This is a genomic window from Vibrio fluvialis, from assembly GCF_900460245.1.
GTDB classification, from domain to species: domain Bacteria; phylum Pseudomonadota; class Gammaproteobacteria; order Enterobacterales; family Vibrionaceae; genus Vibrio; species Vibrio fluvialis.
In genome coordinates this window covers 1-57671 of record NZ_UHIP01000001.1, presented here as the reverse complement: position 1 = coordinate 57671, position 57671 = coordinate 1, and the positions used below count along the sequence as shown (strand labels likewise).

General features: G+C 52.9%; 46 protein-coding genes, 3 tRNA genes and 5 rRNA genes (1 of these 54 running past the window's edge). 21 read left to right on the top strand and 33 right to left on the bottom strand.

The window, feature by feature from the left end; genetic code table 11:
* Together recG and DYA43_RS00270 are read left to right on the top strand one after the other, a co-directional pair.
* On the top strand, positions 1-894 hold the 3' portion of the coding sequence (recG, locus tag DYA43_RS00275; protein ID WP_061057137.1) for an ATP-dependent DNA helicase RecG. 1185 nt of this gene lie to the left of the window's left edge; only the last 894 of its 2079 coding nucleotides appear in the window; the start codon falls outside the window, past its left edge; its stop codon occupies positions 892-894.
* Between the two features lie 267 nt (positions 895-1161).
* Positions 1162-2553 (top strand): uracil-xanthine permease family protein, encoded by a 1392-nt coding sequence (locus DYA43_RS00270; RefSeq protein WP_020329354.1) that lies wholly within the window; start codon positions 1162-1164, stop codon positions 2551-2553.
* Between the two features lie 76 nt (positions 2554-2629).
* Here DYA43_RS00270 and envZ read toward each other — a convergent pair whose 3' ends face one another.
* The 4 genes from envZ to DYA43_RS00250 all read right to left on the bottom strand — a co-directional run bounded on the left by envZ (position 2630) and on the right by DYA43_RS00250 (position 7003).
* Entirely contained in the window at positions 2630-3937 is a 1308-nt protein-coding gene (envZ, locus tag DYA43_RS00265; RefSeq protein WP_020329353.1) for a two-component system sensor histidine kinase EnvZ, read from the bottom strand.
* A gap of 72 nt (positions 3938-4009) precedes the next feature.
* Entirely contained in the window at positions 4010-4732 is a 723-nt protein-coding gene (gene ompR, locus DYA43_RS00260; protein WP_020329352.1) for an osmolarity response regulator transcription factor OmpR, read from the bottom strand.
* Between the two features lie 273 nt (positions 4733-5005).
* A complete protein-coding gene (locus DYA43_RS00255; RefSeq protein WP_172465285.1) occupies positions 5006-5611 on the bottom strand; it encodes a bifunctional 4-hydroxy-2-oxoglutarate aldolase/2-dehydro-3-deoxy-phosphogluconate aldolase in 606 nt (201 codons plus the stop codon).
* A gap of 12 nt (positions 5612-5623) precedes the next feature.
* Positions 5624-7003, bottom strand: coding sequence for a GntP family permease (locus DYA43_RS00250; RefSeq protein WP_061057136.1), 1380 nt, complete (start codon positions 7001-7003; stop codon positions 5624-5626).
* A 159-nt stretch (positions 7004-7162) separates the two neighbouring features.
* Here DYA43_RS00250 and DYA43_RS00245 point away from each other — a divergent pair, with 159 nt between their 5' ends.
* Both DYA43_RS00245 and edd read left to right on the top strand, forming a co-directional pair.
* Entirely contained in the window at positions 7163-7684 is a 522-nt protein-coding gene (locus DYA43_RS00245) for a gluconokinase (protein ID WP_061057135.1), read from the top strand.
* The gene (gene edd, locus DYA43_RS00240; RefSeq protein ID WP_061057134.1) at positions 7681-9486 is read left to right on the top strand and encodes a phosphogluconate dehydratase; all 1806 of its coding nucleotides are present in this window, start codon (positions 7681-7683) and stop codon (positions 9484-9486) included. The genes DYA43_RS00245 and edd overlap by 4 nt, the downstream gene beginning before the upstream one ends.
* A gap of 8 nt (positions 9487-9494) precedes the next feature.
* Here the strand turns inward: edd and DYA43_RS00235 are convergent, their stop codons facing one another.
* Positions 9495-10493 (bottom strand): LacI family DNA-binding transcriptional regulator, encoded by a 999-nt coding sequence (locus tag DYA43_RS00235; RefSeq protein WP_020329347.1) that lies wholly within the window; start codon positions 10491-10493, stop codon positions 9495-9497.
* Between the two features lie 136 nt (positions 10494-10629).
* Positions 10630-11115: a transcription elongation factor GreB gene (greB, locus tag DYA43_RS00230; RefSeq protein ID WP_020329346.1), complete on the bottom strand. Its 486-nt coding sequence runs from the start codon at positions 11113-11115 to the stop codon at positions 10630-10632.
* A 143-nt stretch (positions 11116-11258) separates the two neighbouring features.
* Here greB and DYA43_RS00225 point away from each other — a divergent pair, with 143 nt between their 5' ends.
* A complete protein-coding gene (locus DYA43_RS00225; protein WP_055453005.1) occupies positions 11259-11921 on the top strand; it encodes a hypothetical protein in 663 nt (220 codons plus the stop codon).
* 55 nt (positions 11922-11976) lie between these two features.
* Positions 11977-14286 carry a Tex family protein gene (locus tag DYA43_RS00220; RefSeq protein ID WP_061057133.1) on the top strand — a complete coding sequence of 770 codons (2310 nt, stop codon included), beginning with the start codon at positions 11977-11979 and terminating at the stop codon, positions 14284-14286.
* 81 nt (positions 14287-14367) lie between these two features.
* Here the strand turns inward: DYA43_RS00220 and DYA43_RS00215 are convergent, their stop codons facing one another.
* Together DYA43_RS00215 and bioH are read right to left on the bottom strand one after the other, a co-directional pair.
* Complete coding sequence (locus tag DYA43_RS00215) at positions 14368-14838, bottom strand: hypothetical protein (RefSeq protein ID WP_020329343.1); 471 nt, start codon at positions 14836-14838, stop codon at positions 14368-14370.
* Between the two features lie 128 nt (positions 14839-14966).
* Positions 14967-15737, bottom strand: coding sequence for a pimeloyl-ACP methyl ester esterase BioH (gene bioH / locus DYA43_RS00210; protein WP_020329342.1), 771 nt, complete (start codon positions 15735-15737; stop codon positions 14967-14969).
* An 86-nt stretch (positions 15738-15823) separates the two neighbouring features.
* On the opposite strand from bioH, the gene DYA43_RS00205 reads away from it, so the two are divergent.
* From DYA43_RS00205 to cysQ, 4 genes are all read left to right on the top strand, one after another.
* A complete protein-coding gene (locus DYA43_RS00205) occupies positions 15824-16525 on the top strand; it encodes an amidophosphoribosyltransferase (RefSeq protein ID WP_061057132.1) in 702 nt (233 codons plus the stop codon).
* Between the two features lie 100 nt (positions 16526-16625).
* Entirely contained in the window at positions 16626-17213 is a 588-nt protein-coding gene (gene nfuA / locus DYA43_RS00200; protein WP_024373335.1) for a Fe-S biogenesis protein NfuA, read from the top strand.
* 145 nt (positions 17214-17358) lie between these two features.
* Complete coding sequence (nudE, locus tag DYA43_RS00195) at positions 17359-17907, top strand: ADP compounds hydrolase NudE (protein ID WP_020429366.1); 549 nt, start codon at positions 17359-17361, stop codon at positions 17905-17907.
* A 23-nt stretch (positions 17908-17930) separates the two neighbouring features.
* The gene (gene cysQ / locus DYA43_RS00190; protein WP_020429367.1) at positions 17931-18758 is read left to right on the top strand and encodes a 3'(2'),5'-bisphosphate nucleotidase CysQ; all 828 of its coding nucleotides are present in this window, start codon (positions 17931-17933) and stop codon (positions 18756-18758) included.
* A 29-nt stretch (positions 18759-18787) separates the two neighbouring features.
* On the opposite strand, the gene DYA43_RS00185 is transcribed toward cysQ, so the two are convergent.
* Genes DYA43_RS00185 through gspC form a run of 12 tightly spaced genes read right to left on the bottom strand, consistent with a single transcriptional unit; the run spans position 18788 to position 29984 of the window.
* A complete protein-coding gene (locus tag DYA43_RS00185) occupies positions 18788-19546 on the bottom strand; it encodes a type II secretion system protein N (protein ID WP_024373336.1) in 759 nt (252 codons plus the stop codon).
* On the bottom strand, positions 19546-20052 hold the full coding sequence (locus DYA43_RS00180; RefSeq protein WP_020329336.1) for a type II secretion system protein M: 507 nt from the start codon (positions 20050-20052) through the stop codon (positions 19546-19548). Before DYA43_RS00180 ends, DYA43_RS00185 begins: the two co-directional genes overlap by 1 nt.
* A 9-nt stretch (positions 20053-20061) precedes the next feature.
* A complete protein-coding gene (gspL, locus tag DYA43_RS00175) occupies positions 20062-21273 on the bottom strand; it encodes a type II secretion system protein GspL (protein WP_061057131.1) in 1212 nt (403 codons plus the stop codon).
* Positions 21242-22252, bottom strand: a complete 1011-nt coding sequence (gspK, locus tag DYA43_RS00170; RefSeq protein ID WP_020329333.1) for a type II secretion system minor pseudopilin GspK — start codon at positions 22250-22252, stop codon at positions 21242-21244. Before gspK ends, gspL begins: the two co-directional genes overlap by 32 nt.
* Positions 22242-22889, bottom strand: coding sequence for a type II secretion system minor pseudopilin GspJ (gene gspJ / locus DYA43_RS00165; protein WP_055453011.1), 648 nt, complete (start codon positions 22887-22889; stop codon positions 22242-22244). The genes gspK and gspJ overlap by 11 nt, the downstream gene beginning before the upstream one ends.
* Positions 22876-23232 (bottom strand): type II secretion system minor pseudopilin GspI, encoded by a 357-nt coding sequence (gene gspI / locus DYA43_RS00160; protein ID WP_024373339.1) that lies wholly within the window; start codon positions 23230-23232, stop codon positions 22876-22878. Before gspI ends, gspJ begins: the two co-directional genes overlap by 14 nt.
* Positions 23219-23800, bottom strand: coding sequence for a type II secretion system minor pseudopilin GspH (gene gspH, locus DYA43_RS00155; RefSeq protein ID WP_044363324.1), 582 nt, complete (start codon positions 23798-23800; stop codon positions 23219-23221). The genes gspI and gspH overlap by 14 nt, the downstream gene beginning before the upstream one ends.
* 54 nt (positions 23801-23854) lie before the next feature.
* A complete protein-coding gene (gspG, locus tag DYA43_RS00150) occupies positions 23855-24298 on the bottom strand; it encodes a type II secretion system major pseudopilin GspG (protein WP_020329329.1) in 444 nt (147 codons plus the stop codon).
* Between the two features lie 37 nt (positions 24299-24335).
* On the bottom strand, positions 24336-25559 hold the full coding sequence (gene gspF, locus DYA43_RS00145) for a type II secretion system inner membrane protein GspF (RefSeq protein WP_061057130.1): 1224 nt from the start codon (positions 25557-25559) through the stop codon (positions 24336-24338).
* Complete coding sequence (gene gspE / locus DYA43_RS00140; RefSeq protein WP_061057129.1) at positions 25559-27070, bottom strand: type II secretion system ATPase GspE; 1512 nt, start codon at positions 27068-27070, stop codon at positions 25559-25561. The genes gspF and gspE overlap by 1 nt, the downstream gene beginning before the upstream one ends.
* Positions 27067-29103, bottom strand: coding sequence for a type II secretion system secretin GspD (gene gspD, locus DYA43_RS00135; protein ID WP_020329326.1), 2037 nt, complete (start codon positions 29101-29103; stop codon positions 27067-27069). The genes gspE and gspD overlap by 4 nt, the downstream gene beginning before the upstream one ends.
* Positions 29104-29138: 35 nt before the next feature.
* Entirely contained in the window at positions 29139-29984 is an 846-nt protein-coding gene (gene gspC / locus DYA43_RS00130; protein WP_206384234.1) for a type II secretion system protein GspC, read from the bottom strand.
* A gap of 266 nt (positions 29985-30250) precedes the next feature.
* Here gspC and hslR point away from each other — a divergent pair, with 266 nt between their 5' ends.
* From hslR to DYA43_RS00105, 4 genes are all read left to right on the top strand, one after another.
* Positions 30251-30637 (top strand): ribosome-associated heat shock protein Hsp15, encoded by a 387-nt coding sequence (hslR, locus tag DYA43_RS00125; protein WP_020329324.1) that lies wholly within the window; start codon positions 30251-30253, stop codon positions 30635-30637.
* Between the two features lie 33 nt (positions 30638-30670).
* Positions 30671-31546: an Hsp33 family molecular chaperone HslO gene (hslO, locus tag DYA43_RS00120; protein ID WP_061057249.1), complete on the top strand. Its 876-nt coding sequence runs from the start codon at positions 30671-30673 to the stop codon at positions 31544-31546.
* Between the two features lie 338 nt (positions 31547-31884).
* Positions 31885-33513, top strand: a complete 1629-nt coding sequence (gene pckA / locus DYA43_RS00110) for a phosphoenolpyruvate carboxykinase (ATP) (RefSeq protein WP_020329322.1) — start codon at positions 31885-31887, stop codon at positions 33511-33513.
* 110 nt (positions 33514-33623) lie between these two features.
* Positions 33624-35522, top strand: a complete 1899-nt coding sequence (locus DYA43_RS00105; protein ID WP_061057127.1) for an AsmA family protein — start codon at positions 33624-33626, stop codon at positions 35520-35522.
* Here DYA43_RS00105 and DYA43_RS00100 read toward each other — a convergent pair.
* From DYA43_RS00100 to DYA43_RS00090, 3 genes are read right to left on the bottom strand one after another with little or no spacing between them, the layout of a single operon-like run.
* Positions 35519-36445, bottom strand: a complete 927-nt coding sequence (locus tag DYA43_RS00100; protein ID WP_020329320.1) for a bifunctional GNAT family N-acetyltransferase/hotdog fold thioesterase — start codon at positions 36443-36445, stop codon at positions 35519-35521. The two genes, DYA43_RS00105 and DYA43_RS00100, sit on opposite strands and share 4 nt — an antisense overlap.
* Before the next feature lie 36 nt (positions 36446-36481).
* Complete coding sequence (gene dtd / locus DYA43_RS00095) at positions 36482-36916, bottom strand: D-aminoacyl-tRNA deacylase (RefSeq protein ID WP_061057126.1); 435 nt, start codon at positions 36914-36916, stop codon at positions 36482-36484.
* Positions 36888-37802: a virulence factor BrkB family protein gene (locus tag DYA43_RS00090; protein ID WP_038127848.1), complete on the bottom strand. Its 915-nt coding sequence runs from the start codon at positions 37800-37802 to the stop codon at positions 36888-36890. Before DYA43_RS00090 ends, dtd begins: the two co-directional genes overlap by 29 nt.
* 62 nt (positions 37803-37864) lie before the next feature.
* Between DYA43_RS00090 and DYA43_RS00085 the strand changes: the two genes are divergently transcribed.
* A complete protein-coding gene (locus DYA43_RS00085; RefSeq protein ID WP_061057125.1) occupies positions 37865-38503 on the top strand; it encodes a DUF2959 domain-containing protein in 639 nt (212 codons plus the stop codon).
* Here the strand turns inward: DYA43_RS00085 and DYA43_RS00080 are convergent.
* Both DYA43_RS00080 and typA read right to left on the bottom strand, forming a co-directional pair.
* Positions 38493-39041 carry an AAA family ATPase gene (locus DYA43_RS00080; protein WP_061057124.1) on the bottom strand — a complete coding sequence of 183 codons (549 nt, stop codon included), beginning with the start codon at positions 39039-39041 and terminating at the stop codon, positions 38493-38495. The two genes, DYA43_RS00085 and DYA43_RS00080, sit on opposite strands and share 11 nt — an antisense overlap.
* A gap of 74 nt (positions 39042-39115) precedes the next feature.
* Positions 39116-40945, bottom strand: coding sequence for a translational GTPase TypA (gene typA / locus DYA43_RS00075; protein WP_020329314.1), 1830 nt, complete (start codon positions 40943-40945; stop codon positions 39116-39118).
* A gap of 504 nt (positions 40946-41449) precedes the next feature.
* On the opposite strand from typA, the gene glnA reads away from it, so the two are divergent.
* The 6 genes from glnA to add all read left to right on the top strand — a co-directional run bounded on the left by glnA (position 41450) and on the right by add (position 49913).
* Entirely contained in the window at positions 41450-42859 is a 1410-nt protein-coding gene (gene glnA, locus DYA43_RS00070) for a glutamate--ammonia ligase (protein ID WP_020329313.1), read from the top strand.
* Between the two features lie 174 nt (positions 42860-43033).
* Positions 43034-43564 carry a DUF4124 domain-containing protein gene (locus DYA43_RS00065; RefSeq protein ID WP_061057123.1) on the top strand — a complete coding sequence of 177 codons (531 nt, stop codon included), beginning with the start codon at positions 43034-43036 and terminating at the stop codon, positions 43562-43564.
* Between the two features lie 136 nt (positions 43565-43700).
* The gene (glnL, locus tag DYA43_RS00060) at positions 43701-44747 is read left to right on the top strand and encodes a nitrogen regulation protein NR(II) (protein WP_020329311.1); all 1047 of its coding nucleotides are present in this window, start codon (positions 43701-43703) and stop codon (positions 44745-44747) included.
* Positions 44748-44801: 54 nt separating this feature from the next.
* Positions 44802-46205 carry a nitrogen regulation protein NR(I) gene (gene glnG, locus DYA43_RS00055; protein WP_020329310.1) on the top strand — a complete coding sequence of 468 codons (1404 nt, stop codon included), beginning with the start codon at positions 44802-44804 and terminating at the stop codon, positions 46203-46205.
* Between the two features lie 63 nt (positions 46206-46268).
* Positions 46269-48827, top strand: coding sequence for a phosphodiesterase GepA (gene gepA / locus DYA43_RS00050; protein ID WP_061057122.1), 2559 nt, complete (start codon positions 46269-46271; stop codon positions 48825-48827).
* Between the two features lie 81 nt (positions 48828-48908).
* On the top strand, positions 48909-49913 hold the full coding sequence (gene add / locus DYA43_RS00045) for an adenosine deaminase (RefSeq protein WP_061057121.1): 1005 nt from the start codon (positions 48909-48911) through the stop codon (positions 49911-49913).
* Positions 49914-50342: 429 nt separating this feature from the next.
* Here the strand turns inward: add and DYA43_RS00040 are convergent.
* The 8 genes from DYA43_RS00040 to DYA43_RS00005 all read right to left on the bottom strand — a co-directional run.
* Positions 50343-50419: transfer RNA gene (locus tag DYA43_RS00040), tRNA-Asp, on the bottom strand.
* Positions 50420-50451: 32 nt separating this feature from the next.
* Positions 50452-50567: ribosomal RNA gene (gene rrf, locus DYA43_RS00035) — 5S ribosomal RNA — on the bottom strand.
* Positions 50568-50661: 94 nt separating this feature from the next.
* Positions 50662-53549, bottom strand: a 23S ribosomal RNA gene (locus tag DYA43_RS00030).
* A gap of 292 nt (positions 53550-53841) precedes the next feature.
* Positions 53842-53917, bottom strand: a tRNA-Ala gene (locus DYA43_RS00025).
* A 42-nt stretch (positions 53918-53959) separates the two neighbouring features.
* Positions 53960-54036: transfer RNA gene (locus tag DYA43_RS00020), tRNA-Ile, on the bottom strand.
* A gap of 65 nt (positions 54037-54101) precedes the next feature.
* Positions 54102-55654: ribosomal RNA gene (locus DYA43_RS00015) — 16S ribosomal RNA — on the bottom strand.
* 294 nt (positions 55655-55948) lie between these two features.
* Positions 55949-56064 (bottom strand): 5S ribosomal RNA (gene rrf, locus DYA43_RS00010).
* A gap of 94 nt (positions 56065-56158) precedes the next feature.
* Positions 56159-57671 (bottom strand): 23S ribosomal RNA (locus DYA43_RS00005); the annotation flags it as partial.

Sequence of the window (57671 nt, the reverse complement as noted above, 5' to 3'; positions counted from 1 at the left end):
GATGAGCAGCACCGCTTTGGTGTCCACCAGCGTCTGGAACTGCGTGAAAAAGGCGCCAAACAGGGTGCCTACCCGCATCAGTTGATCATGACCGCAACGCCGATTCCGCGCACGCTGGCGATGACCGCCTACGCTGATTTAGAGACCTCCGTGATTGATGAATTGCCGCCAGGGCGTACTCCGATTCAAACCGTGGCAATTCCGGATACCAAGCGTGACGACATCATTGAGCGCGTACGCCATGCATGTCTGACCGAAGGCAAACAAGCCTATTGGGTCTGTACACTGATTGATGAGTCGGAAGTGCTCGAAGCACAAGCGGCGGCCGAGACCGCCGAAGAGCTGCAGCGCAAACTGCCGGAGGTCAAAATTGGTCTGGTGCACGGACGTATGAAGCCGGCGGAAAAGCAGGCCGTGATGCAGGCGTTTAAAGACAATCAGCTGCATTTATTGGTCGCCACTACCGTGATTGAAGTCGGGGTGGATGTCCCCAACTCCAGCCTGATGATCATCGAAAACCCGGAGCGTCTTGGTCTGGCCCAGTTGCACCAGCTACGCGGCCGGGTTGGCCGTGGCTCCGTGGCGAGTCACTGCGTGCTGCTCTATCATGCACCGCTGTCAAAAACAGCGCAGAAGCGTCTCGGCGTGCTGCGCGAGAGCAACGACGGCTTTGTGATTGCGCAGCGCGATCTGGAAATCCGCGGCCCGGGTGAACTGCTCGGTACCAAACAGACTGGCCTAGCCGATTTCAAAATCGCCGATCTGGTGCGCGATCAACGCCTGATCCCTGAAGTACAACGCATCGCGCGCCACATTCACGACCATTACCCGGACAGTGCGCTGGCCATTATCGACCGCTGGCTGGGTGAACGCGACGTTTACGCCAAAGCCTAACTCTCACTGTCGACAATAGAACAGGCGCGAACTCGCGCCGATTGACCGCGATCAATCACTTATCTCCACGCCATAGCAAACGTTTGCCTTTCTGAGTAAAACCTCTATAATCGCCGCCAAAATCGAGTAAACGCAAACGTTTACCTTGGGGTGCATCCCCACATCCTGAACCGGACCTGATTAACAGCAATCACAGATAACGTCCGCGTTCCGCTTCCACTGCCCACTCAGCGCAGGCGAAGTGACATAACACATTAGGAAACTGCCATGACAACCCAAAACACGCGTAAATCCGATCTGGTTTACCAGCTCAATGACCGTCCGCCGCTGCCACAAACGTTCTTTGCCGCTCTGCAGCACCTGCTGGCGATGTTTGTTGCCGTAATCACCCCGTCTTTGATCATTTGTCAGTCGCTGGGCGTACCAGCCGATCAGACCAACACCATCATCAGCATGTCGCTGTTTGCTTCTGGTTTGTCATCGTTTATCCAGATTCGTACCATCGGCCCGATTGGTTCCGGTCTGCTGTCGATTCAGGGGACCAGTTTTAACTTCCTTGGTCCGATTATCGGTGCAGGACTGGCGCTCAAAGCGGGTGGCGCTGACATCTCAACCATGATGGCGGCTATTTTCGGTACTATTCTGCTGGCCTCTTTTGCTGAAATTCTGCTGTCGCGCGTGCTGGAGTTTGCCCAGCGCATCATCACCCCTCTGGTCTCCGGGATTGTCGTGACGCTGATTGGCCTGACGCTGGTACAAGTGGGTCTGGTATCCATGGGCGGCGGCTACGCGGCGCTGGGTGATGGTACCTTCGGAAGCCTGGATAAACTGGCGCTGGCAGGTACAGTGCTGGCAATCATCGTGATTCTTAACCGCTCACACAATCCCTATGTGCGCGTCGCTTCTATCGTCATTGCGATGCTGGTGGGTTATGTGATGGCGTACTTGATGGGTATGATCGACACCAGCCAGCTGGGCGATACCGCCGTGATTGCACTGCCCATTCCGATGCAATACGGCCTGAGTTTTGACTGGTCGCTGTTTATTCCTCTGGTACTGATTTTCCTCATCACTGCGCTGGAAGCAATCGGCGACATCACGGCAACCTCAGAAGTGTCTGGCGAGCCGGTCAAAGGCCCGGTATACATGAAACGTATCAAAGGCGGCGTACTGGCAGATGGCATCAACTCGGCGCTGGCAGCGGTGTTCAACAGCTTTCCGAACTCTACCTTCAGCCAGAACAACGGTGTGATCATGCTGACTGGTGTTGCAAGCCGCTACGTGGGCTACTTCATTTCCGGCATGCTGGTTCTGCTTGGCCTGTTCCCGGGTGTGGCGAGCTTTGTCCAGCTGATTCCTGAACCTGTTTTGGGCGGCGCGACCATCGTGATGTTCGGTACCATCGCTGCGGCGGGTGTACGCATCATTTCCCGCGTCGACCTCGATCGCCGCGCGATTCTGATCATGGCGCTGTCGTTCTCGATGGGCCTGGGTATCGCCCAGAAACCGGAAATCCTGCAATTTATGCCGGACTTCATTAAGAGCATCTTCTCATCTGGTGTCGCAGCCGGCGGAATTACCGCTATTCTGCTTAACCTGCTGCTGCCAGAAACACATGCTCCTCGCGAAGAAGCGCGCGAAGAGGCACTGGATTCGTAATCGCGCATCCTGACTGCAAATCATAAAAAAGCTCGCCATTTGGCGAGCTTTTCCGTTGTCTCAGTGCTGGAAAAAACTAGCGGGTCGGAAAGCTGATTTGCGCTTTCAGGCCGCCATCACTGCGGTTATTCACCGCCACCGAGCCGTGATGCTGGCTGATGATACGTTTGACAATCGCCAGCCCCAGCCCGGTACCTTCACTGCCGCGCGCGGTGTCACCACGGGTGAAGGGTTCAAACAGCTTGTTGACCTGCGACGGCTCGATGCCCGGGCCGTTATCTTCCACACTGACCCACGCCATTTTCTTATCCGCGGTTAAGCCGGTGCTGACTTTGACCCAGCCGTTACCGTAGCGCAGTGCATTGACGACCAGATTGCTCACCGCCCGCTTAATCGCGATCGGGTTGCCAAATGCCGGCACCAGTTCCGGATGCAAATTCACTTCTACCTGCACCTCGTAGCCACCTTCAGACGTCGCCACATCGTTGGCAATCTCATTCAAATCAACCTGTTCAAAACTCTGTTTGTTGACGGGTTTGAGATAGTCCATGAACTGACTGATGATCTCGTTGCACTCTTCGGTGTCACTGATGATGCCTTCGGCGAGATAACTCTCTTCCGGTGACATCATTTCCGTCGCCAGACGAATGCGGGTCAGCGGCGTACGTAAGTCGTGACTGATGCCCGCCATCAGCAGCGCGCGATCGTCTTCCAGAGCCTGAATGCCTTTCGACATCTGATTGAAGGCGCGCGTCACAGAGCGAATTTCGCTGGCGCCTTTTTCACGGATCGGCGGCGGAATTTCACCACGGCCCACCGCTTTGGCGGCTTTTTCCAGCGCAATCAGCGGCCGGTTCTGCAAGCGGATGAACAGCCAGCCGCCAACCAGAATCAGCACCGCCATGACGATGCTATTGCGAAACAGCGGCGCAAAATCCTCTTCCTGCAGCTCAGACAGCGGGATCAGCAGTACCTGCCCCGGCAGCAAATCGATTTTCATCCACAGCACATAGCTGTCTTTGCCCAGCCCCATGCGCACTTCGGTGTGCGAACCGAGTTCCTGCGACATCTCTTCGCTCATCAGATCGATGGTCATCGAATGGTTGAAACCATCGGCCTGCGGGCTGTTCTCATTGAAGATGCTCACCCCAAGCTGCTCCAGCACTTTGCGCCTCATCGGCACATCCATCGACAAACCTTGTTCTGCCGGATTGGGCGAATCATCCAGCATCAGGCTGATTTCATGGCTGAGGATTTTGTTGAACTGCTGCAAGCTCGGCATCAGCGCATAATTAAACAGGGCGTAATAAGAGTAGGCTTGGCTGGCAATCAGCAGAGTGAAGAACAGCAGAATGGTTTGAGTAAATGAACTGCGGATACGCATGAGACACCTTTAGGGAAAGAGAATGTTGAGTACCAGCGTCAGGGTGACACTGGTACTGCAAGGGGCGTCAGATTAGCTGGCGGATTTACCATCCGGAACGAACACGTAACCCAGACCCCATACGGTCTGAATATAACGCGGTTTGCTTGGATCAACCTCCAGCATGCGGCGCAGGCGAGAGATCTGCACGTCAATCGAACGCTCCATCGCCGAATATTCACGGCCACGAGCCATGTTCATCAGTTTGTCACGCGACAATGGCTCACGCGCGTTGGTTACCAGCGCTTTCAGCACGGCAAATTCACCCGACGTCAGTGGCATCGCTTCGTCACCACGGAACATTTCCCGCGTGCCGAGATTAAGGCGGAATTCACCAAATTCGACCACGGTATCGTCTGAGCTTGGCGCGCCCGGCGCTTCAATCACCTGGCGACGCAGCACCGCTTTAATACGGGCCAGCAGCTCACGTGGGTTAAATGGTTTTGGCAGATAGTCGTCTGCTCCCACTTCCAGGCCGACGATGCGATCAATTTCATCGCCTTTAGCAGTCAGCATCAGAATCGGAATTGAATTGTTGGCGTTACGCAGACGGCGACAAATCGACAGGCCATCTTCGCCGGGCAGCATCAGATCGAGCACCATCAGGTGAAAGGTTTCACGGGTTAACAGGCGGTCCATCTGCTCACTGTTCGCCACGCTGCGCACCTGAAATCCCTGTTCAGACAAATAACGCTCCAGCAATGCACGCAAACGCGCGTCATCATCGACGACTAAAATTTTGTAGTTTTCTTGCATGTGTCCTGATCCCACCAATTAAGTGACTGCGCCCGATAAGACCGGGGCGAGTAAAATGTAACACTGTTATGCACGCTTAGATTCAAAGAATTGTTAACGTTTATTTCCGTTTACCGCCTTGCAGTAACCCTTTGACGGTTGAGGCGGTTACGCGCCGCTAGGCATTAATTTGCTTTTATCATAGCCCATCAGCACTGAACAACCCGTTTCATGCAGCACAAAACAAAAAAGCCAGCCGCTTGGGCTGACTTTCTCATGAATGACCAGAGAGGATTACAGCTCGCGCACCAGACGCGCAATCTCGTCCCAGTTGCCGCTGTCCATCAGATCGCTCGGCACCATCCAGGTTCCGCCACAGGCAACCACCGACGGGATCGCCAAATAGTCGGCCACATTGCGCGGATTAACGCCGCCTGTCGGCATAAACTGCACCGGATAGACCGCAGACAATGCTTTCAGCATCGCGACGCCGCCCGACGGCTCTGCCGGGAAGAACTTGAGTGTTTTTAGCCCCAGCTCCATCGCCTGTTCAACCAGACTGGGATTATTCACCCCGGGAACAATCGCAATACCGCGCTGTTGGCAGTATTTGACTGTGGTCGGGTTTAATCCCGGGCTGACGATGAAATCGGCCCCCGCGCTGATGGCCTGGTCGACTTGCTGCGTGGTCAGTACCGTGCCTGCGCCAATCAGCAGCTCCGGATACGCGTCGCGCATCAGGCGAATCGATTCCTGCGCCGCATCGGTACGAAACGTCACTTCCGCACAAGGCAGGCCGTTTTCTACCAGCACTTTCGCCAGCGGCACCGCATGCGCCGCATCGTTAATCGCAATCACCGGGACAATTTTGATTTGTTGCAGTCGTTGTTCAAGAGTCATCATCAATACACCTTAAAAAATGAAGCTAAGCAGCGCGACGATCACGAAGGCAATCGTGCCTAGCAGGGTTTCCATTACCGTCCAGGTTTTCAGTGTGGTCTTCTCATCCATTTCCAGCAAGCGGGAAACCAGCCAGAAACCGGAATCGTTGAAGTGTGACAACACCGTCGCACCACCGGCAATCGCAATCACGATAAAACACAAATCCAGCTCACTCAGGCCGACGGTCTGAGACACAATCGGTGCCATCAGCGCCGCGGTGGTGGTCAGCGCCACGGTGGCCGAACCTTGCGCGACGCGCAGACAGGTTGAAATCACAAACGCGGCGACAATCACGGGCATACCCGTGTCCGCCAGTACATCCGCCAACGCCTGACCGATACCGCTTGAGCGCAGCACGCCGCCAAACATACCACCCGCACCAGTGACAAGAATCACCGCACAAATCGGCGCCAGCGCGTCAGTACACAGTTTTTCCAGCTTACCCATGCCGTATTTGCCAGCGAACACACACAAACACACCAGCAAAGTGATCAGCAGGGCGATCGGCGTTTTACCCAGCATACGCAGGAACTCAATCGCGGGTTGCTGACCATCAATCAGGCCCGCCACCGCCAGTGTGTTCAGACCGGTATCCATGAAAATCAGCAATACAGGCAGAATCAGGATCAGCAGAACCGTGGAAAACTTCGGTAAATCAGTTTTGTCTTTGAACATCACTTCGGTGTTCAGAAACGCTTTGGAGAGAGGAATGTTGAATTTATTGCCGGAGTACAGACCAAACAGGTAGGCACCGAAATACCAGGTCGGCATCGCCACCAAAAGGCCGACAATCAGCAGCAGGCCTAAGTCTGCGCCGAGCAAATCCGACGCGGCAACAGGCCCCGGGTGCGGCGGCACAAACGCGTGCATCACCGCAAACGCACCGGCAGCTGGCAGCGCGTATTTGAGCGGCGAACCGCCAAAGCGTTTCGCCACGCTGAACAGGATCGGCATCATTACAATCAGGCCGGCATCAAAGAAAATCGGAAAGCCGAACATCAGCGATGCCACACCAAGCGCCAGCGGCGCGCGCTGCTCGCCGAAATGGCCGATTAAGGTGTCCGCCAGCACTTTCGCCCCGCCAGTCACTTCGAGAATTTTACCGATCATCGCACCAAGGCCGACCAGCAGAGCGACCGAAGCCAATGTGCCGCCAAAACCCGACATCATGGTCGGCACCACTTTCTCACTCGGCATACCAGTGGCGAGGGCGGTGCCAAAGCTCACTAACGTCAGCGAAGCAAAGGCGTGCACCTTCAATTTCATAATCAAAATCAGCAGTGCTGCGATGGCGCAGGCAGCAATCAGCAGCAGATAAGTAGGGTCTGGGCTATGTGCTAATGGTTCCATTTTGTTCACCTTTATCAAGGATTGGATGTTTGTGTATTGGTTCACAAATCTAAAAGTTACGGGTAACATGTTACCGATAACATCACTAAGATAAAGTCAATTCTTAGGGCAAATTTCGAAATTGAGATCTCGCTCAGATCTCGTGATTAAGGAGTCTGTATGACGGGTAGCAGCATTATCGTTATGGGCGTAAGTGGCTCAGGCAAAAGCACCATTGGCGCCAGTATTGCCAAGCATCTCGACGCGAAATTCATCGATGGTGATGACCTACATCCACGCGCCAATATTCAAAAAATGCGCCGCGGTGAACCACTCAACGACGCTGATCGTGCGCCTTGGCTGGAGCGCATTCGCGATGCCGCATTCAGTCTCGAGAACAAGAGCGAACGTGGGGTGATTGTCTGCTCGGCGCTCAAAAGGTGTTATCGCGACCAGATTCGCGAAGGCAATGAGCACATGACGTTTGTGTTTCTTGATGGGGATAAATCTCTGATTCTGGAGCGCATGCGCGCCCGTCAGGGTCACTTTATGAAAACCGATATGCTCGACAGCCAGTTTGCCACGCTGGAGTACCCGACTGCCGACGAGCGCGATGTACTGATCATTCCCATCGATTGCAGCATTGATGAGGTGGTCGCTCATGCCGTCGCGGCACTGACTCAGCAGGAGGCGGTCGCATGATTCAGCCAATCATCGAGCAGGTCACCGAGCGCATTCGCCAGCGCAGCGCACAAACCCGGCAACAATTTCTGGCCAAAACCGCGGCGCAACTCGCAGCCGGGAAAGGCAAAGCCAGCCTGTCGTGCGGTAACTTAGCCCACGCGATCGCCGCATCATGCAGCAACGAAAAATCGCACATTCTTGACTTAACCCGTTCCAATCTGGCCATCGTCACCGCTTACAACGACATGCTCAGCGCCCATCAGGTCTATAAAAACTATCCTGAGCAAATCAAAGCCACACTGGCACCGCTTGGCCATACTGCGCAGGTGGCTGGCGGCGTACCCGCGATGTGCGATGGCGTGACTCAGGGCCAACCGGGCATGGACATGTCGCTGTTCTCACGCGATCTGATTGCCCAGACCACAGCGATGTCTCTCAGCCACAACATGTTCGATGGCACCCTGCTGCTCGGCATCTGTGACAAAATAGCCCCAGGGCAACTGATGGGCGCCCTCGCCTACGCTCATTTGCCGACCGCGTTCATTCCTGCCGGTCCCATGGCGACCGGGATCAGCAACGAAGAAAAAGTTGATGTGCGCCAGAAGTACACCGCCGGTCAGGTCGGTCGCGACGCATTGCTGGAGATGGAATGCAGCTCTTATCACTCACCGGGCACCTGCACCTTTTATGGCACCGCCAACACCAACCAACTGGTGTTTGAAGCCATGGGATTGATGTTGCCGGGATCAGCGTTTGTACCACCGCACAGCGCGCTACGCCAGGCGTTGACCGATTACGCCGCCCAAGCAATTGCGGCGCAGGCGCCGGGCACACCGGGTTATCGCCCTTTGTGCGACGTGGTGACCGAAGAAAGTCTGGTCAATGGCGTGGTAGCACTACTGGCTTCCGGCGGCAGCACCAACCACACCATTCACATGGTCGCAGTCGCGCGCGCCGCGGGCCTGATTCTGACTTGGCAGGACATCAGCGATCTGTCCGATGTGGTGCCGCTGCTGGTCAATGTCTATCCGAACGGCACCGCCGACATCAATGAATTTGAAGCCGCCGGCGGCGTGCCGATGCTGATGACGCGCCTCAATGAGCGCGGCCTGCTGCATCAGAATGTGACGCCCGCCATCGGCAGCTTTGAGCAGCAATTGCAGCGCCCACAGCTGCAGCGTGGCGAACTATACTGGCAAGCGTGCACCGAGACTCTCAACCCCAGCGTGATTGCGCCGCAAGGCGAAGTGTTTCAGGCCAGCGGCGGTATTAAAGTGCTGCAAGGCAACTTGGGCCAGAGCGTGATTAAGATTTCTGCGGTCAAAGCGCAGCATCACGTGATTGAAGCCGAGGCGAAGGTGTTCGATTCGCAGCACGATGTCGAAGCGGCCTATCATCGTGGCGAACTCAATCAGGATTGTGTGGTCGTCGTACGCTACAGCGGACCTGCGGCCAACGGCATGCCGGAGCTGCACAAACTGATGCCGATTCTGGGCAACGTGCAAAAAGCGGGCTATCGCGTGGCGCTGGTCACCGATGGCCGTTTGTCGGGTGCATCGGGCAAAATTCCGGCCGCGATTCATGTTTCGCCAGAAGCACTGCGCGGTGGCGCGATTGGTTTGCTTCAAAATGGAGACCGGATTCGTCTCGATGCCACTCAAGGTCAGTTAACCTGTTTGACGGATTTACGTGGCCGCAAGGCGGTGGCACCCAACTGCGCAGCAACGCAGCAGAGTTGGGGCAGAGAGTTGTTTGCTCAGGCGCGCCATCTGGTGACAGCGGCGGATCAGGGCGCGACGTTTCTATTCGACGCGCAGTAAAGTGAGAATTACAGGCTGTCGCCTTCGGTGAGGCGATAGCCGAGATCAAACACTTTCTGCTCCACCGTTTCTCCTGAGAGCGCAGCCAGCAAGAGCTCTGCGCTTTTTTTGCCAATTTCAAAACGCGGCGTTTCAACACTGGTCAGCTTAGGAATGATTGCCTGACCGATATCCAACGCGTTATACCCGACCACACCAATCTGCTCTGGCACTTTGATACCTTTGTGGGCGCAATACATCATGGCACCAATCGCCACGTCATCGTTGGTGCAGAAAATCGCATCCAGTTGCGGCTGTTCGCGCAGCGCCTTTTCCAGCAGCGCACCACCGAGCGTAAAGCTCGAATGCTCACCCGTTGAGACCTGCAGCGGCTCCAGTCCGGCATCCTGCATCGCTCGCTCATACCCTTTCATCCGCAAGCGGGTTCGCGTATCCAAGCGCGCACCGAGATAAACGATGTGCTTTTTGCCGCGCGCAATCATGTTCTGCACCACTTCGTAAGAGGTTTGCTCGTGATCAAGCCCGACCGCCATATCAATCGGGCTGAGCGGAATTTCCATGGTTTCCACCACCGGGATGCCAGCCGAGTTGAGCATCTGCAACGTGCGGTCGGTGTGGTTGGTTTCGGTCAGGATCAAGCCATCCACACGATAGGACAGCAATGCCGCGATCTTCTCTTCTTCCTCTTTAGAGCTGTAGCCGGTATGCGCAATCAGCGTGTCGTAACCAGCCGCTTTGGTGACCGCTTCGATCCCCTGCACCAGATGGGCAAACACTTGGTTGGAGAGCGAAGGCAGAATAATGCCAATCGCACGGCTGGAGGATTTGGACAGAATCGCCGGTACGCGGTTCTGGATGTAACCGAGCTCATCAATCACTGCCGCGATTTTTTCCTGGGTTTTCTGCGCCACCGAATTCGGGTCACGCAAATAGCGCGACACGGTCATCTTGGTGATGCCCACCTGGTCGGCAATGTCTTGTAATGTCGGTCTGGTTTTTCGCTGCATACTTATCCTAATCGGTGCGGGCTAACGCCGCCCTGTCACGACCCCGGTGTCGGCGGGCTATGATAAAACAAGGCTGTAACCGAAACTACGCCAGTTTTTCACAAAAGCACGCCAAACTGAGCGATCGCGTGCGCATTTACGCATTTTTCTCATATTCGATGTGGTTGATGAACCACTCTTTCTCGCCACTCGGCGTACGGACCACGAACTCGTCATCGACCTCTTTTTTCAGCAGCGCCCGCGCCATCGGCGAGTCAATCGAGATGTAATCTTTCACATCGTCGCCGTAAATTTCTTCTGGCCCGACGATGCGGAATTTTTTCACTTCGCCCGCGCTGTTTTCAATTTCAACCCAGGCGCCGAAGAACACTTTGCCTTCCTGCTGCGGAGAGTAATCGACGATTTTCAGCTCTGGCAGCAGCTTGCGCAGAAAACGCACCCGGCGGTCGATTTGACGCAGCAGACGCTTGTTGAACGTGTAGTCCGCATTCTCGGAGCGATCACCAAGGCTGGCCGCCCAAGTAACGATTTTGGTCACTTCCGGACGGCGTTCATTCCACAGATAGTCGTGCTCTTTTTTGAGTTTATTGTACCCTTCGCGGGTGATCAGCTTGGTTTTCATTTACACCTTAAACATTCTAATAATCATTTGGTTAAAAAAAGCCAAAACCTAAAATCACATCATTTTAGTTTGTTTTATTACATTAAAAAACACTGTTTCAATAGCATTGTGCGATTAAGAATTACTTTCGAGTCGACTTTATTATGTCTGCACACGATGCAAAACTCCAAATCCTCGCCAGCGCTAAAGAGTTGCTGACCCTGATTGTCATGCTGCTTATCGCACCACTCGCCCTGTATATTGACCTCGCGATTCTGCACAACGACATCGGCGAGATCTCCGTCACCGAGCTCACTCAGGAAACATTCGTCGCTTTTGCCGCGCTGCTGTTTGCGCTGGCAGCCAAACGCACGCCACCAGCACGCGGTTTTTATCTGCTGGCGGCGGGCTTCTTCAGCTGCGTACTGATCCGCGAGCTCGACCAGCTGTTTGACCACGTCTATCACGGTTTCTGGCTGATTCCGGCTCTGCTGACGGCCATGCTGTGTATCGGGTACGCATGCCTGTACTGCAACGACTCCATCTGGATTCCGCTGGCTGCCTTTACAAAGCAAAGAGAGTATGTGTATATGGTCGGCGGATTACTCATGGTGCTGGTCTTCAGCCGCGTGTTCGGAAGCGGACGACTGTTGTGGGAGCACATCATGGGTCAGGACTACAATTTTGTATTCAAGAGTGCCTTGCAGGAAGGACTCGAGCTGCTGGGGTACACCTGGATGAGTTACGCCGCCTATTGCCAGTGCTGGCGCCCCCAAACCCACACCGACGAAATTCAATCTTCTCTGACAAGGCTGGTAGACGTTTAAAATAGACTCTGTTGCCCCCACTTCAGTGATTCTGTTGTAAAAAGTGATATCAACCATGAGCTTAGCTATCTGTCAATCGATTGCCAAAGAGCTGAACGTTCGCTCAGAGCAAGTCATCGCCGCCGTCAAACTGATTGACGACGGCAACACCGTTCCGTTTATCGCCCGTTACCGTAAAGAGGTCACCGGCGGTCTGGACGATACCCAGCTGCGTACGCTGGACAGCCGCCTCGCATACCTGCGCGAAATGGATGACCGCCGCCAGACCATTATCAAATCCATTCAGGATCAGGGCAAACTGACTCCTGAACTGGAACAAGCGATTCAGGACGCCGACAGCAAAACCCGTCTGGAAGATCTGTATCTGCCATACAAACCTAAGCGTCGCACCAAAGGCCAAATCGCAATTGAAGCGGGTTTAGAACCGCTGGCAGATAAACTGTGGACGCAGCCGGATACCGATCCGGAGCGTGAAGCAGAACGCTACATTGCTGCCGACAAAGGCATCGACGACAGCAAAGCAGCGCTGGACGGCGCACGCGCCATCATTATGGAACGCATCGCTGAAGATGCGAACCTGCTGGAAAAAATCCGTCAGCACCTGACGCGTAACGCCGAAATCGTCTCGCGCGTGGTGGAAGGGAAAGAGCGTGACGGCGAGAAATTCAAAGATTACTTTGACCACCGCGAGCCCATCAGCAAAGTGCCGTCGCACCGTGCGTTGGCCATGCTACGTGGCCGCAACGAAGGCTTCCTGACCCTGACGCTCAACGCCGATCCGGAATTGGAAGAGACCGCGCGTCAGTCGTACTGCGAAACCCTGATTGCCGAACATTACGGCATTCACCTCAGCCAAGCGGCAGCCGACGCGTGGCGCAAACAGGTGATCAGTTGGTCATGGCGCATCAAGGTTTCGATGCACATGGAAACCGAATTGATGAGCGCGATGAAAGAGCGCGCCGAAATCGATGCTATCGACGTGTTCGCCACCAACCTGAAAGATTTGCTGATGGCAGCCCCGGCAGGCCCGCGCGCAACCCTTGGCCTCGATCCGGGCCTGCGTACTGGGTGTAAAGTGGCGGTGGTGGATGCCACCGGTAAAGTGCTCGCGACTGACACCATTTATCCGCACCAACCGCACAATCAATACGACCGCGCGATGGCGAGCGTGGCAGCGCTGGTGAAGCAACACCATGTCGATCTGATTGCGATCGGTAACGGCACCGCATCGCGTGAAACCGACGCTTTTGCTGCTGACCTCATCAAGCGCGGCAACCTCAAAGTGCAAAAAATCACGGTGAGCGAAGCCGGCGCCTCGGTGTATTCAGCGTCCGAACTGGCTGCCAAAGAGTTCCCGAATCTGGATGTTTCCCTGCGCGGCGCAGTGTCCATTGCCCGTCGCCTGCAAGACCCGCTGGCAGAGCTGGTGAAAATCGATCCGAAATCCATCGGGGTCGGCCAATATCAACACGACGTCAGCCAGTCGATGCTGGCCAAGCGTCTTGATGCCGTGGTGGAAGACTGTGTGAACGCCGTGGGCGTGGATGTCAACACTGCCTCTCCGGCGCTGCTCACGCGCGTCGCGGGCCTGTCGAGCACGCTGGCGCAGAATATCGTGGACTACCGCGATGAAAACGGCCGCTTTGATTCGCGCAGTGCACTGAAAAAAGTGCCGCGTCTGGGGCCAAAAGCCTTTGAACAGTGTGCCGGCTTCCTGCGCATTATGGATGGCAAAAACCCGCTCGATGCCTCTGCGGTGCACCCGGAAGCGTATCCGGTAGTGAAAAACATCGCGGAGAAAAACCAAAAAGCGATCAAAGCGCTGATTGGGAACAGCGAGTTTCTGCGCAACCTGCGCGCGGTCGATTACACCGACGAACACTTCGGGGTGCCGACCGTGAGCGACATCATCAAAGAGCTCGACAAGCCGGGTCGTGACCCGCGCCCTGAGTTCAAAACCGCGACCTTCGCCGACGGCGTGAATGAAGTATCGGATCTCGAAATCGGCATGGTGCTGGAAGGCGTGGTGTCGAACGTGGCCAACTTCGGCGCATTTGTCGACATCGGCGTGCATCAGGACGGGTTAGTCCACATCTCTGCGCTGACCGATCGCTTTGTCTCCGACCCTCGCGAAGTGGTCAAAGCGGGCGACATCGTGAAAGTTAAGGTCATGGAAGTTGACGTGCAGCGTAAACGCATTGCGCTTACTATGCGCCTGAATGACGAACCGGGCCAGGAAAGCCGTCCGGCGCGCAGCAGCCAGCCGCGCCAAGAGCGTTCGCCGCGTCGGCGTGATGAACCGTCCAACGCGGGTGGCGCGATGAGCGGCGCCTTTGCCGCGGCCTTTGCCAAAGCGAAGAAATAAGCGCTATTGAGCTGAAAAAGAAAATCCCCAGTGGAATATTCCGCTGGGGATTTTTTCTGCGTGTCTCATCGCAAGCGATGACTACAAGACCGCAATCACTTCTGATGGCGTGTTCGGCGCTACAGCATGGCCGTAATGGAATTTGATTACGGTGCGCCGCTTGGCCATTTTGCCTTCAGTTATCGCAGCATCAATAACGCGTTTCGGCAGGCGAAACCGCATCGCATAACCTTTACCCTGCGAATGGCTGTAAGTCGACAAAGCCAGCAGATCGAACAATCGCTCCAGCTCACTTTTCGGCTCGTCATGCGGACGCACCGTCGTCTCGGTCTCCTGATCCAGCTCATAGCCGGGATGCTCAGACGGATCCCAGGACGACTGCTTACGCCGTTTGTCGTCGCCTTTGACCTTACGCTCCGCGTTGGGTTTGGTCAGCTCTACTGTCGGCATCACAGGCTCACGGACTCGGTTGTCACGCGCGGCCTGCTCTGTCGGCACGTTTACTGATGGGGCGATAAGTGGCACGCTGACATTTGTCGGTGACACGATCATAGCCGAAACCTCCTCAGTATCGCCCGGCCCGGTCGGCGCGTTCACGCGTCGGGGTTAGCTTATTTATCGACCAGTAGTGACAAACATTGAGTGATATTTATGTTAACGCGCGGAATTAAGCCAAAGGTTTAGTGTTGTCCGGCGAACGCCACCAGTTGCTGACAGAAAGTGTCAAACTCTGTCATGAACGGCGCATGGGAAGATTCGGTGAAAATATATTGCTGACTGTCTGGCACCACCTGAGCCAGATCGTGCGCCACTTTAACCGGCACCAACCCGTCAAGGCGACCATACAGGCGCAGCAGCGGCACCGAAATGTGCGGCAGTTGCTCACGCAAATCGACATTAGCCAACATTTGCAAGCCCGCCAGCAAAGAGTGTGGGTTCGGGCTGGGACGCGACAACACTGCCTGCTTGAGGGTTTTGACGTCCTGACGCGCGGATGGGCTGCCCATTGCCTGCAACGCCATAAAGCGCTCAATCGTGGTTTGAAAATCGTCCACCAGTTGATCGGTAAACGCACTCAGCACCTGAGGCTGAATGCCACGCCACGGGCGCTCGGCAGCAAATTTCGGTGATGAGGCGACCGTGACTAATTTGGCAACATACTCGCTGTGGTGCAGCGCCATATGCGTCGCCACCAGCCCACCCAGTGACCAACCGACCCAAATCGCCTGCTTCGGAGCACGTTCCGTCAAACGTTGAGCAATGGCTTCGAGAGAATCCGCATGTTGATCGGCGCTGTGTCCGTAGCCGGGCAAATCGACCACATGCACGCGAAAATGCGCAGCCAGTACCTCGGCGGTTTGCTGCCACACGGCGCCATTCATCCCCCAGCCGTGCACCAACACCAAATCCGGGCCGCTGCCGTTTACCTGCCAATACAACTCCGCTGCCATCGTCACATGTTCTCCTACTTATTCCATGCACACCGTGCTTGAGCCTGTCGCAATGATAGCGCCATACCCTTTAGTTTTGGTCTGTTATGTTAACCAATCGACTTCAAAAAACCATGTTTTCGTGGCTGAGACCGTCGTGTCAGCTGTGCGGTTTGCCCCTTGAATCGCATAACACGCAGAGCTTGTGTGGCGCATGCCTCAACTGGTACGCACCAACCACGCGTTGCGCTCGCTGCGGCCTGCCTTGTGAAACCGCCACCGAACAGTGTGGCCAATGCCTGACATCGCCGCCGCCGTGGCATAAGCTCTATTGTTTGGGCGATTACCGTTTTCCACTCAGTCAGAGCGTGCATCAGCTCAAATATCAGCGCCAGTTCTGGCAAGCGCAGCCGCTGGCCGGATTGTTAGCCCCACGAATAGTATCGCCCGCCCCTCTGGTGACCTGCGTGCCGCTGCACTGGCGCCGCCATGCCTGGCGCGGTTTCAATCAAAGTGATGTTTTGGCACGTCAACTTGCGCAGCAACTCGGCAGCCAATACCAGCCTCGGCTGTTTTCCCGTCGCCTGGCCACCCCGCCGCAGCAAGGCCTGAACAAAGCTCAGCGCCGGCGCAATCTCAACCAAGCTTTTGTCTTAAACAGTGCACCGAGCCACAGACATATCGCGATCGTTGATGATGTCGTCACCACAGGCAGTACGGTGCGACAATTATGCAATTTACTGCTTGATGTAGGCGTCGAAAGCCTTGATATTTACTGCATATGCCGCACTCCTGAACCGGGTGACTGACCCCAGCGTTAAAATGCGCTCACAAAAAAGGGCTGGATCCTCGGCTCGACAGGAGTAGAATGGTGACTAAATAGCCTACAATTTTACTCAGGTATTCGTCGTGTCAAATACTATTACTATTACCGAATCTGCCCAGTCTCACTTTGCTAAGCTGCTTGCTCAGCAACCAGAAGGCACTAACATTCGTGTGTTCGTGGTCAACCCGGGCACCCAAAATGCGGAATGTGGCGTGTCTTACTGCCCGCCTGAGGCTGTGGAAGCTACCGATACTGAAATCCCATACAGCGATTTTTCTGCGTATGTGGACGAACTGAGCCTGCCATTCCTGGAAGAAGCCGTGATCGACTTCGTAACAGACAAAATGGGCTCACAACTGACGCTGAAAGCACCGAACGCGAAAATGCGTAAAGTGTCGGATGACGCCTCACTGATGGAACGCGTTGAATACGCGATTCAGACTCAGGTTAACCCACAACTGGCAGGTCACGGCGGTCACGTCCAACTGTTGGAAATCTCGGACGACGGCGTTGCGCTGGTTCAGTTCGGCGGCGGCTGTAACGGCTGTTCAATGGTGGACGTAACACTGAAAGAAGGGATCGAAAAAGAGCTGCTGGCTCAGTTCGAAGGTGAACTGACTGCGGTGCGCGATTCCACCGAACACGATCGTGGTGAGCACTCTTACTACTGATACACCGACAACGAAAAGCTGATGCGTGCATCAGCTTTTTTTATTTTCTGCGCCAGCACGTGTGGTCGCCTGTAAAGAGTGATATTTTCACTCGCAAGATTTTCTCATATAGTAAGAAAACTTTTGAATGCGAAGGAGTTAGCGTATGCCATCTAAATCATTACCGGAGATTTTGGCCCGTAGTACGGTTGCCAAGTCGAGACTGTTTGCCATTGAGGCGCTCGACCTCCGTTTTTCTAATGGTGAGCAACGCACCTACGAACGCATGAAACCCAGTGGCCGCAACGCCGTGATGATGGTACCAGTCACCGAGAGCGGCGATCTGCTGTTGGTGCGCGAATACGCCGCGGGCACTGAAAACTACGAACTCGGTTTTCCCAAAGGTTTGATTGACCCGGGAGAATCAGCTCAGGAAGCCGCCGTGCGCGAACTGAAAGAAGAGATTGGCTTTGGTGCGCATCGCTTAACCCACCTCAAAGAAGTGGTGTTGGCGCCGTCGTATTTTTCCAGCCGTATGACACTCTTCATCGCACAGGATCTATACTCAGAACAATTGGAAGGCGATGAACCTGAGCCACTCGAAGTGGTTCGCTGGCCCCTCGCTCAAGCCGAAGAGTTGCTGACTCACTTAGATTTTAGCGAAGCTCGCAGCATCACTGCACTACTGCTCGCTCTGCGCCATTTGCAATCCTGACCAGCAGAGCTAAAGGAAAGAGTATGCCTACCGCCAAAGATCTGTCTCACCTGCTGCCCGATGTCATCAGCATCGCGCGTTCTGCCGGACAACTGATTCTCGATATTTACGAGAACAAATCCTACGAATCCTATACCAAAAGTGATGAAACCCCAGTCACCAGCGCCGATCTCGCAGCGCATAAACTGGTGGTGGAACGCCTGAGCGAACTGACACCGGACATTCCGGTGTTATCCGAAGAAGCGGCGAACATTAGCCTGACCACGCGGGAAACCTGGCAGCGCTATTGGCTGGTTGACCCCTTGGATGGCACGCAGGAGTTCATCGCCCGTAGCGGTGATTTCGCGACCATCATTGCGCTGGTGGAAAACAACCGACCAGTGATGGGCGTGGTGTATGGCCCGGTTTCCGGCGTCACTTACTACGCGTATTCCGGCAAAGGCGCATGGAAGATCCCGGATATGTCGGAAAGCCTGCGCATCGAGACCCACAAACATGAACTGCCGGGACAGTCGATCGCGATTGCCATCAGCCGCCGTCAGGACATTAACCGCATTACCAACCGGTTAAGCAGTCAATGGAACTACGAATTGGTGCCACTCGGCTCTGCAGCACTCAAAGCGTGCCTGGTCGCAGAAGGGGCGGTCGATTGCTACCTGCGTCTAGGGCCGACTGGCGAGTGGGACACCGCCGCGACCCAGTGTATTGTAGAAGAAGCCGGCGGGCGCATACTCAGCACCCAGTTAGAACCGCTGTCGTACAACGAGCGGGATACGCTGGAGAACCCGAACTTTATTGTGCTGGGTGACGCTGACCTGCCATGGGACAAGATTCTCAAGGTCAAAGATTAAAAAAGGGCGAGATAATCTCGCCCTTTTCTTTACAGCTGGCCCTGACGGGAAAACTGAAAACGTCCTTGTCCATCCGGACGTGACAGATATTTAAGCTGCTCAGCCATAGAGTTGGGAAATTCTGCGCCGGGTTTAAACCAGGCCTGAGCAGTAAAACGGCGATTGGCATTAATCTGTGCGCTAAATTCACTGCTCACCTGGCCACTCTGCTGACCGCCTTTGACGTTCAATACGTTGTCTTCACATCCCACTTCGGCCATGACCGGCCCAAGCTGTAAATCGCCAAGCGGTGACTGAATGGCACTCTGAGCCCACACCAGATTGCCACTGGCCGCACGACACCAAGGCGCTCCATAGCGATAATCACGCAGTGTCAGCTCGACCTGTCCCATAGCATTGATAGGCAGTGGCAGATGCAGCGACTGCACCACTTTTTCTGCAGGCGCAGACACCACCATCTCCTCGGCAAACGGGCCGGAAAAAGTGTAACCCACCATGCCTTTGCCGCGCACATCCAGATCACTGCCGCGTCCAAAACGCACCGCGACTTTGGCTTCGGCGCTGAGCAGTGAGGACCACTGCAACTGCCAGTTCAACGCACCGAGATTGCTGTGCTGCCAGCGCACCTGACTGGCACTTCCCTGCCACCAACTGCCCTGCACACCTTGCAGCTCAAGCCCCGACGGCAATGGCACCGACTTAAGCACCACGCTAGCCGGTAAATGGACAATCGCACTGACCACAAACACCACCACAAACAGGGCGACATAACCTAACTTGTGTTTCATCACACTCCCCGTTTCAACTGCAGACGTTTCACTTCTACCACGCCCGGCACTTTACCGCGGTCGAGATCCATAAATTCGACATCCACACCCTGTTTCTCTTTGAGGTACGCAATCCACGAGACCAGTTGTGAGAAGGGCAGTGGCTGAATCCACACTTGCATCATCTCACCTCGAGGCTGCACGCGGATCAGCTCAATATTAAACTGACGCGTCGAGCTGGAAATAACCTGATTAAGCGGTTGAGCCGTGCCCACCACACCTCCCTGCCGACGCAGTGTGACGATATCGTCAGCGGTGGACTGCACCCATTGCAGAAGCTGCTGCTCCGAGACAATACGCGCTCTCGCCGCGTCACTGCGTTGCTGCAGCGGCTGCAGCACACCCCAGTAGAGAATGCCCAGCAGCAGCAAACCGCCGCACACCAGCACCAGACGCTGCTCACGCTGGCTGATACTGCTCCACCAAGTGTGGAGTGAGGTTTGTAACGGGTTGAGTAAATTCTTCATGCTCTGCCCCTATTTGCGTTTGAGGACATACGACCCCACCACTAATTCGCCATTTTTGCTCAGTTGCCCTTGCTCAACCGCAAAGTTCTCTTCGAACTTCACCCGTGCTTGCTCAAAGGTCTGGAAATCTTTACTGGTTGCTTCCAGGCGCACTTCGCCGCGATCGCCATCAAAACGCAGGCTCTGCACCTGCAGCGCGCTGATACTGCGCAGAGTATCCGGCAACTTGCTCAGCCAGCCCAACACATGCTCACCGCTGCTGCCTCCGGATAACATCGCCAGTTCATCGCTCATTTGGCGTTTTAAATAGCTGACGGTCGGAATGCGCTGCTTATCAGGGAAAATGACTCGGAAAATGCGTTCACTTTCCGCACGGTAAGTCTGTGCGGTCGTTTCATATTGATAAGCTTCAACCAGGCGATATCCCATCGATACCACCAGCAGTAACCCGGCGGCAATGGCCGCTTTGCGCCACACCAGCCAGTATTTAGACCAGGAAGATTTCGGCGTGAATTCTCCAGTCAGCAAGGTCATTTTGCTGCGCAATGCTTCCTGTGTCAGGACCTGCATCACCAGCTCAGAAGGCTCGCTGCGCCAATCCTGACCTTCTGCCAGCGTGAGCTCAGGTAGCGGCGTGTAGGCCGTTAACGGCAGCCAGGCATCACCATCACGCACCCAATCCGACTGACTGAACAGCGGCAACCATTGAGCTTCCACGCTCAGGCCTGAAAACTCGCCCTTACGCACCAGCCATTCATCGCCCAGTTGCACCGCAGCCATGCCTTCGGCCTGTGGCAGCGCGAGTACATCCGGCAGGACGCGTTTCACATCAAACTGGAGGGCTTTCAGAGTGTCGAGGCACGATTGCAACCATTGGCGATCTACCCCGGCAACCGAGGCCACGCCACCACTTTTGTTCAATACGCTGAAATGCAGCTCATCGACATCCTGCGCAATCTCATCTTCCACCAAATACGGCAGCATCGATTCCAGTTGTCGGCTGGCGCCCGATGGAATATCGACTTGCGTCAGTACCACATCACTGGCCGCTAACAACAGCAACGTCGAGCGCTGAGCCGCATACGGGGTCAGTTCTTCCAACTGATCCAAACCAGCCACTTCTCCGCTGGCGATCACCGCCTGCTGCTGAGGCGACCACACCAACCAGGGAATGGTGGCATCTTGTTGACTACTCAGCCGAACGGTCAGAAACTCGCTCACTGATTCCTCCAAAGCGACGGCGTATCACCGTTGCAGTTTCTTGTTCATTACTATAAAACAGGCTCCGGACACGCACGCGGGACTCGTCCACTTTCACCTGCGCATCCAGTTCAAAATATTGGCTATCTACAGCCAGATACGCTTTGGCTTCATCACGTATTGCGCTGTCCACCGCTGCTATCTGGGCTTCCGCCAGAAAGTTATCGACACTGCTCCAACCATCAAACGGTCGGTTTTCCAATACCGTTTTGGCATTGGCGTCGCTCAGCGCCGGGCTGAACATCGCGGCCAGCAGTTTGGCCTGATCCGGTGCCAGTGTATTGATGTTGAGCCGCCAGTCATCGACTGGCAACGCACACACATACGGCAATAATTTCTGCATCACATCGCCACTGACCTGATTGACTGCCCGCAGCTCGCTGGCATCGGCCAGCAGCGAGTTGGCCGCCAGATACGCGGGCGACATCGACTCGTAGTAACTGTCTTCGACCCCGCTCGACGCGTTGACGCTGTCGTTGCTGTCGATGTAATCCCAGGTCGAATCGGCAATGGTTTCAGCCTGGTAATTATCGATGTCGAGATCATCGAGCAATGCGCGCCACACGCGATAAACATAAGGCTGGCTGGTGCCGGTATTGACGGCTTGTTCACTGGCAAACACATTGACGTTAAAACACGCCTGCTTGTCGGTAATGCTGCCCACCACTTCACCATAATCCAGCGGATAGCGGCGGTCTTTCTGCGCCCATGGCTGATTAAGACTCACCACATCGTTATCTTTCAGGCTCTGCTCAATCGCCGCTCTGGCCAGCGCTTCCACCCCGACGCTGTACCAGTATGCCTGTTGATAATTGAGCTGGTGACCCGTACGCTGGAACTGAGTAAACATACGTTGCGACATCGTTGCGGCGATGGAAACCATGATCGCAAGCAGCAGCAGAACGATAATCAGGGCAACACCACGCTGGTTACGAATCATTGCCATCTCCCAACTGACCACCCGTGGTCAGGTAGATGCGTTCAATCTGACCGTAATCTTTCAGTGTCAGCGTGATCGATACGGCCTGCGGAATGGCGTTTTTGGCATCCCATTCATCCAGCCACTCCCCTTTGTGATAAAACTTCATCGACCAGGATTCAACCTGAGTCAGCAGCGGCATTACGACAGGCTCTTGGGCCACGGGCGTGTCGGCATAACGCCACCACAACCGTTCAAGCACGCCATCTTTTATACGATAGCCAACCTTAGCAACTTCGCCACGCGGAAACTGTTGCTGCGGGTTATGCCACCCCAAACGCACAAACAGCACGCCTTTGCTGTCAGAGTCGAGCAGATAGTCACTCCACAGCAGCATTTTTTCGCCCGGCTCTTCGCCATTGGTTCGAAAGCGGCGCAGCGCCATCTGACGAAAATCGGCATCCATCATCACCACGGCACGTTGCAGCTCGCTCAGGCGGGCTTCGCGCTCAGCAGACAAACTGTTGCTGCGCTGCACCTGATTCAGCACCTGATACGCCGCAAGACTCAGACTGGCAAAAATGGCCATTGCCACCAGCACTTCAATCAGGGTGAAGCCGCGCAGGCGGCGCTGACGTCCAGCGTTATTTCGCCACATAACTTCTCACCGTGACCACCGGAGCGGCTTTTTTCTCAGTCGCAACACTGACGTCAAACGCCGCCAGAATATCGTTACTGGTTTTCACTGGCGTGACTTTCCAGTACCAGGTGCGTCCTGCCAGTTGCTGCGTCCCTTCCCGTGCCTGTGGCGTGGTATTCGCCAGCATGACATTGGCCATTTGATTATCCACCACCATCGCCGCAAAGGTTTTCTCTTCCAGATAGCTGATGGTATTGATGTGCTGGCTCACGGCGCGCATGACACTGATGGCCGCGGTGGCAAAAATGGCCAGTGCGACCAGCACTTCCAGCAGAGTAAACCCTCGCTTAGCGCTTCGCATTGTGCTCTCCCGGCGCCAGCAGGCGAATTTCACCATTATCCTGCACACGCACCTGCCACCCTTTCTCCGGGTTATCCCCGGTTGCGAAGACATCAAGCGTAAACGGGGTCAGCTCACCGCTGGACAGAATAAACACCTGCGGCGGACGCACTTTCTTCTCGTCTTCCTTCGCGGCAAACATCTCTTCATCAAACAGCGAGCCGGGTTTGAACAGTCGATCTTTGTCCTGCCAGACATCGCCGCCTGGCAAAAACTGCATCGCCAGACCCTCTTTCAGCGCTAACATCGAAGCAAAACCGGACTTATTCAGCCGCTGCCAGCCTTTCTCATTCAGACTGAGAAAATGCAGTTGGTGCGTTTTTTCATCCACGCGCAGGCCATAATCAAGCCCGCTGAGGATCGCTTCTTCATTCAGCAGTTGCAGACGCTGATAAAGGCTTTCCGCGACTTCTTTGGCGTCGTCGTTCTGTTTCGAAGGCAACGTGGCAATCACTGCCACGGCACTCATTGACAACAGCACCAACACCAGCAGAATTTCCAGCAGGGTAAACCCGCGTTTGCACTTCATCACACCGTCGCAACTCGTCATACATCACCGGGCGGCAGAACCGCCCTACCGACCTTATTGGAAATCCTGCAGGTTCCAGTTACCGATATCGGTACTGGTTCCTTCACCGCCTTCCTGACCATCCGCACCCAGCGTAAAGACGTCAATCGTGCCTTTATCACCCGGGCTCAGGTATTGGTAATCGTTGCCCCAAGGATCTTTTGGCAGACGCTTAATGTAGCCACCGGCACGGTAGTTGCGCGGCTCAGGACTGGATGGTTTGTTGACCAGCGCGTCAAGCCCTTGGTCGGTGGTTGGGTAAACGTTGTTGTCCAGTTTGTACATATCGAGTGCATTTTCCAGTGCCACGATGTCCGTAATCGCTTTCTGTTGGTCCGCTTTTTCTTTGTTACCTAACAGATTAGGAACAACGAAGCTGGCCAGAATACCCAGAATCACCACCACGACCATCACTTCCAGCAAGGTAAAACCAGACTGTTTGTTTACTTTTTTGTTCATAAAGACTCCATGTTAAACAAGGCGAAGTTGAGCCGACTCAGCGGCTCATCAAGTTATTCATTTCAAGAATAGGCATCAGCGTTGCCATGACGATAAACAGCACCAGACCTGCCATCAGCGCGATCAGTGCCGGAGTGAAAATCCCCAGCGCAATATTGACCGTGGATTCAAAGTTGGTGTCCTGGTTATCGGCCGCGCGCGTGAGCATGCTTTCCAGCTCACCACTCTGCTCGCCACTGGCGATCATGTGCAGCATCATCGGAGGAAACAGTTTGGTCTGATCGAGCGCTTTACGCAGGCTCGAACCTTCACGCACGTTCTCAGCCGCCGCCAGCACTTGCTGTTTGACGTACTGATTGGTCATGACATCGACCGCCACGCGCATACCATCGAGAATAGGAATGGCACTGGAGGTACAGATGGACAGCGTGCGCGCAAAACGCGAGGTGTTCAGGCCGCGGGCAATTTTGCCGATGACCGGCATGTGAATCACTCGGCGATCCCAGTTCAGGCGCACATCCGGCTTACGCAGCAGCCAGCGGCACAGGTAGACCACCAGCATCAGCGCAATCACCAACTGGATACCCCAATGCTGCACAAAATCACTGGCCGAGAGCAGAAACTGAGTCGATTTCGGCAGTTCCTGCCCCATCTGAATAAACTGGCCGACAATTTTCGGGACCACTGCGGCCAGCAGAAACGCCACGATACAGACTGCAAATACCACCAGTACAATCGGATACAGCATTGCCTGTAGCAGTTTGGAACGCAGTTTCTGGCGGTTTTCTGCATAATCCGCCAGACGCTCCAGCACCGAATCAAGATGACCGGATTTTTCCCCGGCAGCCACCATGGAGCGAAACAGCTCATCAAACACCTGCGGGTAATCCGCCATACTGTCTGCCAGCGTATAACCTTCGGTGACTTTGGAGCGTACCGCCGCCAGCATATTGCGAATACGAGGTTTCTCAGACTGCTCGGACACCGCGCGCAGACACTCTTCCAGCGGCATACCCGACTGTACCAGCGTTGAAAGCTGACGCGTCAGCAGCGCCAGATCCGGCGTGCTGATACCACGACGGGAGAAACCGAGACTGGCACTCTGCGCCTTAGCCGCTTTGACTTTGGTTTCGACGACCTCGACCGGCACCAGCCCCTGCTCTTTGAGACGCAGGCGCACCTGACGCGCATTGTCGCCTTCCAAGACACCTTTTTTCTGTTTGCCACGAGCATCCAGCGCTTTGTATTCAAACGCGGCCATCAGGACTCCTTGGTCACGCGCATCACTTCTTCAAGCGAGGTCACGCCCAGACGCACTTTTTCCAGGCCATCGTCGCGAATGCTCGGTGTGGTTTCGCGCACCAGCTTTTCAATCGCCTGTTCACCCGCTTCGGCGTGAATCAGCGCCTGAACTTCATCCGTCACCAGCACCAGTTCATGGATCCCGGTCCGGCCACGATAGCCTTTGAAGTTACATTTCTCGCAGCCATGCGCTTTGTATAAGATCAGCTCATCTTTTTTCTTCAAATCGAACAACTTACGCTGCTCTTTATCCGCTTCATACGGCACTTTACAGTCCGGGCACAGGGTACGTACCAGACGCTGAGCCAATACGCCCAGCAGCGATGAAGAAATCAGAAATGGTTCAATGCCCATATCGCGCAGACGCGTCACCGCGCCAATCGCAGTATTGGTGTGCAGCGTTGACATCACCAGGTGACCAGTCAGCGACGCCTGTACGGCAATCTGCGCAGTCTCCAGGTCGCGAATCTCCCCCACCATCACCACATCCGGGTCCTGGCGCAAAATAGCACGCAACCCGCGGGCAAAGGTCATGTCCACTTTCGGGTTAACCTGAGTCTGGCCAATGCCGTCGATATCGAATTCGATCGGATCTTCGACGGTCAGAATATTGCGCTCGTTGCTGTTGAGCTCCTGCAAACCAGCATACAGCGTGGTCGATTTACCCGAACCCGTCGGGCCGGTAACCAGCAAAATGCCGTGCGGGCGTTCAATCAGATGGCGGAAGTTGTCGTGGTTACGCTCGGTCATTCCCAAACTGTGCAGATCCAGACGGGTCGCGTTTTTGTCGAGCAGACGCATAACCACCCGTTCGCCATGGGATGAGGGCATGGTTGACACCCGCACATCCACCGAACGACCACCAATGCGCAGCGAAATCCGGCCATCCTGCGGGACGCGTTTTTCTGCAATATCGAGCTTAGCCATGACTTTGACCCGCGACACCAGCAGCGGCGAGAGCTTGCGGCTCGGCGACAACACTTCACGCAGTACACCGTCGACACGAAAACGAATCGACAACGCTTTCTCAAACGTCTCGATATGAATATCGGATGCGCCTTCTTTGATCGCTTCGCCGAGCATGGCGTTAATCAGTTTAATGATGGGCGCATCGTCTTCCGATTCGAGCAGGTCTTCGTTTTGTGGCAATTCTTCCACTATCGAGAAGAAATCATCGCTGTCGGCACCGATGTCTTCCATTAACTGACGGGCTTCCGACGAATCACGCTGGTACACCTGAGTCAGTTTGCTTTCAAACTCGTTCGCTGGCAGCTCGACTAAGGTCAGTCTGCCTTTGACCACGCGGCGGACCTCAGCCAGCGGCGCCATCGACATCGGAGCCACGTAATAGACCGTCGGCGTCTCTAGGCCATCGTGCCATTCCAGCACAATCTTGTAGCGGTTCGCGAAGCTAAACGGCAAACGGCGAACCAGATTACGGGCCACTTGCGCTGCTACCACTTCCGTCATTGCTTCTCGTCCATTTGTTCAATAAATGCCTGAATTTCAGGTTGATGCAGGCGATCCTGACCATATTTCGGCAGCACCGGAATGTTGCTGTCTTCCATCAGTTTCAAGCCTTTATCCGCTTTAAACAGTTGTTCAGCGCGAATGTAGTTGTATTTACGCTGCGTAATACCATCGGCGGTTACGCCGTTGCGGATGATGGTTGGCTTGATAAAGACCATCAGGTTTTTCTTCTCAACCTGAGTACTGGTTGAGGTGAACAGATGGCCCAGAATCGGAATGTCGCCCAGCAGTGGCACTTTGGATTCGCTTTCAGCCGTACGCTCATCAATCAAGCCACCCAGCACCAGCATCTGACCATCCTGTACCATGACAGAAGTATTGAGCTGACGTTTGGCAAAACGCACATCGACCGCGCCATTCGCACCCAGTACGTTGGAAACTTCCTGTTCAATCGACAGCTGTACGGAATCGCCTTCGTTGATTTGTGGTACCACTTTGAGTTTGATACCGACCTCTTTACGATCCACCGTCTGAAACGGATTATCGTTATTTGAGCTCGATGTTGAGCCAGTAATCACCGGCACTTCTTCACCGACGATGAACGACGCTTCGCCGTTATCCATCACGGTGATGCTTGGCGATGACAGGATGTTGGTGTTGGAGTTGGTCGATACCGCGCTGATCAGTGCGGTCCAGTCGCCCATCAGCACGCTGACCGCAGCACCATTGATGCCGGAGAGTGCTGACGCGAGGCTGGTGTAATCACCCGATTCGGTACTGGTATAAGGACGACGGTTGCCGCTTGAGTCATAGTAGTACTCGGTCGTGGTCTGATCTTTGGCTTCTTCCAGACCGACCATCACATTACCGATCGAAGCGCCGCTGTTGCTGAACTGCACCACAGAGCCGCTTTCCAAAGAGCCCCACTGCACGCCTAGGTTAATACCGTCTGCTTCCGACATTTCGACGATCAGCGCTTCAATTAGGACCTGAGCACGACGAATATCCAGTTGTGCAACCACATCCAGAATCGCGTTCATGATGTCCTGCGGCGCCGTGATCACCAGTGAGTTGGTTTCAGCATGCGCAGCAATCATCACGTCATTACGCTGGCCGCCCCCGGACGCTGTGGCGCCTTTCTGGCCATTTTGCTTATCGGCCTGCAGGTTATCCGACACGCCTTTGAGCACATCGACCAGGTCTTCCGCTTTGGCGTATTTGAGGTACACCACGCGGTTATTGCCTTTGGTCGCCATCTCAACATCCAGCTGTCTGATCAGACGTTTGAGACGTTCACGCACTTTCGGGTCACCGGAAATCAGAATTGAATTGGTTCGCTCGTCGGCGACGAATTTCGGCTGCAGGAATTCCGGCGTATTTTTCGCGTCGTTGGCCTTATTGAGCGCTTCAACGATACGCACCATTTCAGACGCCGACGCATTTTTAAGCTCAACCACTTCGATGTCTTTATCACCAGCCTGATCGACACGACGAATAATGTCCGCCAGACGGTTAACCACCGCCGCGCGGCCAGTGATCAGAATGATGTTAGCCGGGTCGTAATGCACCACGTTACCCGCGCCTGCGTTATCAATCAGCTGACGCAGCAGCGGCGAGAGTTCACGCACTGATACGTTTTTGACCGCCACTACCTGAGTGATGACGTTGTCGCCGTTGGCGCGATCATTATCGCCCAGAACCGGAATGGCGGACGTTTTGGCATCCTTCGCCTTGATGACTTTCAGCACGCCGTTGTCCATTTCAACCACCGCGAAGCCGTACACTTCGAGAACATTGAGGAAAAAGCTGTAGTACTGCTTTTCATTCAACGTATCGTAGCTGCGGACATCCACTTTGCCTCGTACAGAAGGGTCAACAATAATGGTTTTCTCGAGGTTGCGGCCGACAATGTTGATGAATTCCTGAATATCCGTGCCTTTAAAGCTGGCGCTGAATTCATTCGCCAGTGCTAACGGCGTTGCCAATAAACTTCCGGCTAACAGCCATGCACTTTTGTTAAGCCAATGCTTCACAGAATACTCCCTCAACGTTTGCTGACACTTTGATGTTAAAACTGAATATAGATGTCATGTTGCTGTCCATCTCGTTCTACTGTGAGGTTAATCTCGGTCAAATCCGTAATCGACTCAAAGACCTTGCTCATCACGTCCGGATCCGTCAGATCCAGACCATTTAATTGTGTGGCGATATCGCCGTTCTGTAATCCCACTGACTCAAACAGTGCCGGGTCTTTACCCGGGCTGACACGGTAGCCCAGAATTTTGTCATCCTGCTTCAACTGGGAGAGCGTGACGTATTGGAAAATTTCGCGGGGGTTTTTGGCGACCGCGGCGCGAATCGCGTCGAGTTTATCTTCCACGGGCGTGTCTTTGGCTGTTCGGGTTGGTGCTGCGGCAGGTTGGGCACTGACTTTAGAATAGTCTATTCCTTCCAGCATCAGGGTCTCATCCCGGCCAGAATTATCAATAATGACCCGATCCGGCATCACCGCTTTGAGTTTTACTCGCGTGCCTTCAATCACTTCATTCAGACCATACGTTGCCTGAGACCCACGATTGGCAATCACCGCCAAACTCTGGCTCGGCTCAGAACTCGCAACAACGCCCACCAGCACCAGGTTTAAACGGGTTTTAGGCGCGTCGACTTTGACAGGCGCCGGAGGTGGCGTCTGGTCGTTGTAATGTCCGAACAGATCGCCTTTCTGCAATACGCTGATGTCCATGCCACTGTTGGTTTTGGGCTGAGCCGACGCATTGGCTGACCATGCGGCGACCGTCGTCTGTTCACTGTGCAGCATCCAAACCATTTTGCCGACGATCCACGCAGACAATGCGATGCAAATCAAAGTGACCCACAAACTGAGCGGCTTTTGCCAATGTGGAAAACGCTGCATCCAATCCCCGGATGTCAGTTGTTGTAAATTGATACGCTCCACTCTGTGTCCTTCATTCCTAAATTGTTGCGCTAACGTCATGTTTTTTATCAGTAGGAGCCTTTTAATTCAGGACCTTATATAAAATATAGCAATATATCACAAGCTTCGCGGACTTCTTTTAACTTACGATTAAATTGTCGACTTGCTTGAAAAACTGACATGCAATCACCATTGTAACCAGCAAGCCAAAAGCGAAATAAACACATTAGAGGTAATTTGCCAGCATGAGTTCCCCATCTGAAGCGGTTCGACTCGATAAATGGTTGTGGGCCGCAAGATTTTACAAAACTCGCTCGCTGGCGCGGAATATGGTCGATGGTGGCAAAGTTCACTATAATGGCCAGCGAACAAAACCAAGTAAGCTGGTCGAAGTCGGTGCGATCATTACCCTGCGCCAAGGCAACGAAGAAAAAACCGTTGTAATTGAACGCGTTTCCGAACAGAGACGTGGCGCACCGGAAGCTCAGACCCTGTATTCAGAAACGGCTGAAAGCGTGGTGAAACGCGAGCGCATGGCGCTGGCGCGTAAACTCAACGCCACCAACCCAGCCCCGGATCGCCGCCCGGATAAAAAACAGCGCCGCGATCTTCTAAAATTTAAACATCAATAAAGAGCCGGACTATTCCTTATGACTACAAGCTCAGTGTCGAAAAACACGTTAAACCGCTACCTATTTGAAGATCTTTCAGTACGTGGCGAGTTGGTGCAACTGGATGAAACGTACCAACACATGATTACCAGCAAGGAATACCCAGCTCCAGTACAGAAACTGTTGGGTGAGCTTTTGGTTGCGACCTCACTGCTGACGGCTACGCTGAAGTTTGAAGGCTCGATTACCCTGCAACTGCAAGGCAACGGCCCGGTTTCACTGGCTGTGATTAACGGTGACAACAACCAGAAAGTACGTGGTGTGGCTCGCTGGGAAGGCGATATTGCCGATGACGCAGGACTACACGATATGATGGGCAGCGGCTATCTGGTGATCACCATTGAACCGAAACAGGGCGAGCGCTATCAGGGCGTGGTTGGCCTGGAAGGTGACAATCTGGCTGAAGTACTGGAAGGTTACTTCCTGCGTTCAGAACAGCTGAAAACCCGCCTGTGGATTCGCGTTGGTGAACAGGAAGGCAAACCTCACGCTGCCGGCATGCTTCTACAAATCATGCCCGACGGCACAGGCACTCCGGAAGATTTCGAGCACCTGGAGCAACTGACCAATACGGTGAAGGATGAAGAGCTGTTCACACTGGAAGCCAATGAGCTGCTGTACCGCCTGTACAACCAGGAAAAAGTGAAAGTATTCGAACCTCAACCAGTTCAATTCCAGTGCGGTTGTTCTCGTGAGCGCAGCGCCGCAGCGATCGTAACCCTCTCGCGTGACGAGGTGTACGAGATTCTGGCAGAAGAAGGTTTTGTCGCTCTGCATTGTGACTATTGCGGCACCACTTACTCGTTCGATTCCGCGCAAGTGGCTGAATTGTTCGCACAAGATAGCTCAGAGAACAAAACCCTGCATTAATTTATCGGGTTTAACAAGCACGAAAATTTACCACTACAGCCAGCATTATGCTGGCTTTTTTTGTGATCAAAACCCAATAAAATCAATAGTTACACTCACCGTACGCCGTACTTAATTTCTTTGGAATAATAATCCCTTTGGTCTGGCGCAATGGTTTGCGTGCGCGATAAAATACCCCAGCCAACAATATGTGACGGGTTACCTAAAACCACAGGGAAAGCGTGGATAATTTTTGAACTATCTCCCTGTTTTTTCCCCACCCCGTTGCTAGCATGGTGAGCAGATAACAATTACAAACATTATTAAAAATCCCTACAAAATCCTTATAAGGAGCACCTATGACCGTTATGGAACATACTAAGGCTGCACAATTAGATCTTACCCAATACGGAATAACCGATGTAACTGAAGTGGTGCGAAACCCAAGTTACGAATTGTTATTCGAAGAAGAAACTCGCTCAGATCTGGAAGGCTACGAAAAAGGCGTAGTCACTGAACTGGGTGCAGTGGCCGTTGATACCGGCATCTTCACTGGCCGCTCACCAAAAGACAAATTCATCGTTAAAGACGCCACTACCGAAGAAAACATGTGGTGGACGTCTGAACAAGCGAAAAACGACAACAAACCGATCAATCAGGCCGTGTGGAACGATCTGAAAGCGCTGGTTGGCAAGCAATTGTCCGGCAAGCGTCTGTTTGTGGTCGATGGCTACTGTGGCGCGAACGCTGATACCCGTCTGTGCGTACGCTTTATTACTGAGGTCGCATGGCAGGCTCACTTCGTGAAGAACATGTTCATCCGTCCTTCTGAAGAAGAGCTGGCAACGTTCAAACCGGATTTCGTGGTCATGAACGGCGCGAAATGCACCAACGATAAATGGCAGGAACACGGTCTGAACTCTGAAAACTTCACCGTATTCAACCTGACCGAAAAAATGCAACTGATTGGCGGTACTTGGTACGGCGGCGAGATGAAAAAAGGTATGTTCGCGATGATGAACTACTTCCTGCCGCTGCAAGGCATCGCGTCAATGCACTGTAGTGCCAACATGAGCAAAGATGGCGACGTCGCTGTGTTCTTTGGTCTGTCTGGTACCGGTAAAACCACTCTGTCGACCGATCCAAAACGCGCGCTGATTGGTGACGATGAGCACGGCTGGGACGACGATGGCGTCTTCAACTTCGAAGGCGGTTGCTACGCGAAAACCATCAAGCTATCGAAAGAAGCCGAGCCAGACATCTACAACGCGATTCGTCGTGATGCATTGCTGGAAAACGTGACTGTCCGCGCTGATGGCTCGATCGATTTCGATGATGGTTCAAAAACCGAGAACACCCGTGTTTCTTACCCGATTTACCACATCGACAACATCGTTAAACCCGTCTCCAAAGGCGGTCACGCGAACAAAGTGATCTTCCTGTCTGCCGATGCATTCGGCGTGCTGCCTCCAGTGTCTAAACTGACGCCGGAACAAACCAAGTACCACTTCCTGTCTGGCTTTACAGCCAAACTGGCCGGTACTGAACGCGGCATTACCGAGCCAACGCCAACCTTCTCTGCTTGTTTCGGCGCAGCGTTCCTGACGCTACACCCGACCAAGTACGCCGAAGTGCTGGTGAAACGCATGGAAGCCGCTGGTGCGGAAGCTTACCTGGTTAACACGGGCTGGAACGGCACGGGCAAACGTATCTCGATTAAAGATACCCGTGGCATCATTGATGCAATTCTGGATGGTTCAATCGAACAAGCCGAAACCAAGCACATTCCTATCTTCAACCTGGAAGTCCCAACAGCGCTGCCAGGCGTAGATCCTGCAATCCTTGACCCACGTGATACTTATACCGACCCACTACAATGGGAAAGCAAAGCTAAAGATTTGGCCTCTCGCTTTATCAACAACTTTGCTAAGTACACCGACAACGCGGAAGGTAAAGCGCTGGTTGCGGCAGGTCCTCAACTGGACTAAAACTGATAACTCAGTAGCAAGCCCCTCTTTTGAGGGGCTTTTTTTGTTGAAGCCAGCGCCAATTTACTCCAAGCTGTGGACTTTCAGGACGGTCATCGCATCAGGGAATTATGAAAAAGCTGCTTGCTCTCGGGGTTGGATTGGTTGCGCTGCTGCTGGCACTGACGCTGGTCGCATTCGGCATCATGCACACCCGTTACCTGACACCGTCTGCGCAGTGGCTGACCGAGCATCTGTGGCCCGAAAAACTGACCTTCAGTGAGCTCGATTACGAATACCCACTCCATTTCCGCCTGCACAATGTGACGCTGGAAACCAGCGCCAACCCCTTGAGCTTTCAACAAGTGGATATCTGGCTCAGCCCGCAACTGTTTCATCAGGACAAATGGGTGATCGACAGCGTACTGCTCGATGGTGCCAACTTTTCCGATGGCTTGCCAGACAATGATTTTCTTGCCCAACTGCAACTCAATCAACTGGCGCTGCACAATATCGATTTCGCCAATCACGGCCTGATTGCACGCGGCGTCAATTTACAGGTCAAAAAGCCTATCTGGAACAACGCCAAACAGTGGCTGCCTTACGGCGAACTGCAACTCTCAGCCGAACAGTTTTACTGGCAAGGTGAAGCGCTCAACAATGTACTGATCGATGCCGATTACAAAGCACAGGACAGCACCGTTTACGGCGCCTCGTTTCAATGGCGCGGCGGCGAGTTTTCTGGTCAGGCAGAGCAGTATCCGGCCGGTTGGTCGCTGGTCAACGTCACCATCAGCAAGCTGGACCTGAAAGACGATCTGTCTACGCTGAGCGCGCCGTGGTGGCAGCTGGCCAAGCCTTATCTTCACCACATCAACAGCCTCGATGTGCTGAGCAGCAATTGGCAGTTGGGTGAGACCAAACTGACCAACCTCGCGCTGTCGCTGGAGAACCTGACGATCGATCAGTCACTGTGGCAGCAAGACAGTGGCTACCTGTCACTCAACGCCGAATCCGCGGACTGGCATGGACTGCAATGGATTGAACCGACGTTTAAGCTCGAGTTTCGCCCGGGCAACATCACCATCAGTGATTTTGCCACCGAACTGCTGCAAGGCAGCATTCAGCTCAGTGGTGACATTCAGCCCTCCGGCATCCATCTTCACCAGTTAACCGCACGCGGCATCAAATGGTTTGCCGAGCAGCAACAGGATTGGGCGTGGCTAGACAGCGATCTTCCTGCGCTGAAAAATCTGACCATTGATCAATGGGATCTCAACAACCTGCAATTGATCCAACTGACTCATAAGCCGTTTTGGCAACTCTCTGGCCTGAATGTTGAAGGACGCAATACCGAGCTCAATCGCAATGGCCGTTGGGGCCTGTGGAATGGGAAACTGAGCATCAGCGCCAACAGCGCCAGTATCGGTTCGCTCGTCAGTAGCCAAGGTGTGGTGGAGATGAGCAGCAAAGAGGCACACTGGCAGCTTGAGCGCGCGTTCCTGCCGTTGGAGAACGGTTATGTGGATGCCACTGCCAACTGGGCATTTGACGCAGCCAGCGCGCCATGGAACATCAATTTGCATGGGGACGGCGTGCCGCTCACTCAACTCGGCCAATGGCTGCCTCTGCCATTGAAAGTCGATGCCTTGGCCGAAATCGATTTGGCCGCCGATGGCCTTGCGGGCGACTATCCGATGCTGGCTCACTCACTCAGCGGCGAACTGAACCTCAATTTGCGCGATGGCACTTTGGTGATGAAGAACTCTGATGCATTGGTGGTACAGCCTTTCTCACTCGACGGGCTGAGACTGAACGCCGACCGCGGTCGCCTGTCACTGCATGAGACGCCGCTGTCCGGCCCAACGCTCAATGCCCGCCTGCACGGTGACATTGATTTGGTTGAACCCAAACAAGGGATGTTGGAACTGGAGGTGACTCAGCGCTGCGATACTCAGCATTTTGATCTGCTGCGCAATCAACAGCGCGAGGAGAAAGGTTCGGACAAAGCGTGCGTGCTAGCCCCTTAGCCGCGCGCATTTTCCAAAATAGCTTGGTAGTTCGGGATCAGCATGTAAGTGCCGATGAACTCCACGGCGTCGTTATCGCCACTCGAAATATTCACGTTAACCACAATGCGCGCTTTGCGCCCGGAGGCCAGGCGGTCCAAATCGCCGCTAATGCCATCCAGTGACGTCGACGCCACCGGGTTGTGTACCACCGGATGGCGGTAACGGATACGGCTGTCGACCAGCACAATATCTCCTTCCAGGTTACGCTCACGCATCAGCAGCCACGCCATCCCCCAGCCAGTCAGCGTCGCCAGCGTAAAGGCAGAGCCCGCAAACATGGTGTTGTGGGGATTGAGGTTCGGGTTAAGCTGCGCGCCACACTGGAACTGATAGCCCGTGTACTGCAGCACTTTGATCCCCATTTTTTCGCTGATCGGAATGTGCGCCGCCCAGCGCTCCTGAAGCTCGGTACACCACTCCGGTTTACGCAGCACATTGGCCATCGGGTCGAGCGGTTTGACCATCTGCTGATGGCGTACCGGGCCGCGCTCATCGGTCAGTTCACCGCGGCGCTCAAAACCATTTTTCTCATAGAATTTGATCGCGTCTTCACGAGCGTTACACACCAAGCGTTTCGCCCCTTCCTGACGCGCCAGAGATTCAAGAGCCACCAGCACAAGCGAGCCCATACCCTTGGCGCGACGACTGGCTTTGACCGCCATGTAGCGGATCTGGCCTTCGTTATCCGGGGTGATATACAGGCGACCAATCGCGATTGGCCGTCCCCGACTGTCGACAATCATGCGGTGATGGCTCATCGCGTCATATTCATCACGCTCTGAGCCAATCGGCATACGCCACGGCTCGCGCAGCAACTGCCAGCGGAAGTGGTAATACTTATTGAGCTGATTATCCGTTTTCGGCGTAATAAGTTTAAACATAGAGTCCGTTCCCGAAAGCTCACAAGGAGCCGAAATTTAAGCCTGCAACCAGAAGGTTACCGGGCCATCATTGATGAGTGACACTTTCATGTCGGCCGCAAAACGTCCACGCTCTGTCGGCAAAACCTGTGCACACAAATCAGAAAAATAGTCGTATAGACGCTGCGCCTCTTGTGGGTGCGCGCCACGTGAAAAGCCGGCACGGGTGCCCTTTTTCGTATCCGCAGGCAAGGTAAACTGCGAGACCACCAGCACACTGCCCCCGACATCTTTGACGCTGAGGTTCATTTTGCCTGCATCATCCTCAAACACACGATAGCCGGTCACTCGTTCCATCAGGCGTTTGGCTTTGGCTTCATCATCATCACGTTCAACCCCAAGCAGCACTAACAGGCCATGGTTAATCTCACCGACGATTTCGCCCTCCACGCGGACTGCCGCTTCACTCACCCGTTGAATCAAGGCTATCACTTTGGTTTCCTTCTTGTTTGTGCTGAGTTTGAGGCAGTGAGTGTACCACGTCTGGGTCGTCACTCCAGTACTCACGCTCACCGAGCGCAGCGGTCACTTCGGCCCCGATCAACACAATCAGCCAACATAAATACACCCAAACAAACAGAATGGGAATCGCGGCAAGCGCCCCGTATATCAACTGATAAGAAGGGAACTGAGTAATGTAGGCCGCAAAGGCTTTTTTACTCAGCTCAAACAGAATAGCAGCGACAAATGCGCCAGCGATAGCATGCAGAAAATGAATTTTTTTGTTCGGCACCAACAGATATAACCCGGCAAACGCAGAAAACGACAGCAACAGTGGCAGGCGACGCAGGAAGAAGTTGAAGGCACCAGTCAGTGCTTCGCTGTCGAGCAGTTTGAGCGACGTGATGTACGAGGTGACCGCAATACTGGCACCGACCAGAATTGGTCCCAGCGTGAGGATCATCCAGTACATTGAAAACGAAAACACCATGCGGCGTTTCTTACGTACCCGCCAGATGTAGTTGAGGTTCTTATCGATATTCGAAATCAGCGTCAGCGCTGCGACAAACAGGAACATACCACCCACTGCAGTCATTTTGCCGGTATTGGTGACGAACTCTGTCAGCGCGTTACGCACCGCATCCCCAGCCGCGGGCACGAAGTGGGTAATCACATAATCCTGAACCACATCACCGACGTTTTCAAAAATGGAGAAGGAAGAGAGGATCGACAGCAATACGGTCAACATTGGTACAATCGACAACAGCGTGATGTACGCGAGGTATCCGGCATTCACATTGACTCGGTCGTGGCCCATACGCACCAACAAATAACGCCCGAACAATACGCTATCCTTAACCAAAGATTGGATTTTCAACTTGTCTCTCCCATGCGACTAAGCCATGCTAACGCCTTCATTTTAATAGAAAGGAGCTCATGATGCCTTACCTGTTGGCCATCTTCTTATCGATCTTTACCCTGACAGGCTGTCAAAGCGCCTATTATTCGGCGATGGAAAAGGTCGGTTATCACAAACGCGACATTATGGTTGACCGTGTCGAGGCCGCCCAAGAGTCACAAAAAGACGCACAGCAGGAGCTGACCAGCGCACTGGAAGCCCTGTCGGCATTCACGCAATTTGATGGTGGCGAACTGGAAAGCGCCTATGAGCGCATCAACGATCAGTACCAACAAAGCGAAGCAGCAGCTGCCGATGTGCATGAGCGCATTGCCGCGATTGAAGACGTTGCCGATGCCTTGTTTGAAGAATGGCAAGGTGAGCTTGCGCTTTACACCAGCAGCAAACTGCGCCGTGCCAGTGAGCAGAAACTCAACACCACCAAAACTTCATATCAGACGATGCTTAAAGCGATGAAACGCGCCGAGCAAAAGATGACACCAGTGCTCAACACCCTGCGCGATAATACTCTGTATCTGAAGCATAACCTCAATGCCAGCGCGGTGGGTTCACTGCAAGGTGAATTTGCGACCTTAGAGCAGGATATTCGCACCGCGATCACGCAGATGAACGCCGCGATTAAAGAATCGGATCAGTTCCTCACCCATCTCAAACAGTAGCGTGGCATGATGCTGCGTGCTCCACAGCGCGCAGCACAAAGCGCACTCGCTCGCTGACCGCATCAAACGGCACCTCAACACAGTGATAACCCAGTTGTATGTAAGTCATCACTAACTGTTCATGAATCGCCAATGCTTGCTCAAATGGATAAGGTCTCACATCATCCTGCACATAAATGGCGGCGTGTGGCCGACACACAAACACGGTCGGGAAATAGCCCTGACTGGCCTGTACATAATGCAGACCCGGTTCAATATCCGCCGCCTGCAGATAACCACAAATGTCAGGAATCGCGCGGTCGAGAAACGCCAATGGCTCTTTGTCCGCATTCCGTTTTTGCTCACTCATCGCGACCAGACACAATTGAGCAAATCCTGCTAAATCGTGCCACGGCAATATGCCATTCGGCTTCGCACTCTCTTGCTCAATCAAGGTGCGCGACACTTCGGGAAACGTTGCCAAACCCGCCTGTGCTAACGCGTCAATCAGAGTGGTTTTGCCGGCGCCCGGACCGCCAGTGATGATGATGGGTTTCACATTCGCTCCTTATCAAATGCATAAAAAAAGCCCCCAGCGTTACCGCCGAGGGCTCAATTCTATTCGTTCAACGATTATTTTGCGTCGCGAGATGCACGTTTACGATCGTTTTCAGTCAGGTGACGTTTACGAATACGGATGCTTTGTGGCGTAACTTCTACCAGCTCATCGTCATCGATAAACTCAAGCGCTTGCTCTAGCGTGTATTTGATTGCTGGAGTCAGAACCTGAGCTTCATCGGTACCTGATGCACGTACGTTCGTCAGCTGTTTACCTTTCAGACAGTTTACTGTCAGGTCGTTCGAACGGTTGTGAATACCCACGATTTGACCTTCGTAAACTTCGTCCGCGTGTTCAGTGAACAGACGGCCACGCTCTTGCAGGTTAAACAGAGCGTAAGTCAGTGCTTTACCGGTTGCATTCGAAATCAGTACGCCGTTCACACGTTGGCCGATGTTACCGCCTTTGTGTGGGCCGTAGTGGTCAAAGGTATGGTACAGCAGACCAGAACCTGAAGTCAGGGTCATGAACTCCGTCTGGAAGCCGATCAGGCCGCGTGATGGCATCACGAAGTCTAGACGTACACGACCTTTGCCATCTGGAGACATGTCTTTCAGTTCGCCTTTACGCAGACCGATTTTCTCCATGATGCCGCCTTGGTGCTCTTCCAACACGTCGATAGTTACCGTTTCAAACGGTTCCATCAGTTGGCCGTTTTCTTCTTTCAGGATTACTTCTGGACGAGATACCGCCAGTTCGAAACCTTCACGGCGCATGTTTTCGATCAGGATAGACAGGTGAAGTTCACCACGGCCTGATACGCGGAATTTATCTGGATCGTCCGTTTGCTCAACACGCAGTGCAACGTTGTGAACCAGTTCTTTTTCCAGACGCTCAAGGATGTTACGTGAAGTCACGAACTTACCTTCTTTACCCGCAAACGGAGAAGTGTTTACCTGGAAAGTCATGGTTACCGTTGGTTCGTCAACGCTCAGTGGTGGCAGCGCTTCGATGCAGTTCACGTCACAGATGGTGTCTGAAATTTTCAGTTCGCCAAGACCGGTGATCGCAACGATGTCGCCCGCCGTCGCTTGTTCTGTTTCAGAACGTTGCAGACCCAGGTAACCCAGAACAGTACCAACTTTGCCGTTACGTTTTTTGCCATCAGCGCTCACAACGGTCACTTGCTGGTTTGGTTTTACCGTACCGCGAGTCACACGGCCAACACCGATAACACCAACGTATGAACTGTAGTCCAGCTGAGAAATTTGCATTTGCAGCGGACCTTCAAGGTCAACTTGAGGAGGCTCTACGTTATCAACGATGGCTTGGAACAGCGGTTCCATGTTTTCGCCAGTTTCGCCTTCTTCCAACGTTGCCCAGCCGTTCAGAGCTGATGCGTAAACCACTTGGAAGTCCAGCTGTTCATCCGTTGCACCTAGGTTGTCGAACAGGTCAAATACCTGATCCATTACCCAGTCAGGACGCGCGCCAGGGCGGTCGATTTTGTTGATAACAACAATTGGTTTCAGACCGTGAGCAAACGCTTTTTGGGTTACGAAACGAGTTTGTGGCATTGGGCCGTCAACCGCATCAACGATCAGACAAACACAGTCAACCATTGACATGATACGTTCAACTTCACCACCGAAGTCCGCGTGTCCCGGAGTGTCTACGATGTTGATACGGTAGTCGTTCCAGTTGATAGCGGTGTTCTTCGCCAGGATGGTAATGCCGCGCTCTTTTTCAATGTCGTTCGAGTCCATGACTCGCTCTTCAACATCACCGCGCGACTCTAACGTGCCTGATTGCTGGAGTAGTTTATCCACCAGGGTCGTTTTGCCGTGGTCAACGTGCGCGATGATCGCGATGTTTCTTAATTTTTCAATCTGTGGAGTAGCCATGGAGTTTTGCTTCACTTAATTACACAAAATGGTCCGCTTCCGCGCGTAGGCAAAACCGGTACCTGAGTTTGGTTCAAAAAACGGCCAATAATGTACCAGATTTTGGCGAAAAACCTAGGAATATGTGATCTGTCACGCTGAATTTCGCTCCTTTAGAGCCTAGCCGTCAAATTGATTTAAAACAAACCGCGGCATACTGGACGGAAATGCCAATTGACAACCCTACAAATTATCGGCTGAATAGTGTTCGCTTTGATAGATATTGGTGCAGTGAAACCGATAACGCACCAACAAGGTGCAACAAGGGATCTTATTGGTGCAACGGAAAGCACCAAAAAGAGCCAATCTTATGCAAAGCATTGAATTTTTAGGACTTAAGAAATTGGCACGATTCTAGCTAATATGAATTCAGCACAGATTAAGTAGTAGTTCAGACATTAATCAATGCTGGTTTCACTTTGATTCGAGCCCAAACCGCTTTATTAACACTGGAGGTTATCCAAGATGTCAGTAGAAAACGTACTATCGCTGATCCAAGAAAACGAAGTTAAGTTTGTTGACCTACGCTTCACAGACACAAAAGGTAAAGAGCAGCACATCTCAATTCCTGCTCACCAAATCGACGCAGACTTCTTCGAAGAAGGTAAAATGTTCGATGGTTCATCAGTTGCTGGCTGGAAAGGTATCAACGAATCAGACATGGTAATGATGCCAGATGCATCATCAGCTGTGCTTGACCCATTCACAGAAGACGCAACGCTGAACATCCGTTGTGACATTCTTGAGCCTGCAACAATGCAAGGCTACGACCGTGACCCACGTTCTATCGCAAAACGCGCGGAAGAGTACATGCGTTCTACTGGAATCGCAGATACTGTTCTGGTAGGTCCAGAGCCAGAATTCTTCCTGTTTGACGACGTGAAATTCTCTACTGACATGTCAGGTTCTTTCTTCAAGATCGATGACGTAGAAGCAGCTTGGAACACAGGTACTGACTACGAAGACGGTAACAAAGGTCACCGTCCAGGTGTGAAAGGCGGTTACTTCCCAGTAGCGCCAGTTGACTCATCTCAAGACATCCGTTCAGCAATGTGTCTGATCATGGAAGAAATGGGTCTGGTTGTTGAAGCACACCACCACGAAGTAGCAACTGCAGGTCAGAACGAAATCGCAACACGTTTCAACACACTGACCAGCAAAGCGGACGAAATCCAAATCTACAAGTACGTTGTTCATAACGTTGCTCACGCATTCGGCAAAACAGCGACTTTCATGCCTAAACCACTGGTTGGCGACAACGGTTCTGGTATGCACGTACACCAATCTCTGGCGAAAGACGGCGTTAACCTGTTCGCTGGCGACAAGTACGGCGGCCTGTCTGAAATGGCGATCTACTACATCGGTGGTATCATCAAGCACGCACGTGCACTGAACGCACTGACTAACCCATCGACCAACTCATACAAGCGTCTGGTTCCACACTACGAAGCGCCTGTCATGCTGGCTTACTCTGCACGTAACCGTTCAGCGTCTATCCGTATCCCAGTGGTACCAAGCCCTAAAGCACGTCGTATCGAAGTTCGCTTCCCAGATCCAGCAGCGAACCCATACTTGGCGTTTGCAGCAATGCTGATGGCTGGTCTTGACGGTATTAAGAACAAGATCCACCCAGGCGAAGCAATGGATAAAGACCTGTACGATCTTCCAGCTGAAGAAGCGGCAGAGATTCCAAAAGTTGCTGAATCACTGCAACAAGCGCTGCAGTGCCTGAGCGATGACCGCGAGTTCCTGACTGCAGGTGGCGTATTCTCTGATGATTTCATCAACTCTTACATCGAACTGAAAACGAAAGATGTAGAGCGCGTGAACGTTGCAGTACACCCACTAGAATTCGAACTGTACTACTCTGTATAAGTCTTATTCTTTGTAAGCGTAACGCAGGTTACACACGAAAATCAGGCTCGCCTCGCAGGCGGGCCTTTTTCGTATTTGGGCCCGTGATGAAGGCATTTAACATGAACGTTACATACTCAGTATCGAACCAGTGACTCCGCGTCTTGGCGAACCCACAAACTCGTGAGGTGGAAGATGAAACGTTTTTCAGGTTTATGCTTATCGTTGCTGCTCATTGTGCCCCAATGGCTTTACGCACAAAGCGTTTACACATGGGAAGATGAACATGGCGTTGTTCACTTCAGTGATGCTCCGGCCGATACACAAGCCCAGACTCTTCAGTTGCCCGATTATGACGCATCTGCGCCAGAACCCAGCTACGAAGCCGCTCAACCTATTGACCTGCCTGCACCGAAAGCGAACAAAGCAACGCCTGTCGCGTTACAAATCCACCTGACTTCTCCCCAGCCAGACCAAACCATCCGCAATAATCAGGGGCAAATCACCGTCGCGGCCGAGCTGAACCGCTCACTTGGAGTCTCCGAACACCTGCAGCTCGTCATGGATGGCAAACCTTATGGTGCGCCCAGCACCAAAACGGTGTGGGAGCTGAAAAATATTGAACGCGGGTCGCATACCTTTTCAATTCAGGCGTTTGGAAACGGCAAGGTTATTGCATCGTCTCTATTTGTAACGGTGCATTTACATCGAGCGTCCGTGAATTAGGCAAGATCTGCACTAAATAGCTCGATTTCCAACAGTCTCTGACTTTTTCTTTGTGCTCCGTTGCGCCATACTTGACAAAATCAATGCACCAATATTGTGCATTGCATCATTTTGGAACACGGACAAGGACGAACCTGTGAGCGCAGAGCTAAGCGAAACGATACTGAACAACGTTGTAACCGCCACTTTAATGCTGGATGAAACCCTGTGTGTGCGTTATGCCAATCCCGCCGCCGAGCAGTTGTTCTCACAAAGTGCCAAACGCATCATTAATCAACCGCTCTCCAAGCTGATTCAACACGCTTCGATGGATCTGGCGCTACTCTCCCAACCGCTACAGAGCGGACAAAGCATCACCGACAGCGACGTGACGTTTGTGGTGGATGGCAAGCCGCTGATGCTGGAAGTTACCGTCAGCCCGCTGTCGTGGCAGAAAGAACTGATGTTGCTGGTTGAAATGCGCAAGATAGGCCAGCAGCGCCGTCTGACTCAGGAACTCAACCAGCATGCACAGCAACAAGCCGCTAAGCTGTTGGTGCGTGGCCTGGCTCATGAAATCAAGAATCCGCTCGGAGGCCTGCGCGGTGCAGCTCAGTTACTTGAACGCATGCTGCCCGACCAGAGCCTGACCGAATACACCCAAATCATTATCGAGCAAGCCGATCGCCTGCGCGCTCTGGTCGATCGCCTGCTGGGGCCGCAAAAGCCGGGTAAAAAAACCTCCGAAAATTTACACCTGATTCTGGAAAAAGTACGCCAGTTGGTCGAACTGGAAGGCAGTGCCGATCTGCATATTGAACGTGATTACGATCCTAGCCTGCCCAACATCATGATGGACACCTACCAGATTGAGCAGGCGCTATTGAACATTGTCAGTAACGCAGCGCAGATTCTCGCCAACCAGCCACATGGCGTGATTACTCTGCGCACCAGAACAGTGCACCAAGCCAATATTCACGGCCAGCGACATAAGTTGGTGGCCAGAATCGAAATTATTGATAACGGTCCGGGCATTCCGCTAGAACTGCAGGACACCTTGTTCTACCCCATGGTCAGCGGCCGTGAGGGAGGAACCGGGCTCGGCTTATCCATTTCGCAAAACCTGATAGACCAGCACAATGGAAAAATAGACGTAGAAAGCTGGCCAGGAAGAACAACATTTACGATTTATTTACCGATTTGAACGACGTGACCATTCTCACCATGAGAATGGGGGCTGCTGTTGAGGAACCAAACTATGAGTAAAGGATACGTATGGGTTGTCGATGACGACAGCTCGATTCGCTGGGTGATGGAGAAAACCCTGTCATCAGCCAACATCAAGTGCGAAACATTTTCCGATGCCGAAAGTGTGTTAATGGCACTCGAAAGAGAAACGCCTGACGTGCTGGTGTCCGATATTCGCATGCCCGGAATTGACGGCATTGAGTTGCTCCATCAGGTGCACTCACGCTCACCAGAGCTGCCCGTGATCATAATGACCGCGCACTCCGATCTGGATGCTGCCGTCAACGCTTACCAAAAGGGGGCATTCGAATATCTGCCTAAACCGTTTGATGTGGATGAAACCCTGACGCTGGTCGAACGTGCCATCGCCCACGGCCAGGAGCAGCGTAAAGAGCAGTCACAACGCCTGACCCCAACCTATGATGCTCCGGAAATCATCGGCGAAGCGCCGGCGATGCAGGAAGTGTTTCGCGCCATTGGCCGTTTGTCCCGCTCGTCGATTTCAGTGCTGATCAATGGTGAATCCGGTACCGGTAAAGAATTGGTGGCTCATGCACTGCATCGTCACAGCCCACGCGCGCAGAAACCCTTTATCGCACTTAACATGGCGGCCATTCCGAAAGACTTGATCGAATCAGAGCTGTTTGGTCACGAAAAAGGTGCCTTTACCGGCGCGAACAATGTGCGTCAGGGACGTTTTGAGCAGGCCAACGGCGGCACTCTGTTTCTCGACGAAATCGGTGATATGCCTTTAGATATTCAGACGCGCTTGCTGCGCGTACTGGCCGATGGGCAATTTTATCGCGTCGGCGGTCACTCTGCGATCAAGGTGGATGTACGTATTGTCGCGGCCACACACCAGAATCTTGAGAAGCTGGTGCATCAGGGTAAGTTTCGTGAAGACTTGTTTCACCGCCTCAACGTGATTCGAATCCAGATCCCGTCATTGCGTGAGCGGCGTCAGGATATTGATAAATTAACTAAACATTTCCTCGCTTTGGCCGCAAAAGAGTTAGGCGTGGAGATGAAAACCCTGCATCCTAAGACCATCGAGATTCTTAATCGCCTCGACTGGCCAGGCAACGTTCGCCAGTTGGAAAACATGTGCCGCTGGCTGACCGTAATGGCGAGTGGGACAGAGGTACTGCCGAGCGACCTGCCTTCCGAGTTGCTGGCCGAGAAGAAAAACGTCGATTTCGACAGTGATGTCAGCTGGCAGAAACAGCTGGAGTCCTGGGCGAAATCCGCTCTCGCTTCAGGAGAAACTGAGATACTGTCTTACGCACTCCCGGAGTTTGAACGTATACTTTTAGAAGCAGCGCTCAACCATACCAATGGCCATAAGCAGGATGCCGCAAAAGTATTAGGCTGGGGACGCAATACACTCACACGTAAATTGAAAGAGTTGTATTAAAGGACTTTTGTTGTCTCCACTGCCAATGCCCCGAATCACAGGCCATTATTGCAGAATCAGGATATGCCGTTCAGACAACAGATGACTTTGAAAACCGCTGTGTTATTCCCTTTCGTGATCATTATTCTGGTGACGATCGGTGTCATTGGAGCGGTTCAGAAATACAGCTACGAACAGATGGTGCAGGATGTGAGCCGCAAACAGCTCACCTTCCTGACCCACAACGTTGACCAACGCTTACACGCCTTTCTCGATGAACCGTTCCGTGCTAATCAGAGCATGAGCCACAGCATCGGCTTTCACCATCTGTATCAGCCCAATGACTCACAGCAGATCGAACAATTTCTGGTTTCCGGCTTCAGCGACCTGTACCGCCCGATTTCTCAAATCGATGTGATGAGTTTTGCTGGCATCAACGGCGAATTTGTCGGCTTTCGCAAGGAAGACAATCAGAGCTTCACGCTGATGCTCAAAGACAGCCGCACAAAGCAGCAGCTCACGATTTACCATGGCGATTCTGTCAGCGATGAAATCCGTTCCGTGATAGCCGGATACGATCCCCGTACTCGTCCCTTCTATACGCCAGTGGCAGCGAATCCACATCCGATGTGGTCATCGGTGTATACCAACATGGACGAACGCCAGGACATCACGTTATCTGCTCTGACACCAGTGATGCAACAAACCCAGTTTGTCGGCGTCATGGTCACCGACGTCAAAATCAGCACCTTTAACACTTTTCTCCACATGCTGAAACGTGAAACTAATGCCGACGTGTATATCTTTGACGAAACCCAGCGCCTGATCGCACATTCAGCGCCAACGGGCGTTGTCTCGTGGGGCACCGAGTATTCACCCAAAGGCGATCGACTCACCACTCAGGAAACCCCGAATCCGGTGTTGAAAGCCAGTGCCATCGAGATTTCCCGCGTTCTGCAAAGCGCGCATACCCTGCCGAAAGAGGTGTTCAGTACCGAGGTCGATGGCGCGCGCTATTTCAACCAAGTGACGTCGGTCGAGGACGAACATGGGCTCAAGTGGTACATCAATGTCACCATCTCCGAAGCAGACCTTCTAGGCTCTCTGCCGCAAAACCAGCGCAACAGCTGGTTGCTGGGCCTGATCGTCAGCCTGTTTGGGATTGGCATCGGCTTTATCACCTTTAACCGCATCACGGCGCCCATTACCTCTACCGCGGCGGCAGCAAAACATCTGGCGCAGGGAGATTGGGACAGCCCAATGCCCAAACCGGGCAAGATCTACGAAACCAGTATGATGGTGTTTGCCTTTACGGAAATGGCGAACAACCTTAAAGCGTCATTTAAAGCGCTGCGCGAGCAACTCATCTACGATTCGCTGACCAAGGTTTACAGTCGCGAAGGCATGATAGACAGCTGTAACCAATTGCCAACGTTGCATGGCAGCCTGTTCTTGATTGGCATCGATAAGTTTAGAGACATCAATGACAGCCTTGGCCATCACCAGGCCGATCAGCTGCTCGTCCTCATCGCCCAACGCCTGAAAACCGTCAGTCACGACAACAGCTACATCGCCCGTATCGGTGGTGATGAGTTCGCCATCTATCTTCCTCAATGCGATGACATTCCGGCCATCAAGCAGTTTGCCCAACAGTTGCTGCAACTGTTCGCCACGCCATTCAATATGCCGAATGAAAACATCGCCGTGAACATATCGGTGGGTATTGTTCATGGGCTTGAACCTGCCAGCATGACGGTGTGGCTGCGCAACGGCAGCATCGCATTAAGTAACGCCAAGCAAGACTCGACCCGTCTCAGTTACTATGTGCCGGAGATGGCCGATGTTTCTCGCAAGCGAACCCAAATGGTGACGCAGATTAAGCTGGCGCTGGAAAACCACGAGTTTGTTCCGTTCTATCAACCAATAGTTGACCTGCACAGCGGCGAAGTGTTGGGAGCAGAAGCCTTAGCGCGCTGGCTGTCGCCAGAATACGGTTTAGTACCACCCATGGACTTCATCCCGATTGCAGAAGAAAGCGGGCTTATTAACGCGATTGGCGAACAAATCCTGCGACAAGCATGCTGCGATACCGTGAAAGGTATCGAGCAAGGGAAATGGGCCGCCGACTTCCAGATGCACGTTAATTTGTCAGTCAATCAGCTTTCCCATCCTGAATTCATGCCACAGCTTGAAGAAACGCTGCGTGTCACGGGCATGCAACCGAACAATCTGACGCTGGAAATTACCGAATCCCGTATCGTCAATAACGACCCGGTGATTTTAAACACCATGCACTCCATCAAGCGCTTGGGGATCCGTCTGGCGATTGACGACTTTGGGACCGGCTACAGTTCGCTCGCCTATCTGTATAAGCTGCCTTTCGATTGCCTTAAGATCGATCGTGCTTTCGTTTCTCTACTAAAGCAAGAACAGTATGAAAGCAGCATTGCAGCCACCATCATCAATCTGGCCAACAGTTTTAAGGTCAACATCGTTGCAGAAGGCATTGAAACACCTGAACAGGCCGAATTGCTAGCCAAACTTGGCTGCCCACAAGGACAGGGGTTCTTGTTCAACAAACCGATGTCGTACCATGAGTGGCCAACAGATCTGGTTAACATGAAGAGAATATCAGCAAAATAGCACTCGATTCGCCATTCTCACTACTGACACCGCAAGGTTTGGTTTTTATACTTAGCGCAGATTTTGACTTGGTAGACGATAATGATTACGAAAAATATTCCACTCACTGATTTACACCGCCATCTTGACGGTAACATTCGCACTCAAACCATTCTCGACCTCGGTCAAAAATTTGGTGTGGCTCTGCCAGCCTACACCGTTGCGGATCTCACTCCGCACGTACAGATCGTTGAAGCTGAGCCATCACTGGTTGCTTTCCTGTCTAAACTAGACTGGGGTGTGGCAGTACTGGGCGATCTGGACGCTTGCCGCCGCGTTGCGTATGAAAACGTGGAAGACGCACTCAACGCGCAAATTGATTACGCTGAGCTGCGCTTCTCACCGTACTACATGGCGATGAAACACAACTTGCCTGTCGCGGGTGTAGTTGAAGCGGTTGTCGACGGCGTAAAAGCCGGCGTGCGCGATTTTGGCGTACAAGCCAACCTGATTGGCATCATGAGCCGTACTTTTGGCACAGACGCTTGTCAGCAAGAACTGGACGCGATTCTGAGCCAGAAAGATCATATTGTGGCCGTCGACCTTGCCGGTGATGAGCTCGGCCAGCCCGGCGATCGTTTCGTCAGCCATTTTAAACAGGTACGCGATGCAGGCCTGCATATTACTGTTCACGCAGGAGAAGCGGCTGGTCCGGAAAGTATGTGGCAAGCGATTCGTGACTTAGGCGCGACCCGTATTGGTCATGGGGTGAAAGCGATTCACGATCCGCAGCTAATGGATTATTTAGCAAAACATCGCATTGGTATTGAGTCATGTCTGACATCCAACATTCAAACCAGTACAGTAGAAAGCTTGGCATTACACCCTCTCAAGCGCTTTCTTGAGTATGGAGTACTCGCCTGTCTAAATACTGATGATCCTGCCGTAGAGGGCATTGAGCTGCCATACGAGTATGAAGTTGCTGCTCCTCAAGCCGGATTGAGCCAAGAGCAGATTCGTCAGGCGCAATTAAACAGCTTGGAACTGGCATTCTTGTCCGATACCGATAAACAGACGCTGAAAGCCAAAGTCGCTCAACGCGTTTAGTATAAAGAATCTATCTCTTACCAAGCCGATGTCCTGCATCGGCTTTTTTATATCTTTGCTCTCCCCTAACCACTCAGAAACACCGCACCAAGGGGTCACAACTTTCGGCCCAGATTCGCACACTCTCTTCCGCAAGCCTTCAAGACAAGGTTCTGTAGTGCACCAGTCTGAAGCCAACCTGAGCAATGCCAAGCAAGAGAAGCCAGGTCTATCTTTACCAAACAGAGGCGCGATGACAACAAAGCCGAAGGGGTAAGAGCCTGAGATAGGTAACAATCCGTTAGCCGTTAGGAATAACACTTAAGAGCGACAAAGCGCTGGGGCGAGAGAAAGAGGAGAGCGAAGCGCTCAGTGAGGCTGGTGAGTGTAGAGGTTTACCACTCCCAGATAACAAAAAACCCCAGCATTGCTGCTGAGGTCTTAAATAAGTGGCGGAGCGGACGGGACTCGAACCCGCGACCCCCGGCGTGACAGGCCGGTATTCTAACCAACTGAACTACCGCTCCGCACTGGTTAGACTCAAGAGTCTAAATTTAAAGCCTGGCGATGTTCTACTCTCACATGGGGAGACCCCACACTACCATCGACGCTGTTTCGTTTCACTTCTGAGTTCGGAATGGGATCAGGTGGGTCCAAAACGCTATGGTCGCCAAGCAAATTCTTAAAATTCGGAAAGCTGTTTTTCGTTCTCTCAACACATTCTTATGCGCTTAGCTTTGAGTCCACTACAAAACCCCTTGGGTGTTGTATGGTTAAGCCTCACGGGCAATTAGTACAGGTTAGCTCAACGCCTCACAACGCTTACACACCCTGCCTATCAACGTTCTAGTCTCGAACAACCCTTTAGGATACTTAAAGTATCAGGGAAGACTCATCTCAGGGCTCGCTTCCCGCTTAGATGCTTTCAGCGGTTATCGATTCCGAACTTAGCTACCGGGCAATGCGTCTGGCGACACAACCCGAACACCAGAGGTTCGTCCACTCCGGTCCTCTCGTACTAGGAGCAGCCCCCTTCAATCTTCCAACGCCCACGGCAGATAGGGACCGAACTGTCTCACGACGTTCTAAACCCAGCTCGCGTACCACTTTAAATGGCGAACAGCCATACCCTTGGGACCGACTTCAGCCCCAGGATGTGATGAGCCGACATCGAGGTGCCAAACACCGCCGTCGATATGAACTCTTGGGCGGTATCAGCCTGTTATCCCCGGAGTACCTTTTATCCGTTGAGCGATGGCCCTTCCATACAGAACCACCGGATCACTATGACCTGCTTTCGCACCTGCTCGAACCGTCATTCTCGCAGTTAAGCGGGCTTATGCCATTGCACTAACCTCACGATGTCCAACCGTGATTAGCCCACCTTCGTGCTCCTCCGTTACTCTTTGGGAGGAGACCGCCCCAGTCAAACTACCCACCAGGCACTGTCCTCACCCCGGATAACGGGGCTAAGTTAGAACATCAAACATACAAGGGTGGTATTTCAAGGACGGCTCCAACGCAACTAGCGTCACGTCTTCAAAGCCTCCCACCTATCCTACACATGTAGGTTCAATGTTCAGTGCCAAGCTGTAGTAAAGGTTCACGGGGTCTTTCCGTCTAGCCGCGGGTACACTGCATCTTCACAGCGATTTCAATTTCACTGAGTCTCGGGTGGAGACAGCGTGGCCATCATTACGCCATTCGTGCAGGTCGGAACTTACCCGACAAGGAATTTCGCTACCTTAGGACCGTTATAGTTACGGCCGCCGTTTACCGGGGCTTCGATCAAGAGCTTCGCTTACGCTAACCCCATCAATTAACCTTCCGGCACCGGGCAGGCGTCACACCGTATACGTCATCTTACGATTTTGCACAGTGCTGTGTTTTTAATAAACAGTTGCAGCCACCTGGTATCTGCGACTCTCATCAGCTCCATCCGCGAGGGACTTCACCATCAAGAGCGTACCTTCTCCCGAAGTTACGGTACCATTTTGCCTAGTTCCTTCACCCGAGTTCTCTCAAGCGCCTTGGTATTCTCTACCCGACCACCTGTGTCGGTTTGGGGTACGATTCCTTACAATCTGAAGCTTAGAGGCTTTTCCTGGAAGCATGGCATCAATGACTTCACTACCGTAGTAGCTCGACGTCGTGTCTCAGCCTTAGAGAGAGCCGGATTTACCTAACCCTCAAGCCTACGCACTTGAACCTGGACAACCGTCGCCAGGCCCACCTAGCCTTCTCCGTCCCCCCATCGCAATTGTAAGAAGTACGGGAATATTAACCCGTTTCCCATCGACTACGCCTTTCGGCCTCGCCTTAGGGGTCGACTTACCCTGCCCCGATTAACGTTGGACAGGAACCCTTGGTCTTCCGGCGGGGAGGTTTTTCACCCCCCTTGTCGTTACTCATGTCAGCATTCGCACTTCTGATACCTCCAGCATGCTTTACAACACACCTTCAACGGCTTACAGAACGCTCCCCTACCCAATACGATAAATCGCATTGCCGCAGCTTCGGTTTACAGCTTAGCCCCGTTACATCTTCCGCGCAGGCCGACTCGACTAGTGAGCTATTACGCTTTCTTTAAATGATGGCTGCTTCTAAGCCAACATCCTAGCTGTCTGAGCCTTCCCACATCGTTTCCCACTTAGCTGTAATTTGGGACCTTAGCTGGCGGTCTGGGTTGTTTCCCTCTCCACGACGGACGTTAGCACCCGCCGTGTGTCTCCCGGATAGTACTTACTGGTATTCGGAGTTTGCAAAGGGTTGGTAAGTCGGGATGACCCCCTAGCCTTAACAGTGCTCTACCCCCAGTAGTATTCGTCCGAGGCGCTACCTAAATAGCTTTCGGGGAGAACCAGCTATCTCCGAGTTTGATTGGCCTTTCACCCCTAGCCACAAGTCATCCGCTAATTTTTCAACATTAGTCGGTTCGGTCCTCCAGTTGATGTTACTCAACCTTCAACCTGCCCATGGCTAGATCACCCGGTTTCGGGTCTATATCCAGAGACTGAACGCCCAGTTAAGACTCGGTTTCCCTACGGCTCCCCTAAATGGTTAACCTTGCCACTGAATATAAGTCGCTGACCCATTATACAAAAGGTACGCAGTCACCCCACGAAGAGGCTCCTACTGCTTGTACGTACACGGTTTCAGGTTCTATTTCACTCCCCTCACAGGGGTTCTTTTCGCCTTTCCCTCACGGTACTGGTTCACTATCGGTCAGTCAGGAGTATTTAGCCTTGGAGGATGGTCCCCCCATATTCAGACAGGATAACACGTGTCCCGCCCTACTCGATTTCACTGAACATGCGCTGTCGGCTACGGGGCTATCACCCTGTTTCGCGGTCCTTTCCAGAACCTTCACCTGACGCATGTAAAGCTTAAGGGCTAATCCAATTTCGCTCGCCGCTACTATCGGAATCTCGGTTGATTTCTTCTCCTCGGGGTACTTAGATGTTTCAGTTCCCCCGGTTCGCTTCATTAACCTATGTATTCAGTTAATGATAACTGCTTATGCAGTTGGGTTTCCCCATTCGGAAATCTCAGACTCAAGTGGCTGTTACTGCCTAATCTGAGCTTATCGCAAGTTACTACGTCCTTCATCGCCTCTGACTGCCAAGGCATCCACCGTGTACGCTTAGTCACTTAACCATACAACCCGAAGGAGTTTCGGGTTGTTGTTAAACAACCTAGGTGTCACACATTTATTTTTCATGAGTGTGTGACTGATTTTGCCGGACTCAATTTGAAGACTTACTGAAACAGTAAGCTTCGATACCAAGCACACTTGAATGTGTTTGTTGGTGTATTCCGTTAAGGAATACATTGAGAACTTTACAAACAATCTTTTAAAAGATTGTTTTGTCAGCTTTCCAAATTGTTAAAGAGCAGATTTTCTACTGAAAACCATGTTTAAGAACACTTAAGCAAATGTGCTTAAAGATGGTGGAGCTAAGCAGGATCGAACTGCTGACCTCCTGCGTGCAAGGCAGGCGCTCTCCCAGCTGAGCTATAGCCCCATCAGGTGTTGATACTGTGTGCCAATCCTCTGGGAGGAAGATTGGTGGGTCTGAGTGGACTCGAACCACCGACCTCTCGCTTATCAGGCGAACGCTCTAACCACCTGAGCTACAGACCCAGTATCGTCTCTAAAACGTATAAACCATCAATCTGTGTGAACACTCATCGCAATAATCATTCGTATAAGGAGGTGATCCAGCGCCAGGTTCCCCTAGCGCTACCTTGTTACGACTTCACCCCAGTCATGAACCACAAAGTGGCAAGCGTCCTCCCGAAGGTTAAACTACCTGCTTCTTTTGCAGCCCACTCCATGGTGTGACGGGCGGTGTGTACAAGGCCCGGGAACGTATTCACCGTGACATTCTGATTCACGATTACTAGCGATTCCGACTTCATGGAGTCGAGTTGCAGACTCCAATCCGGACTACGACGCACTTTTTGGGATTCGCTCACTTTCGCAAGTTGGCCGCCCTCTGTATGCGCCATTGTAGCACGTGTGTAGCCCTACTCGTAAGGGCCATGATGACTTGACGTCGTCCCCACCTTCCTCCGGTTTATCACCGGCAGTCTCCCTGGAGTTCCCGACATTACTCGCTGGCAAACAAGGATAAGGGTTGCGCTCGTTGCGGGACTTAACCCAACATTTCACAACACGAGCTGACGACAGCCATGCAGCACCTGTCTCAGAGTTCCCGAAGGCACCAAAGCATCTCTGCTAAGTTCTCTGGATGTCAAGAGTAGGTAAGGTTCTTCGCGTTGCATCGAATTAAACCACATGCTCCACCGCTTGTGCGGGCCCCCGTCAATTCATTTGAGTTTTAATCTTGCGACCGTACTCCCCAGGCGGTCTACTTAACGCGTTAGCTCCGAAAAGCCACGGCTCAAGGCCACAACCTCCAAGTAGACATCGTTTACGGCGTGGACTACCAGGGTATCTAATCCTGTTTGCTCCCCACGCTTTCGCATCTGAGTGTCAGTAATCTGTCCAGGGGGCCGCCTTCGCCACCGGTATTCCTTCAGATCTCTACGCATTTCACCGCTACACCTGAAATTCTACCCCCCTCTACAGTACTCTTAGCCTGCCAGTTTCAAATGCAATTCCGAGGTTGAGCCCGGCTTTCACATCTGACTTAACAAACCACCTGCATGCGCTTTACGCCCAGTAATTCCGATTAACGCTCGCACCCTCCGTATTACCGCGGCTGCTGGCACGGAGTTAGCCGGTGCTTCTTCTGCAGCTAACGTCAAAAGATACCGCTATTAACGATACCTCCTTCCTCACTGCTGAAAGTACTTTACAACCCGAAGGCCTTCTTCATACACGCGGCATGGCTGCATCAGGCTTGCGCCCATTGTGCAATATTCCCCACTGCTGCCTCCCGTAGGAGTCTGGACCGTGTCTCAGTTCCAGTGTGGCTGATCATCCTCTCAGACCAGCTAGGGATCGTCGCCTTGGTGAGCCCTTACCTCACCAACTAGCTAATCCCACCTGGGCATATCCTGACGCGAGAGGCCCGAAGGTCCCCCTCTTTGAGCCGAAGCTATCATGCGGTATTAGCCATCGTTTCCAATGGTTATCCCCCACATCAGGGCAATTTCCCAGGCATTACTCACCCGTCCGCCGCTCGCCGCCCAACAAATCCCCCGAAGGTTCAATGTTGTCGCTGCCGCTCGACTTGCATGTGTTAGGCCTGCCGCCAGCGTTCAATCTGAGCCATGATCAAACTCTTCAATTAAAGTTTTGGCTCAATGAATACTGATAACATTACTATGTAATGTTGAATTGACTGTGCTCGATACCGAAGTATCAAATTGGTCACTCAGTTCATTGATAAATCTTTTGCGATTATCATCAACGAGTGCCCACACAGATTGATAGGTTTATATTGTTAAAGAGCTTTGCTTTCAGTGCGTTAGCACGTAGGCAGGACGCGTATATTACGCTTCACACCGTGAAAGTCAACATAAAACTCTAAGTTTTTTAGAGCCCTATGGTGACTTGCTTAAAGTTTAAGCAAGTGCAAATTAAAGCCTGGCGATGTTCTACTCTCACATGGGGAGACCCCACACTACCATCGACGCTGTTTCGTTTCACTTCTGAGTTCGGAATGGGATCAGGTGGGTCCAAAACGCTATGGTCGCCAAGCAAATTCTTAAAATTCGGAAAGCTGTTTTTCGTTCTCTCAACACATTCTTATGCGCTTAGCTTTGAGTCCACTACAAAACCCCTTGGGTGTTGTATGGTTAAGCCTCACGGGCAATTAGTACAGGTTAGCTCAACGCCTCACAACGCTTACACACCCTGCCTATCAACGTTCTAGTCTCGAACAACCCTTTAGGATACTTAAAGTATCAGGGAAGACTCATCTCAGGGCTCGCTTCCCGCTTAGATGCTTTCAGCGGTTATCGATTCCGAACTTAGCTACCGGGCAATGCGTCTGGCGACACAACCCGAACACCAGAGGTTCGTCCACTCCGGTCCTCTCGTACTAGGAGCAGCCCCCTTCAATCTTCCAACGCCCACGGCAGATAGGGACCGAACTGTCTCACGACGTTCTAAACCAGCTCGCGCGTACCACTTTAAATGGCGAACAGCCATACCCTTGGGACCGACTTCAGCCCCAGGATGTGATGAGCCGACATCGAGGTGCCAAACACCGCCGTCGATATGAACTCTTGGGCGGTATCAGCCTGTTATCCCCGGAGTACCTTTTATCCGTTGAGCGATGGCCCTTCCATACAGAACCACCGGATCACTATGACCTGCTTTCGCACCTGCTCGAACCGTCATTCTCGCAGTTAAGCGGGCTTATGCCATTGCACTAACCTCACGATGTCCAACCGTGATTAGCCCACCTTCGTGCTCCTCCGTTACTCTTTGGGAGGAGACCGCCCCAGTCAAACTACCCACCAGGCACTGTCCTCACCCCGGATAACGGGGCTAAGTTAGAACATCAAACATACAAGGGTGGTATTTCAAGGACGGCTCCAACGCAACTAGCGTCACGTCTTCAAAGCCTCCCACCTATCCTACACATGTAGGTTCAATGTTCAGTGCCAAGCTGTAGTAAAGGTTCACGGGGTCTTTCCGTCTAGCCGCGGGTACACTGCATCTTCACACAGCGATTTCAATTTCACTGAGTCTCGGGTGGAGACAGCGTGGCCATCATTACGCCATTCGTGCAGGTCGGAACTTACCCGACAAGGAATTTCGCTACCTTAGGACCGTTATAGTTACGGCCGCCGTTTACCGGGGCTTCGATCAAGAGCTTCGCTTACGCTAACCCCATCAATTAACCTTCCGGCACCGGGCAGGCGTCACACCGTATACGTCATCTTACGATTTTGCACAGTGCTGTGTTTTTAATAAACAGTTGCAGCCACCTGGTATCTGCGACTCTCATCAGCTCCATCCGCGAGGGACTTCACCATCAAGAGCGTACCTTCTCCCGAAGTTACGGTACCATTTTGCCTAGTTCCTTCACCCGAGTTCTCTCAAGCGCCTTGGTATTCTCTACCCGACCACCTGTGTCGGTTTGGGGTACGATTCCTTACAATCTGAAGCTTAGAGGCTTTTCCTGGAAGCATGGCATCAATGACTTCACTACCGTAGTAGCTCGACGTCGTGTCTCAGCCTTAGAGAGAGCCGGATTTACCTAACCCTCAAGCCTACGCACTTGAACCTGGACAACCGTCGCCAGGCCCACCTAGCCTTCTCCGTCCCCCCATCGCAATTGTAAGAAGTACGGGAAT

Coding starts and splice junctions, on each gene's coding strand:
- gspK (WP_020329333.1), bottom strand. CDS start 22,252: ATGATTCGTAACCAGCGTGGTGTTGCCCTGATTATCGTTCTGCTGCTG.
- DYA43_RS00250 (WP_061057136.1), bottom strand. CDS start 7,003: ATGGAACCATTAGCACATAGCCCAGACCCTACTTATCTGCTGCTGATT.
- DYA43_RS00245 (WP_061057135.1), top strand. CDS start 7,163: ATGACGGGTAGCAGCATTATCGTTATGGGCGTAAGTGGCTCAGGCAAA.
- gepA (WP_061057122.1), top strand. CDS start 46,269: ATGCCGTTCAGACAACAGATGACTTTGAAAACCGCTGTGTTATTCCCT.
- DYA43_RS00225 (WP_055453005.1), top strand. CDS start 11,259: ATGTCTGCACACGATGCAAAACTCCAAATCCTCGCCAGCGCTAAAGAG.
- gspC (WP_206384234.1), bottom strand. CDS start 29,984: ATGCAGCGTTTTCCACATTGGCAAAAGCCGCTCAGTTTGTGGGTCACT.
- DYA43_RS00270 (WP_020329354.1), top strand. CDS start 1,162: ATGACAACCCAAAACACGCGTAAATCCGATCTGGTTTACCAGCTCAAT.
- gspJ (WP_055453011.1), bottom strand. CDS start 22,889: ATGTGGCGAAATAACGCTGGACGTCAGCGCCGCCTGCGCGGCTTCACC.
- gspH (WP_044363324.1), bottom strand. CDS start 23,800: ATGAAGTGCAAACGCGGGTTTACCCTGCTGGAAATTCTGCTGGTGTTG.
- DYA43_RS00235 (WP_020329347.1), bottom strand. CDS start 10,493: ATGCAGCGAAAAACCAGACCGACATTACAAGACATTGCCGACCAGGTG.
- DYA43_RS00065 (WP_061057123.1), top strand. CDS start 43,034: ATGAAACGTTTTTCAGGTTTATGCTTATCGTTGCTGCTCATTGTGCCC.
- glnA (WP_020329313.1), top strand. CDS start 41,450: ATGTCAGTAGAAAACGTACTATCGCTGATCCAAGAAAACGAAGTTAAG.
- edd (WP_061057134.1), top strand. CDS start 7,681: ATGATTCAGCCAATCATCGAGCAGGTCACCGAGCGCATTCGCCAGCGC.
- cysQ (WP_020429367.1), top strand. CDS start 17,931: ATGCCTACCGCCAAAGATCTGTCTCACCTGCTGCCCGATGTCATCAGC.
- hslR (WP_020329324.1), top strand. CDS start 30,251: ATGAGTTCCCCATCTGAAGCGGTTCGACTCGATAAATGGTTGTGGGCC.
- DYA43_RS00085 (WP_061057125.1), top strand. CDS start 37,865: ATGCCTTACCTGTTGGCCATCTTCTTATCGATCTTTACCCTGACAGGC.
- ompR (WP_020329352.1), bottom strand. CDS start 4,732: ATGCAAGAAAACTACAAAATTTTAGTCGTCGATGATGACGCGCGTTTG.
- gspI (WP_024373339.1), bottom strand. CDS start 23,232: ATGCGAAGCGCTAAGCGAGGGTTTACTCTGCTGGAAGTGCTGGTCGCA.
- gspE (WP_061057129.1), bottom strand. CDS start 27,070: ATGACGGAAGTGGTAGCAGCGCAAGTGGCCCGTAATCTGGTTCGCCGT.
- gspG (WP_020329329.1), bottom strand. CDS start 24,298: ATGAACAAAAAAGTAAACAAACAGTCTGGTTTTACCTTGCTGGAAGTG.
- gspF (WP_061057130.1), bottom strand. CDS start 25,559: ATGGCCGCGTTTGAATACAAAGCGCTGGATGCTCGTGGCAAACAGAAA.
- DYA43_RS00185 (WP_024373336.1), bottom strand. CDS start 19,546: ATGAAACACAAGTTAGGTTATGTCGCCCTGTTTGTGGTGGTGTTTGTG.
- DYA43_RS00205 (WP_061057132.1), top strand. CDS start 15,824: ATGTTAACCAATCGACTTCAAAAAACCATGTTTTCGTGGCTGAGACCG.
- typA (WP_020329314.1), bottom strand. CDS start 40,945: ATGGCTACTCCACAGATTGAAAAATTAAGAAACATCGCGATCATCGCG.
- DYA43_RS00105 (WP_061057127.1), top strand. CDS start 33,624: ATGAAAAAGCTGCTTGCTCTCGGGGTTGGATTGGTTGCGCTGCTGCTG.
- DYA43_RS00215 (WP_020329343.1), bottom strand. CDS start 14,838: ATGATCGTGTCACCGACAAATGTCAGCGTGCCACTTATCGCCCCATCA.
- bioH (WP_020329342.1), bottom strand. CDS start 15,737: ATGGCAGCGGAGTTGTATTGGCAGGTAAACGGCAGCGGCCCGGATTTG.
- DYA43_RS00100 (WP_020329320.1), bottom strand. CDS start 36,445: ATGTTTAAACTTATTACGCCGAAAACGGATAATCAGCTCAATAAGTAT.
- DYA43_RS00255 (WP_172465285.1), bottom strand. CDS start 5,611: ATGACTCTTGAACAACGACTGCAACAAATCAAAATTGTCCCGGTGATT.
- DYA43_RS00220 (WP_061057133.1), top strand. CDS start 11,977: ATGAGCTTAGCTATCTGTCAATCGATTGCCAAAGAGCTGAACGTTCGC.
- envZ (WP_020329353.1), bottom strand. CDS start 3,937: ATGCGTATCCGCAGTTCATTTACTCAAACCATTCTGCTGTTCTTCACT.
- add (WP_061057121.1), top strand. CDS start 48,909: ATGATTACGAAAAATATTCCACTCACTGATTTACACCGCCATCTTGAC.
- DYA43_RS00180 (WP_020329336.1), bottom strand. CDS start 20,052: ATGAAGAATTTACTCAACCCGTTACAAACCTCACTCCACACTTGGTGG.
- nudE (WP_020429366.1), top strand. CDS start 17,359: ATGCCATCTAAATCATTACCGGAGATTTTGGCCCGTAGTACGGTTGCC.
- greB (WP_020329346.1), bottom strand. CDS start 11,115: ATGAAAACCAAGCTGATCACCCGCGAAGGGTACAATAAACTCAAAAAA.
- pckA (WP_020329322.1), top strand. CDS start 31,885: ATGACCGTTATGGAACATACTAAGGCTGCACAATTAGATCTTACCCAA.
- glnG (WP_020329310.1), top strand. CDS start 44,802: ATGAGTAAAGGATACGTATGGGTTGTCGATGACGACAGCTCGATTCGC.